Annotated in this window: 51 protein-coding genes (2 of these 51 cut by a window edge); 20 read left to right on the plus strand and 31 right to left on the minus strand. The window is 65.7% G+C overall.

From position 1 onward, the window contains the following. On the minus strand, nt 1-3,278 hold the 5' portion of the coding sequence (gene eccCa, locus ACZ5BU_RS20190) for a type VII secretion protein EccCa (RefSeq protein ID WP_465700880.1). It extends 604 nt beyond the left edge of the window; the window shows 3,278 of its 3,882 coding nt (coding positions 1-3,278); it begins with the start codon at nt 3,276-3,278; its stop codon lies beyond the left edge, outside the window. 114 nt (nt 3,279-3,392) lie between these two features. On the opposite strand from eccCa, the gene eccD reads away from it, so the two are divergent. The 7 genes from eccD to ACZ5BU_RS20225 all read left to right on the plus strand — a co-directional run bounded on the left by eccD (nt 3,393) and on the right by ACZ5BU_RS20225 (nt 11,598). Further along, complete coding sequence (eccD, locus tag ACZ5BU_RS20195; protein ID WP_465700882.1) at nt 3,393-4,691, plus strand: type VII secretion integral membrane protein EccD; 1,299 nt, start codon at nt 3,393-3,395, stop codon at nt 4,689-4,691. Between the two features lie 3 nt (nt 4,692-4,694). Further along, on the plus strand, nt 4,695-6,110 hold the full coding sequence (gene eccB / locus ACZ5BU_RS20200) for a type VII secretion protein EccB (RefSeq protein ID WP_465700884.1): 1,416 nt from the start codon (nt 4,695-4,697) through the stop codon (nt 6,108-6,110). A 17-nt stretch (nt 6,111-6,127) separates the two neighbouring features. Then, complete coding sequence (locus ACZ5BU_RS20205; protein WP_465700885.1) at nt 6,128-6,442, plus strand: hypothetical protein; 315 nt, start codon at nt 6,128-6,130, stop codon at nt 6,440-6,442. 2 nt (nt 6,443-6,444) lie between these two features. Next, entirely contained in the window at nt 6,445-7,677 is a 1,233-nt protein-coding gene (locus tag ACZ5BU_RS20210; protein WP_465700887.1) for a hypothetical protein, read from the plus strand. 209 nt (nt 7,678-7,886) lie between these two features. After that, entirely contained in the window at nt 7,887-8,669 is a 783-nt protein-coding gene (locus ACZ5BU_RS20215) for a hypothetical protein (RefSeq protein ID WP_465700889.1), read from the plus strand. A 173-nt stretch (nt 8,670-8,842) separates the two neighbouring features. Then, nucleotides 8,843-9,955: a helix-turn-helix transcriptional regulator gene (locus tag ACZ5BU_RS20220; protein WP_465700891.1), complete on the plus strand. Its 1,113-nt coding sequence runs from the start codon at nt 8,843-8,845 to the stop codon at nt 9,953-9,955. Continuing rightward, entirely contained in the window at nt 9,952-11,598 is a 1,647-nt protein-coding gene (locus ACZ5BU_RS20225) for a right-handed parallel beta-helix repeat-containing protein (RefSeq protein ID WP_465700892.1), read from the plus strand. The genes ACZ5BU_RS20220 and ACZ5BU_RS20225 overlap by 4 nt, the downstream gene beginning before the upstream one ends. Here ACZ5BU_RS20225 and ACZ5BU_RS20230 read toward each other — a convergent pair. Together ACZ5BU_RS20230 and ACZ5BU_RS20235 are read right to left on the minus strand one after the other, a co-directional pair. After that, nucleotides 11,593-12,066 (minus strand): hypothetical protein, encoded by a 474-nt coding sequence (locus ACZ5BU_RS20230; RefSeq protein WP_465700894.1) that lies wholly within the window; start codon nt 12,064-12,066, stop codon nt 11,593-11,595. The genes ACZ5BU_RS20225 and ACZ5BU_RS20230 overlap by 6 nt on opposite strands. Next, nucleotides 12,063-12,614 (minus strand): hypothetical protein, encoded by a 552-nt coding sequence (locus tag ACZ5BU_RS20235; RefSeq protein ID WP_465700895.1) that lies wholly within the window; start codon nt 12,612-12,614, stop codon nt 12,063-12,065. The genes ACZ5BU_RS20230 and ACZ5BU_RS20235 overlap by 4 nt, the downstream gene beginning before the upstream one ends. Before the next feature lie 119 nt (nt 12,615-12,733). On the opposite strand from ACZ5BU_RS20235, the gene ACZ5BU_RS20240 reads away from it, so the two are divergent. Continuing rightward, nucleotides 12,734-14,221, plus strand: a complete 1,488-nt coding sequence (locus tag ACZ5BU_RS20240; protein WP_465700896.1) for a serine/threonine protein kinase — start codon at nt 12,734-12,736, stop codon at nt 14,219-14,221. On the opposite strand, the gene ACZ5BU_RS20245 is transcribed toward ACZ5BU_RS20240, so the two are convergent. The 7 genes from ACZ5BU_RS20245 to ACZ5BU_RS20275 form a co-directional block, all read right to left on the minus strand. Next, nucleotides 14,222-16,261: a transglutaminase TgpA family protein gene (locus ACZ5BU_RS20245; protein ID WP_465700898.1), complete on the minus strand. Its 2,040-nt coding sequence runs from the start codon at nt 16,259-16,261 to the stop codon at nt 14,222-14,224. Next, nucleotides 16,258-16,938: a DUF58 domain-containing protein gene (locus ACZ5BU_RS20250; protein ID WP_465700899.1), complete on the minus strand. Its 681-nt coding sequence runs from the start codon at nt 16,936-16,938 to the stop codon at nt 16,258-16,260. The genes ACZ5BU_RS20245 and ACZ5BU_RS20250 overlap by 4 nt, the downstream gene beginning before the upstream one ends. A gap of 434 nt (nt 16,939-17,372) precedes the next feature. Next, the gene (locus ACZ5BU_RS20255; protein ID WP_465700900.1) at nt 17,373-18,359 is read right to left on the minus strand and encodes an AAA family ATPase; all 987 of its coding nucleotides are present in this window, start codon (nt 18,357-18,359) and stop codon (nt 17,373-17,375) included. Then, the gene (locus ACZ5BU_RS20260) at nt 18,359-20,668 is read right to left on the minus strand and encodes a fibronectin type III domain-containing protein (protein WP_465700902.1); all 2,310 of its coding nucleotides are present in this window, start codon (nt 20,666-20,668) and stop codon (nt 18,359-18,361) included. Before ACZ5BU_RS20260 ends, ACZ5BU_RS20255 begins: the two co-directional genes overlap by 1 nt. A 67-nt stretch (nt 20,669-20,735) precedes the next feature. Further along, nucleotides 20,736-22,082: an AfsR/SARP family transcriptional regulator gene (locus tag ACZ5BU_RS20265; RefSeq protein ID WP_465700903.1), complete on the minus strand. Its 1,347-nt coding sequence runs from the start codon at nt 22,080-22,082 to the stop codon at nt 20,736-20,738. Between the two features lie 174 nt (nt 22,083-22,256). Beyond that, nucleotides 22,257-23,180, minus strand: coding sequence for a phosphotransferase (locus tag ACZ5BU_RS20270; protein ID WP_465700904.1), 924 nt, complete (start codon nt 23,178-23,180; stop codon nt 22,257-22,259). Between the two features lie 56 nt (nt 23,181-23,236). Beyond that, nucleotides 23,237-23,821: a dihydrofolate reductase family protein gene (locus tag ACZ5BU_RS20275; protein ID WP_465700906.1), complete on the minus strand. Its 585-nt coding sequence runs from the start codon at nt 23,819-23,821 to the stop codon at nt 23,237-23,239. Between the two features lie 812 nt (nt 23,822-24,633). On the opposite strand from ACZ5BU_RS20275, the gene ACZ5BU_RS20280 reads away from it, so the two are divergent. Beyond that, the gene (locus tag ACZ5BU_RS20280) at nt 24,634-24,822 is read left to right on the plus strand and encodes an SRPBCC family protein (RefSeq protein ID WP_465700908.1); all 189 of its coding nucleotides are present in this window, start codon (nt 24,634-24,636) and stop codon (nt 24,820-24,822) included. Between the two features lie 59 nt (nt 24,823-24,881). Beyond that, nucleotides 24,882-25,154 (plus strand): hypothetical protein, encoded by a 273-nt coding sequence (locus ACZ5BU_RS20285; protein ID WP_465700910.1) that lies wholly within the window; start codon nt 24,882-24,884, stop codon nt 25,152-25,154. Between the two features lie 308 nt (nt 25,155-25,462). On the opposite strand, the gene ACZ5BU_RS20290 is transcribed toward ACZ5BU_RS20285, so the two are convergent. Both ACZ5BU_RS20290 and ACZ5BU_RS20295 read right to left on the minus strand, forming a co-directional pair. After that, nucleotides 25,463-26,146 (minus strand): response regulator transcription factor, encoded by a 684-nt coding sequence (locus ACZ5BU_RS20290; protein WP_465700912.1) that lies wholly within the window; start codon nt 26,144-26,146, stop codon nt 25,463-25,465. Beyond that, nucleotides 26,146-27,099 carry a sensor histidine kinase gene (locus ACZ5BU_RS20295; RefSeq protein ID WP_465700913.1) on the minus strand — a complete coding sequence of 318 codons (954 nt, stop codon included), beginning with the start codon at nt 27,097-27,099 and terminating at the stop codon, nt 26,146-26,148. Before ACZ5BU_RS20295 ends, ACZ5BU_RS20290 begins: the two co-directional genes overlap by 1 nt. A gap of 249 nt (nt 27,100-27,348) precedes the next feature. On the opposite strand from ACZ5BU_RS20295, the gene ACZ5BU_RS20300 reads away from it, so the two are divergent. Beyond that, nucleotides 27,349-27,795, plus strand: coding sequence for a response regulator (locus ACZ5BU_RS20300; RefSeq protein ID WP_465700915.1), 447 nt, complete (start codon nt 27,349-27,351; stop codon nt 27,793-27,795). Here ACZ5BU_RS20300 and ACZ5BU_RS20305 read toward each other — a convergent pair. After that, complete coding sequence (locus ACZ5BU_RS20305) at nt 27,746-29,377, minus strand: PAS domain S-box protein (protein WP_465700916.1); 1,632 nt, start codon at nt 29,375-29,377, stop codon at nt 27,746-27,748. The genes ACZ5BU_RS20300 and ACZ5BU_RS20305 overlap by 50 nt on opposite strands. Before the next feature lie 213 nt (nt 29,378-29,590). Between ACZ5BU_RS20305 and ACZ5BU_RS20310 the strand changes: the two genes are divergently transcribed. The 4 genes from ACZ5BU_RS20310 to ACZ5BU_RS20325 all read left to right on the plus strand — a co-directional run bounded on the left by ACZ5BU_RS20310 (nt 29,591) and on the right by ACZ5BU_RS20325 (nt 33,667). Next, on the plus strand, nt 29,591-30,139 hold the full coding sequence (locus ACZ5BU_RS20310; RefSeq protein WP_465700918.1) for a hypothetical protein: 549 nt from the start codon (nt 29,591-29,593) through the stop codon (nt 30,137-30,139). 98 nt (nt 30,140-30,237) lie between these two features. Continuing rightward, nucleotides 30,238-30,765, plus strand: coding sequence for a hypothetical protein (locus ACZ5BU_RS20315; protein ID WP_465700919.1), 528 nt, complete (start codon nt 30,238-30,240; stop codon nt 30,763-30,765). Beyond that, entirely contained in the window at nt 30,762-31,250 is a 489-nt protein-coding gene (locus ACZ5BU_RS20320; protein WP_465700921.1) for a hypothetical protein, read from the plus strand. Before ACZ5BU_RS20315 ends, ACZ5BU_RS20320 begins: the two co-directional genes overlap by 4 nt. Continuing rightward, the gene (locus ACZ5BU_RS20325; protein WP_465700923.1) at nt 31,250-33,667 is read left to right on the plus strand and encodes a LamG-like jellyroll fold domain-containing protein; all 2,418 of its coding nucleotides are present in this window, start codon (nt 31,250-31,252) and stop codon (nt 33,665-33,667) included. The genes ACZ5BU_RS20320 and ACZ5BU_RS20325 overlap by 1 nt, the downstream gene beginning before the upstream one ends. 672 nt (nt 33,668-34,339) lie before the next feature. Here the strand turns inward: ACZ5BU_RS20325 and ACZ5BU_RS20330 are convergent. From ACZ5BU_RS20330 to ACZ5BU_RS20370, 9 genes are all read right to left on the minus strand, one after another. Next, the gene (locus tag ACZ5BU_RS20330) at nt 34,340-34,891 is read right to left on the minus strand and encodes a hypothetical protein (protein ID WP_465700925.1); all 552 of its coding nucleotides are present in this window, start codon (nt 34,889-34,891) and stop codon (nt 34,340-34,342) included. A gap of 441 nt (nt 34,892-35,332) precedes the next feature. Then, on the minus strand, nt 35,333-35,725 hold the full coding sequence (locus tag ACZ5BU_RS20335; RefSeq protein ID WP_465700927.1) for a DEAD/DEAH box helicase: 393 nt from the start codon (nt 35,723-35,725) through the stop codon (nt 35,333-35,335). 538 nt (nt 35,726-36,263) lie between these two features. Beyond that, the gene (locus ACZ5BU_RS20340) at nt 36,264-36,830 is read right to left on the minus strand and encodes a hypothetical protein (RefSeq protein ID WP_465700929.1); all 567 of its coding nucleotides are present in this window, start codon (nt 36,828-36,830) and stop codon (nt 36,264-36,266) included. A gap of 11 nt (nt 36,831-36,841) precedes the next feature. Beyond that, nucleotides 36,842-37,204: a hypothetical protein gene (locus ACZ5BU_RS20345; RefSeq protein WP_465700931.1), complete on the minus strand. Its 363-nt coding sequence runs from the start codon at nt 37,202-37,204 to the stop codon at nt 36,842-36,844. Next, nucleotides 37,173-38,804 carry an HD domain-containing protein gene (locus ACZ5BU_RS20350; RefSeq protein ID WP_465700933.1) on the minus strand — a complete coding sequence of 544 codons (1,632 nt, stop codon included), beginning with the start codon at nt 38,802-38,804 and terminating at the stop codon, nt 37,173-37,175. The genes ACZ5BU_RS20345 and ACZ5BU_RS20350 overlap by 32 nt, the downstream gene beginning before the upstream one ends. A gap of 623 nt (nt 38,805-39,427) precedes the next feature. Beyond that, complete coding sequence (locus tag ACZ5BU_RS20355) at nt 39,428-40,966, minus strand: ThiF family adenylyltransferase (RefSeq protein WP_465700935.1); 1,539 nt, start codon at nt 40,964-40,966, stop codon at nt 39,428-39,430. Further along, complete coding sequence (locus ACZ5BU_RS20360; RefSeq protein WP_465700937.1) at nt 40,870-41,475, minus strand: hypothetical protein; 606 nt, start codon at nt 41,473-41,475, stop codon at nt 40,870-40,872. Before ACZ5BU_RS20360 ends, ACZ5BU_RS20355 begins: the two co-directional genes overlap by 97 nt. Next, entirely contained in the window at nt 41,472-42,056 is a 585-nt protein-coding gene (locus tag ACZ5BU_RS20365) for a hypothetical protein (RefSeq protein WP_465700939.1), read from the minus strand. The genes ACZ5BU_RS20360 and ACZ5BU_RS20365 overlap by 4 nt, the downstream gene beginning before the upstream one ends. Continuing rightward, nucleotides 42,040-42,348, minus strand: a complete 309-nt coding sequence (locus ACZ5BU_RS20370; protein ID WP_465700940.1) for a hypothetical protein — start codon at nt 42,346-42,348, stop codon at nt 42,040-42,042. The genes ACZ5BU_RS20365 and ACZ5BU_RS20370 overlap by 17 nt, the downstream gene beginning before the upstream one ends. A gap of 192 nt (nt 42,349-42,540) precedes the next feature. On the opposite strand from ACZ5BU_RS20370, the gene ACZ5BU_RS20375 reads away from it, so the two are divergent. Together ACZ5BU_RS20375 and ACZ5BU_RS20380 are read left to right on the plus strand one after the other, a co-directional pair. Continuing rightward, entirely contained in the window at nt 42,541-42,840 is a 300-nt protein-coding gene (locus ACZ5BU_RS20375) for a hypothetical protein (RefSeq protein ID WP_465700942.1), read from the plus strand. Between the two features lie 11 nt (nt 42,841-42,851). Next, nucleotides 42,852-43,949 (plus strand): HigA family addiction module antitoxin, encoded by a 1,098-nt coding sequence (locus ACZ5BU_RS20380; RefSeq protein ID WP_465700944.1) that lies wholly within the window; start codon nt 42,852-42,854, stop codon nt 43,947-43,949. A gap of 84 nt (nt 43,950-44,033) precedes the next feature. Here the strand turns inward: ACZ5BU_RS20380 and ACZ5BU_RS20385 are convergent, their stop codons facing one another. From ACZ5BU_RS20385 to ACZ5BU_RS20420, 8 genes are all read right to left on the minus strand, one after another. Continuing rightward, a complete protein-coding gene (locus ACZ5BU_RS20385; protein ID WP_465700946.1) occupies nt 44,034-47,093 on the minus strand; it encodes a type I restriction endonuclease subunit R in 3,060 nt (1,019 codons plus the stop codon). After that, nucleotides 47,090-47,722 carry a restriction endonuclease subunit S gene (locus tag ACZ5BU_RS20390; protein WP_465700948.1) on the minus strand — a complete coding sequence of 211 codons (633 nt, stop codon included), beginning with the start codon at nt 47,720-47,722 and terminating at the stop codon, nt 47,090-47,092. The genes ACZ5BU_RS20385 and ACZ5BU_RS20390 overlap by 4 nt, the downstream gene beginning before the upstream one ends. Continuing rightward, nucleotides 47,719-48,531 (minus strand): hypothetical protein, encoded by an 813-nt coding sequence (locus ACZ5BU_RS20395; RefSeq protein WP_465700950.1) that lies wholly within the window; start codon nt 48,529-48,531, stop codon nt 47,719-47,721. Before ACZ5BU_RS20395 ends, ACZ5BU_RS20390 begins: the two co-directional genes overlap by 4 nt. After that, nucleotides 48,518-50,077: a type I restriction-modification system subunit M gene (locus ACZ5BU_RS20400; RefSeq protein ID WP_465701085.1), complete on the minus strand. Its 1,560-nt coding sequence runs from the start codon at nt 50,075-50,077 to the stop codon at nt 48,518-48,520. Before ACZ5BU_RS20400 ends, ACZ5BU_RS20395 begins: the two co-directional genes overlap by 14 nt. A 410-nt stretch (nt 50,078-50,487) precedes the next feature. Continuing rightward, on the minus strand, nt 50,488-51,861 hold the full coding sequence (locus ACZ5BU_RS20405) for a Shedu anti-phage system protein SduA domain-containing protein (RefSeq protein ID WP_465700952.1): 1,374 nt from the start codon (nt 51,859-51,861) through the stop codon (nt 50,488-50,490). Nucleotides 51,862-51,914: 53 nt separating this feature from the next. Then, complete coding sequence (locus tag ACZ5BU_RS20410) at nt 51,915-52,313, minus strand: Imm1 family immunity protein (protein WP_465700954.1); 399 nt, start codon at nt 52,311-52,313, stop codon at nt 51,915-51,917. Next, nucleotides 52,310-53,206 (minus strand): DddA-like double-stranded DNA deaminase toxin, encoded by an 897-nt coding sequence (locus ACZ5BU_RS20415; protein ID WP_465700956.1) that lies wholly within the window; start codon nt 53,204-53,206, stop codon nt 52,310-52,312. The genes ACZ5BU_RS20410 and ACZ5BU_RS20415 overlap by 4 nt, the downstream gene beginning before the upstream one ends. A 16-nt stretch (nt 53,207-53,222) precedes the next feature. Continuing rightward, nucleotides 53,223-53,483, minus strand: coding sequence for a hypothetical protein (locus tag ACZ5BU_RS20420; protein ID WP_465700958.1), 261 nt, complete (start codon nt 53,481-53,483; stop codon nt 53,223-53,225). A 109-nt stretch (nt 53,484-53,592) separates the two neighbouring features. Between ACZ5BU_RS20420 and ACZ5BU_RS20425 the strand changes: the two genes are divergently transcribed. Beyond that, entirely contained in the window at nt 53,593-54,117 is a 525-nt protein-coding gene (locus ACZ5BU_RS20425) for a hypothetical protein (RefSeq protein ID WP_465700960.1), read from the plus strand. Between the two features lie 33 nt (nt 54,118-54,150). Here ACZ5BU_RS20425 and ACZ5BU_RS20430 read toward each other — a convergent pair whose 3' ends face one another. After that, a complete protein-coding gene (locus tag ACZ5BU_RS20430) occupies nt 54,151-54,993 on the minus strand; it encodes a class I SAM-dependent methyltransferase (RefSeq protein ID WP_465700962.1) in 843 nt (280 codons plus the stop codon). A 1,123-nt stretch (nt 54,994-56,116) separates the two neighbouring features. Between ACZ5BU_RS20430 and ACZ5BU_RS20435 the strand changes: the two genes are divergently transcribed. Beyond that, entirely contained in the window at nt 56,117-57,196 is a 1,080-nt protein-coding gene (locus ACZ5BU_RS20435) for a helix-turn-helix domain-containing protein (RefSeq protein ID WP_465700964.1), read from the plus strand. Between the two features lie 16 nt (nt 57,197-57,212). Then, nucleotides 57,213-57,671: the 5' portion of an HD domain-containing protein gene (locus ACZ5BU_RS20440; protein WP_465700966.1), read on the plus strand. The gene runs 117 nt beyond the window's last position; 459 of the gene's 576 nt are visible here — the first part of the coding sequence; its start codon is at nt 57,213-57,215; the stop codon falls past the right edge of the window.

Consider the following 57,671-nt stretch of genomic DNA (forward strand, 5'->3'; position numbering starts at 1 on the left):
AAGTGCGGGTCGGCGTCGAGGTCGAGGGCCACCGGGCCGAGGTCGCGTTCGGCCAGCCCGATCGGCAGGCCTTCAACAGGCTTGCGTCGCAGTGCGGCGGCCAGCTCGGCCTCCTGCAGTTGGAGCGGGAGCAGCCGTACGCGGGGTGCACCCGACACCGGCCAGGCCGCCGCGAGTTGCGGGCCGAGGTCGGCGTCCGGGGTTGCCACGACGAAGTGCTGGGCTTTGTCGGCGAGCCCGCGGCCCGGCTTGTCGGCCGGAACGCTCATCGCCGCGCGGCGGTCGATGACGGAGTCGGACGGGTCGCCCAGCCGCAGCTCGATCCGGGTACCGAACAGGTCGCGGATCGTGCCGCGCAGGTCGAACCAGCGCGAACAGGTCGCGATCACGTGCACGCCGTACGCGAGGCCGCGCCCGGCGATCTCGGCGAGGATCGGCTCGAGGTCCTCGAAGTCGGACCGCAGGACCGGCCAGCCGTCGACGACCAGGAACACGTCGCCCCACGGATCGTCGGCGAACTCACCGGTCGCCCGCCGTTCCCGGTACGACGCCATACTCTCCACACCGTGCTCGCCGAAGTACCGCTCCCGTGCGGCCAGCAACTGCTGTACCTCCGCGATCGTCCGGCGGACGGCCCCGACGTCGAGGCGCGGTGCCACGCCGCCGACATGCGGGAACTCGCGGAGCGCGGACAGGGATCCGCCACCGAAATCGAGACAGTAGAACTGCACCTCGCGCGGCGTGTGGGTCAGCGCGAGGGCCGAGACCAGCGCGCGGACCGCCGTACTCTTGCCGCTGCGTGGTCCACCGACCACGACCGCGTGACCGGCACCGGCCGACAGGTCCACGACGAACGGGTCGCGCCGCTGCTCCATCGGCTTGTCCACCAGGCCGATCGACACGCGGAGCTTCCCCCGTGCTCCGGCCGCCGCCACGGTGAGGCCGCGGTCCGGGTCGACGGTCAACGCCGGCAGCAGACTGGTGAGCGGGGGCGGATCCTCCAGCGGAGGCAGCCAGATCTGATGGGCCGGCTTCCCCTTGTTTTCCAGGCGATCCACGAGAATGTCGAGCAGCTTCTCACCGACCCCGTCGTCTTCCGGTTGTTCGTGGACCTCGGCTGCCGGCATGGATACGTACGCGCTCGTGTACTCCGCTACATCGTCCTGGGTGTCGTTGGAAACCGTGCGAGTCGCCGCCCGGTGCACACCGGAAACGTAGGCCGACCGGAAGCGCACAAGCGTCTCGGTGCCGATCTGCAGGAACCCGTGGCCGGGCGCCCGCGGCAGCTCGTACGCGTCCGGGATCCCCAGCACCACCCGACTGTCCATCGCGGAGAACGTCCGCAGACCGATCCGGTACGACAAGTGCGCGTCCAGACCGCGCAGCCGGCCCTCTTCCAGTTTCTGGCTGGCCAGCAGCAGGTGGACGCCGAGTGCACGACCGAGACGGCCGATCTGGTTGAACATGTCGATGAAGTCCGGCTTCGCCGACAGGAGCTCGGAGAACTCGTCGCAGATCACCAGCAGCGTCGGTACTTCCGGGAGGTCCGCCCCGGCCGCCCTCGCGAGCTCGTACTCACGGACGGACTCGTAGTTGCCTGCCCGCCGCAGCAGCTCCTGGCGGCGGATCAGCTCGCCCCCGATCGCGTCGGACATCCGGTCGACGAGTGCGAGCTCCTCGTTGAGGTTGGTGATCACCGCACTGGTGTGTGGCAGCCGGTCCAGCTTGGTGAACGTGGCACCGCCCTTGAAGTCCACCAGTGCGAAGTTCAGGCTGTCGGACGAGTGGGTCGCGGCCAGTGCGAGGACCAGGGTCCGGAGCAGCTCGCTCTTGCCGGAGCCGGTCGCACCGATCAACAACCCGTGCGGCCCCATGCCGTCCTGCGCGGACTCCTTCAGGTCGAGCTCGACCGGCGTACCGTCTGCGGTGACACCGAACCGGACGCGCAGCCGGTCCCTGTTCGGCTTGGGTCCCCAGTGCCGCGCAGTGTCGTAGTTGTACGGGTCTCCCAGACCTAACAAGTCCGTCAGGCCGAAGACCGAGGCGAAGCTCTCGTCGTCGCTGCCGGCAGACAGTCTCAACGGTGCAAGGAGACGAGCCAGGGCATCCGCGTCCGGGATCGTGAAGCTGTCCGCCTTGCCGACCTCAGACTCGCCGTCCATGGTGACGCTGGTGAGAGCACCGTCTTCAGCGACGTCCAGCAGGACTGTAGAGCGGTCGAGCAGCCGCGGCGGCGGCGTGGTTAGGTCGATGACACTGACACCTTCGACACCATTGCCGGTCATCAGGTGGTCCGAGCCGAGCACGTCCCCGCCGTCGATCAGTACGACGATGTGCGGGCCGTCCACGCGACTCGTAGCAGCCGGGTCGAACCGTGGCCGCTGCGCCAGCAGGTCACCCAGTACTGACTCGAGGTCCGGAACGCTCTTGCTGATCAGGCGGATCGGACCGAGCGCGTCGGACTTGTCCGGGTGGTGTGCGTGTGGCAGCCACTTCAGCCACTCCCAGTCCGCCCTGGTCTCCGGACCGATGACAGCCGTGATCAGGAGGTCGTCCGGCGAGTGGAAAGTCGCCAGCTGCGCTACGAGTGCACGTGCGAGGCTGCGAGCACGGTCGGGCTCACCGTCGACGTACACACGTGCAAAACCACGTAGCGCCATCGCGACGGGCAGTCCGGGCACGGAGGAGTACGTCGTGATGAAGCGGCGTAGCGCACCGGCCGACAGTGGCTCCAGCTCCTCCAGTGGCACCGTGTCGGGTGGAGCGACCGGTGTGGCCAGTGGCTGCGCTCCTGTGCCGACGCGGACGATCGCGAAGTCCGTGTCGTTGCGGCGACGCTCCCAGAGGCGGTAGCTCTCCACCAGCGTCCACAGCTGCGTCGGATCGGGATGCAGGTACGACAGCGCCTTCCGTTGCTGTACGACGGCCCGCCGGGCCCGGATGCGCTGCTGGGACAGGTGTCTCAGGTACCCGCGTCGCGCCCGGGCCATCTCGCGGCGTGGTGCGCCCTGGCCGGCGAAGGCGACCGCGGCCATGCCCAGCGCGGACAGGCCGAACAGTCCACCGACGATGTAGCTCATCTTGCCGCCACCGCCGAGCGTCGAGTACATCAACGCCATCGCGCCGCCGCCCGCGAGCATCGGCACCATCATCATGTACTGCGACAGCTGCTTGCTCGCCGGCTGCGGCAACGCCGGCGGCGGATCCAGCGTGACGTCGCCGCTCGGCAGCGCGGGACCATCACGCCGCGGTGGTCTGCTGACGATGACTGTCGACATGTTCCAGGACGCTAGACCGCGGGTTCGACCCGCAGGGGGTAGCGGCCACTTGCTGACTGTCCACAAGCTGCAAGCACCGGGCTGTGCGGTGCTGTGCGTGTCACGGTTGCCGTCGTGAGCATTCGTGGACTGGTCAAGGTCACCATCGACGCACCCGAACGCCGCATCGACCTGGCACTGCCGGAGCGGTCGACGGTGGCCGAGGTGCTGCCCGGGATCCTCCGGCACGCCGGCGACGACCTCGCCGATTTCGGCGCACTCCAAGGCGGTTGGGTACTGCGCCGCCCCGACGGCGAGGCACTGGAGACGCACCGGGACCTGTCCGGGCAGGGCGTCCGGGACGGCGAGATCCTGCATCTCGCCCCGGCACACCAGCACTGGCCGGAGCTGGAGTACGACGATCTGGTGGACGCGATCGCCACCGACGCACGGACCAGCGGCCGCGCGTGGACCCCTGGAGCGAGTCGCTGGTGCGGGTTGGTCGCCGGAACGATCGCGCTGCTGGCGGCCCTCGTCGAGTTCCGGAGTGCCTTGTTCGCGCTGATCGTCGCGAGCGTGCTGATGGCGATTGGTGTCGTGCTGTCGCGTGCTGTTGGCGACGGGGCTGCTGCTGCGATGACCGGTGCGGTCTCGTTGGTGTTCGCGCTTGCTGCGGGAGCGCTTCGGTTGTCGGACTTCGGTGCGGCACAGCTGACTGCGGGTGGTGCGGCGCTGTTGCTGTTCGGAGTGCTGGGGTACGCCGGGATCGCCCGCCATACCGCGGTGTTCGTCGCTGCCGTGACCGTGGGTGTGCTCGCACTCATCGCCGGGTGGCTGGGCAGCACCCTGGACGGCACGCGGTCGGCTGCTGTTGTCGGCGCCATCGCGGTCGCCTTGATCCCAGTCGCAGCACCGCTGGCCATGCGGATCGGGCGGCTGCCGAAACCCGTTCTGCCCACGAGCACTGCGGACCTGTTGGCGGACGCGCCGCAACCACCACGCCGCCTGGTGCACGCCGCGGTATTGCGGTCTGCTGCTCTTTACACGGGCATCCTTGCCGGGCTCGCTGTTGGACTGGCGTGCTGCCTGTACGTTCTGGCGCGGTCCACGTCGACGCCTGCACGCGTGCTGGTCGTGCTGGTTGTCGGCATCTGTCTGCTACGGGCACGGCTGCTACCTGTGGTGGCGCATCGCCTCAGCCTGACCGGTGCCGGCCTTGCAGGACTCGGCTGCTTGCTCGTGCAGTCGCCGTACAGCCTGCTGTTGTTTGCCGCGGTCGCTGCATTCCTTGGGCTCTGGTACGCGCTTCACAAACCGGGGGCGTACTTGGCTCGGTACGCCGAGCTCGCCGAGGTCGTACTGGTGTTGCTGGTGGTGCCGTTCGTGCTGTGGGTGCTCGGGCTGTACGCGTACGTCCGTGGGCTGGGTGGGTGACCGATGGCGTCTAAGCGGGATCAGCTGCAGTCGCACCAGTTCGTCAAGCAGCGGATGACCCATGCACTGCTGTTGCGCGAGACCGATCCGGAGTACCCGCCGTTCCGCCGCGGCATCGTCGCGATGATGGTCGGCATCGGGCTCGCCGTACTCGTGCTGGTGGGCTGCGGTGTGTACGGACAGCTCTCGCCGGGCGGGAAGACGTCGTGGAAGTCCGGCGACCGCGTGATCGTGGAGAAGGAGACCGGCACGCGGTACGTGTACCGCGACGGGGTGCTGTACCCGGCCGCGAACTACGTGTCCGCCCTGCTGCTGGCGAACAAGTACAGCGAGCCGCTGATGGTGTCGGCGAAGTCGCTGCTCGGCGTACCGCGTGGCCAGCGGGTCGGGATCCCGGACGCACCGGACTCCTTGCCTGCCAAGGGACGGCTGCTGGCAAGCGGGTGGTCGATGTGCGCGAAGCCGACCGTCGATTCTTCGGGCAGTCCGTCCGTGCAGTCGGTTCTCCTCGTGGGAACAGAGCAGTCCGGGACAACGGCGGACGCTCTGCTGGCTGTGGGGCCCGACGGTCGCCGCTACCTGATCTGGCACGGCTACCGGCACCTGATCCAGCAGCAGGCGACAGTGGCCGCTGCACTCGCTCTCAACGACGAGGCGTGGCTGCAGGTCCCGTCCGTCTGGCTGGACCTCATCCCGTCCGGTCCTCCGCTCGGCCCGATCTCCGTGCCCGGCCCGGGCACCCCGTCCGCTCTCTTACGACCGGGGCGAGTCGGCACGCTGTACGTCGTACAGACATCGACCGGGCAGGGGCAGTACTACCTGTTACAACGCGACAAGCTAGTAGCGATCAGCTCTCTGCAGTACGACGTACAGCGAACGGCTCCTGCTACTCGGAAGGCGTACCCGGGTGCTGTGCCGGAGGCTGTTCCACTGGACCCGGCCGTGGTGGCGCAGGTGTCCGGTGGGATGGGTACGCCGACTTCGGACTCGGCCCTGCCTGCCACCAGGCCGACCTTCGCGCGACCGGCGTCCTCGGGAACCTCGGTGTGTGCCGTCTTCGCCAATGGCCAGTTCCAGCCCCGCTTCACGCTCGCCGACGCAGTGCCCGTAACCGACGACGCCGGGGTGACCACGGGACGTGGGCCGGGCGGACTGCCGCTGCCTGACGTCGTCGTCGTACCGCCGGGGCACGGGGCCGTTGTCGAGTCCATGGCATCGCCCGCACAAGCGGCCGGGTCCGGGGCGTTGTCGTTCGTGAGTGATCTCGGGCGGCGCTACCAGCTGGCGAGTCACGACGTACTGGGTGTTCTCGGCTACGACCAGGCACCTGTCGTCCGGCTGCCCGCGGAACTGATCAGCCGGCTCCCTGCGGGTCATGCACTCGACCCTTCCGCTGCGACGTACCCGATCGGCTCTTGACGGATCTAGGAGGAACTATGGATATCGGAACACTGACCGTGGTGCCCGACGAACTGCGGCAGTTCGCTGCGCTCGCACCGCTGGCGACCGTGACGCCCGTGTCCGGCACGGTCCAGGCGACGCCGCCGCTGGCCGGCCCGATGCCGGAGAGCGCGACCGTGGAGGCGCACGTCCAGTTCTGCGTCGAGCACACCGGCTCGGTCACGCTGCAGGCGACCGGTGGCATTGCGTCGCTGATCGAGGCGGCGCTGTCGATCGCGACCAGCTTCGAGTCCACCGACCAGGCGAACGCGACCGTGCACCGCGCGCTCGCCGACGAGCTGCGGAGCTGACGATGGGTGCGTACTTCGGGATGGAACTGAACGCGATGGCCGCGATGCTCTACGGGCAGCGCGCCGAGCCCTGGCACGCGGGCGCCGACATGTGGGGCTCGGCCTGCCAGCAGCTGCTCGCGACCCACGGCGACCTCGGCGCTGCGAACGCCGCCATCGCCACGTGGCCGCTCAGCATCGGCTCGCTGTCGCAGCTGGCGTTCAACGGCCAGGTCGTCGGCAGCCTCGCCTCCCTCGGCGAGTGGGCCGCGTACACCGGCGCGATGTCCGCGGCGCTGCGGCTCGGCGGTACGGCCCTGAACGCGGCGCAGGCGGTGATGCCGGCACTGCAGAGCGGGTACGACACCGCCGTTTCGCTGAGTGCGGTGCCGATCATCGGGCCGTTCGCGGCGCAGGTCGCGGTCGGCCTGCAGCAGGTCGGCGCCGGGATGATGGAAGCCGTCGGCACGGTCATGCAGGCCCCGACCGCCGTACCGACGCCGACCCAGGGATGGCAGGGACCAGGAGGCAACGGCGCGCCGATACCGGCCTCTCCTGCGCCGGCCGTGCCGGTCAACGACGTGATCGATGCGGCCGGCAAGCTCTTCGACACGATGAACAAGGGCGCGACGCTGCTGACCACGGTCACGGGGCTGGTGCAGTCGGCGAGCAGCGGCCTGGGGAACACGCAGGGCATCACGTCCAAGCTGCCGAACCTCAAGCTGCCGAACCTCAAGGTGCCCGGGACGATCATCCCACCGAGCCCGGACCTGCCGACGCTGGCGGGAGGAGCCACGACGGCACCGACCACGCTGCCGGCAACGGTCGGGGTCTCCGCGCCCTCATCAGCTGGGCTGCCGGGCGGCGCGCTCGCCGGAGCGCTCGGCGCGCTGACCAACACGGTGCACCCGACAGGGTCCGGAACGGGCAGCGCTATGTCGGCGGCCGGCGCACGCATCGCGGCCGGAACGGAGCCGGCGCTGGCCGGCGGTACGGCGCGCGCTGCGGCATCGGCGGCCTTGGCCGCAAAGTCGATGCCCACGATCGCGCCGCCGATGTCCGGCGGTGGCGGTGGCGGCGGCGGGTCCAACGAGCCCCGCTCCGGGAACAAGAAGCGGGACACGCTCCGCGACAGCGGTGTCCAGCCCGACCTTCAGGGCCGCACGGCACAGGAGGCACCCGAACAGTTCACCCTGCCGCCTGTACGTCGACGTACCGCTGCCGGCCCGGTCCTGGACGACGAGCTCTTCACATGAGCACCGCACCCACCTCAGCCCCACAGACGTCGGCTGCTGTCACACCGACCGTTGCTACAGCTGTCACGAGTACGGTCGCGCCGCCGCGCGTCGTACCGCCGCGGCCTGCACCTGTCCCGCCCGCTGTTCGGCCGCAGGTCACCGCTCCGCCCGTGGCACCTGATGTGGCTGTGGTCCGGACTGTCGTGCCCCCGGTCGAGGTACGGCGTGTGCCTCGAGTGCGGATGGCCCAGGTGGTGTGCTGGCAGCTGATAGCCGGTCTGGTTGTTGCCTCCCTCGGCCGCGGCTGGGTGACCGCAGCAGTCGCCGGCCTGATCGGGCCGGCCGCTGTTGCGCTGACGGCGAGCTGGCGGCGCGGGTTGTGGTCCTACCAGTGGCTCCACCTTGCTGTGGCGTATCTGGTACGCGGTACCCGGTTCGTCGCGATGGAGGGGGCACGGGGCGAGCTCGAGGACGGCGCGGGCACCATCGTCCGGCCCGACGGGATCACGGTTCTGCTGGAGACCGACGTGCCTCCCGAGCTGACCCCGGCCGAGCTGCTGGACGAGCACACCGGTCTGCGGCTGAAGCTGCTGCGCCGCCCTGGCCGGGCTTGGATCGCCCTGACCGCCCTCCGGTCCGCTGACCGGCCCCAGGACGCCGAGCTGGAGCTGCTGCTCACGAACACTGTCCGTCGGCTGACCAGACGGCTACGCCGTCGCAACTTCCGGGGCATCCCACTTGAGCCGAACGAGCTGGCCGACGTACTGGCGGCCCTGGCGCCCCAGGAGCTCACCGAGGAGTGGGACGCGCTGGCCGTCGGGCCGAGCCGCTTCCGGATGTACGCCGTACCGGCGCACCTCGCTCTTGAGCAGGCCGCAGCGGTCGCTGTCAGCACGTCCAGCGACCTGGACCACGCCCTGGTCCTCGCTCCGGCGGGTGCTCCGCTGACGTCGGCCGCCGTACCGCAGACCGGCCGGCACCGGTCCGCGTTAGTGGCTGCCCTGCCCTGATACACCACTCGGTACATCGGCTGTATCCGGGCCGCTGGACAGCCGCTGTATCGCCGTGAGTGCCGCTGTACCAGGCGTGGACAGCGGCAAGATTCCCGCTGGACGGCGGGTCGCGATGGTTCTGGTGTTCACCACCGAGTCCGTCCGACTCACCGATCCCAGCGAGGTGTCCCGTGTCCCAGTCACAGCCCGTCGAAGGCGCTGCCTACCCCCGTGCCGTCCGCTACCCGCGTGCCGTTCAGAACAGTTCGCTCCAGGCCACTCCGCCGGCCCGCGCCACCGGGCTGCGGCTCGCCCACCTGGGCGTCGACGCGATCGCCGAGCGCACCTACCTGGTGGTGCTCGAGCGGCCGTCCTGGACCGCCGCCGAGCTCGGCGAGCGGCTCGGTCTCGACAGCGAGTCCACCCACGAGGTCGTCCGGCACCTCACCGCTCTCGGCCTGCTGGCCCGGGACAGCTCCGGTGACGTGGTTCGTCCGCTCAACCCGCGGCTCAGCCTGACCCCACTGCTCGCCGAACGCGAGGCCGACCTCGCCCGGGTCACCCGCGACCTGGAGCGCAGCCGGGTCGCCGCGGCCGAGATCGCCGGTGAGTTCTCCCGCCGGCACCCGGCGCCGCTGGGCGACAGTAACGGCGCACTCGACTGGGCCGGCAGCCCGGCCGCGGCCCAGCGCACCATCGCGGGTCTGCTGAAGTCGGCGGCCGGTGAGGTGCTGGTGAGCACTCCCGCCACCGCCGCCCTCGCCGACCCGATCGCAGGCCTCCGCGAGCTCGGCACCGGCGTACTGGCTCCGCCTGTGCGCTACCGGATCCTCGTGCCCGACGCCGCACGCACTGACCCGATGCTCGCGCGGCGGCTGCAGCAGCTGACCCGGAACGGCGCCCAGGTCCGTACGGCGACCTCTGTCCCGCTCTGCGCAATGATCGTCGACACTGCGACCGTCGCGCTCCCGGCCGACCGGAGTGGTCGCGGAGCGGTCAGCATCCTCCGGCTGGCCGCGGCTGTCAGTGCGGTGACCGAGCTGTTCGAACGGGTCTGGCACGCGGCCACTCCGCTGCGTCAGCCGACGGGTCTGGGCGACGCGTCCGGTCTGACCGTCCGCGAACGGGAGGTGCTCTCACTGCTCAGCGACGGCGGCACCGACGCGTCAGCGGCCGCACAGCTCGGCGTCTCGGTCAGAACGGTTCGGCGGATGGTGTCCGAGATGATGGCGCGGCTCGGTGCGCAGAGCAGGTTCCAGGCCGGCCTGAAGGCGTCCGAGCGCGGCTGGGTGGGTACGCGATGAGCCGCACGCTGCTGGTGTCGCCAGACCGCCCGGGCGCGTACCCGAGCATCGGGGCCGCCGTACTCGACGCACCCGACGACGCCGTCATCTCGATCGCGCCCGGTGTCTATCGCGAGACCATCGACCTCGCAGACCGTTCGGTGACACTGTCCGCCGACGGCGACGTGGTCATCGACGCAACGACCTCACCGACACCCGTACTGCGCGGCGCCGGTGGCCGGCTCACACTCCGCGACCTCACCATCCAGGCCGGCGACGCACCTGCGCTCCAGCTCGACGGTGGCACGTTACAAGCCGAGCGGTGTGCGCTGTCTGCCGGTTTCGGTCCGGTCGTGCAGGTCACCGGTCCGGCCGAGGTGTCGGTAACGCACTGCCACGTGAACGGCGGCGAGCACGGCCTGGTGCTGGAGGACTGCACCGCGACGGTCGAGCACACCAAGGTGACCGGTGTCTCTGCCGACGGCGTCATCGTCCGTCTCGGCGCGACCGTCGTACTACGTGAGTGCCAGATCACCGACTGCGGACGCCGCGGCATCTACACGTACCAGTACGCCCGGCCGACCATCGAGAGCTGCGAGGTCACCGGTACGTCGGAAGCCGGCATTCTGATCGCCTACGACTCCACAGCGGTACTACGCCACACGGTGGTCCGCGACGTGGCCGGACCAGCTGTGGCGTACGGGCGACGCTGCCGAGGTGAGGTGGTGGCCTGCCGTTGGGAGAACACGGCTGAGCCTGCTCTCGAACTGGCAGAACCTGAACTGGTCGCTGTGACGGCTGCTGAACAGCTAGATGCCCGTGTGATCACCGACGACCCCACGGGCGCGGACGTTGAGTCGCTGCTCGCGGAGCTGGATGCCATGGTCGGCCTGGCGAGTGTGAAGGACGAAGTACGCAGCCTGATCGACGAGATCCAGGTCAACGAGTGGCGGCGACGAGCGGGGCTTCCGGTCGGCAGTCTGAGTCACCACCTGGTCTTCGCGGGCGCCCCTGGTACCGGCAAGACGACCGTGGCGCGTATCTACGGCAAGCTGCTCGCCGCACTCGGCGTACTGCCGAAAGGGCAGTTCAACGAGGTGGCGCGACGCGACCTGGTCGGGCAGTACCTCGGTCACACCGCCGAGAAGACGACCACCGTGTTCGAGAGCGCGAACGGCGGGGTCCTGTTCGTCGACGAGGCCTACACGCTGTCCAGGGCCGGTGCCGAGAACGACAGCTTCGGCCAGGAGGCGATCGACACCCTGGTCAAGCTGATGGAGGACCACCGCGACGAGGCCGCGGTGATCGTCGCTGGGTACAGCGACGAGATGCTGCGCTTCCTGGACGCGAACCCTGGCCTGGCGTCCCGGTTCTCCAAGACGATCGACTTCGAGAACTACTCCCCGGACGAGCTCACGCTGATCGTGCAGCGCATGGTCGCGGCCCAGGAGTACGACCTGGAGGACAACGCCGAACCCATCCTGCAGCGCCACTTCGCCGCAGTGTCGCAGGCCGCGAACTTCGGCAACGCCCGCGACGCCCGCCGGTTGTTCGACCGGGTCCGGAAGGCCCAGTCGCAACGGTTGCGCCGGCTGGGCGGCATGCCCGGCATCAGCGAGCTGCGCACGCTGCGGCTGGACGACGTGACCGCTGCGGTGTCATGACACCGGGTCGAGTACGGCGACGTAGTCGGCGAGCAGCGCGGACACTCCGTCCAGGACCTGCGGCTGCTCGCCGATGGTGGCCAGGACTTCGCACTGCGCCCACAGCGACGGCGCTACCCAGCCCCACTGCCACAGCTCGTAGCTCTGCGCATCCACGACCGCCAGCGGCTCCAGACCGGGTACGCCGATCGCGAACCGGCCGGGCTCGTCGGGATGATTGCCGAGACCGATGAACAACGGCAGCAACCGGTACTGCTGCGCGAACGCGGTCACGTCCTCGACCCGTACCAGTAGGCCGCGGCGCAGTAGTTCCTCCACGTACTGCGCGTCCGCATCCAGCAGCGCCTCCTCGTCGGTGACCTGGTGCGCGAGCTTCCAGACATCGAACTCCGGTTCGCTGAGCTGCTCCGTCGTACGGCCGACCCGGACAACCTGCGGTCCGGCACCGTGTCCTACGGGAAAGATCATGGCTGGTCCTCCGTGGTCGAGAGGTCGAGGCAGGCAGCACCGGGCGCAAGCAGCGCATGCAACGAGCTCAGTACGGCGCTGAGGTCCACGTCATGCTCCTTGCACGCGATCAGCAGATTGGGAGCCAGGTGGGACGACAGCCAGAGGCGGTACATCGCTTCGGTCATCGCAGCGAGTGGCAGCTCGGTCGTACCCACTCTGAAGACCGCAGTGAGCTCTGCGGTGTTGCCGAGGCCCAGGTGCAACGGCAGCAAGCGGTGACGACCAGCGAAGTCGTCAGGTCTGTCCACGTCCACCTCGGTCAGCAGGTTCCTGGCCGCCAGCTGGTCGAGAACGTCTGGGATCTCGTGGTGGCTCAGCAGGTCGGTGACACGCTCGCGCTCCCACGGGCTGCGGTCGTCGGTCAGACCGTGTGCCAGCGACCAGACCGCGAACTCGTCGGCGGTCAGCCCCACGATCTCCCCTCCGAGCCGCACCTGCTGGACCTGGTCCTCCGCGGTGTAGTGCGTCCCGAGGCAGTGGCCGATCGGGAACATCAACGTGGTCATACACGTCACAGTGGCAGGCGGCTCCTGCTGCGGGAGGCTGCTTGCAGCATGTGGCCAGAGTGTGGCCACAGCGGCCGGTGTCGCAGCAGACGACCTGTTCGCACGGGAAGATGGAGAACGTGACAGACACAGGACCGGCCGTTCCCGGCTGTACCGACGTGGAGTTGGTTCGGTCCGGAATGCCTCAGGTGTACCGGTGCCTACGGCAAGGGACGACCGTCAGCGCGCTGGTGTACCAGGTACGCGTCGACGCTGGTACGGCTGCCACGTTCGCGAAGCTGGCGAAGACCCTGCAGGGCGTCGACCACCCACAGGTGGCCCGGGTCCTGGAGCCGGGCCTGACCGACGGTTACCCGTACCTGATCACTACGGCCGACGCGGGAACGCTGGCGGACCGCCTTCGCGACCAGCTCAGTTCACCTGCCGACTTGGCCGTCCTCGGCCAGCAGCTCGCTGAGGGCCTCGGAGCGATCCACGCGGCCGGGTTGGTGCACGGAGGCCTCACACCTGGCGCAGTGGTGCTGCTGCCTGACGGCCGGCCACAGCTGACGGCTTTGACGCTAGGGCTCAGCCAACACACCGGCCACGCGGCCTTGAACTCTCCGAGTCAGCTGTACATCGCTCCGGAGACCCTGCGGGACGGAACGCTCACAGCCTCCTCAGACCTGTACGCGCTCGGTGCAGTGCTGTACACCGCCATCAGCGGGAAGCCTCCGCTCGCGGCCCGTATGGGTGAGACGGCCGGCGAGCACATCCTCCGAGTACTGAACGAGCCGCCCGCACGTCTCGACGTACTGCCGGACGCCTTCGCCGGGCTGATCGCGCGCCTGCTGGAGAAAGACCCTGGTAAGCGACCAGGGTCCGCTGCGGAGGTAGCGGCTGCCCTGACGGCGCTCGCAGCCTCGACAACGCCGATGCCTCCAGCGCGGCCGGTTCCCACCGTCACCAAGGCGGCGCCGGCGATGCCGCTGCGGCCGCGACCGACCGTGCTGAAGCGCAAGAACCTCCCTTCGTGGCCCCAGGCAACCAACCCACCGGCAGCCCCGCCCGGGATCCCACCGGCACCGCAGCCCTCGCAGCCGCCGCGGCAGACCGTGGCCCCGGCTGTTGCGTCGCCACCTGTCGCTGCGCCACCTACGCAGCAGGCCCCGGCACCGCGGCCAACTCCCACCCAGCCAGCTGCTCCCACCCAGTCACCTGCCAAGCGTCGCAACTGGCTGCTGGTTGCCGGAGGCGTCGTGCTTGCCGCCGCGCTGGTGACGACGTTCGCCCTGGTCAACCGCAAGGACCAGACCGAGGACCCGCCGATCAGCGCGCCCACTCCGACGCAGAGCACGCCCACACTCGTCGTCACGCTCAACCCGCCTGCTGACCACAGCACGTACGTCGACCTGAGTTGGAGCGGTCCGTCGGACGTGAACTACGCAGTTGTCGTCGCACAGCCCGGCAAGAAGGCCGAGACGACACTGGTCTACAAGCGAACCAAGTACAAGGTCAATGTGGTTCCTGGCGTGCCGTACTGCTTCGCGGTCCAGGCAACCGACGGCATCAACCCGGCCCAGTCGCAGACCCGGCCGATCCGCGACGCGCAGTGCGAGGGGCGTTGATCAGCCCACGAGGCTGCGCGCGTTGAGCGTAGTCCGGATCCGCTGCGACAACCGTCCCTCGGCCAGACCCCGCCGTGCCTTCCGGACGGCGGACCACGCGAACTCCCGATCCGGATCGGAGTCCTGCCCCGACCAGAGCGCCCGGTCCAAGCATCCGGCCAGCAACGTCATCGCCTGCGAAACCGCACCGTCGGAGTCCCGTGCGAGGTCCCGTGCGGTCGCCGCCGGCGTAACGCGCATGCCGTGATCCCGGAGCAGGTCACGAGCCTCTGCCCACGCCCCGAGCGTCCCGTGCCTGCGGCGGCGCCGGCGACGTACTGCCTTGGCCAGTGGGACTCCCAGGAGCCAGAGCAACGCCGCGACGACCAGTGCGCCGCCAACGATCAGCAACGCGGTCCAGCCCGGGAAGCGGTACGTCGTCGGAGCCTTGGGCGCGGGCAGCGTCGGCTCGGACTGGTGTTCGCGTTCGATCTCCTTCGTGGACGGCAACTGCTTGCGTACGGTCTCGGCTGCACCGGCCAGACCGCCACTGCCCGCCTTGGACGTCGCCGTACCAGTCGGGTCGACCGGTACCCAGCCGACACCTGTGACGGCCACCTCCGGCCACGCAAGCACGTCGCGGTTGCGAACCACGTACGTGCCATCAGGGCTCGCGGTGTTCGGCTGCCTGAACCCGACGACCAGCCGTGCGGGCAGCCCGAGCAGCCGGGCCATCACGACATACGCGGCCGCGAACTGCTCCGACGTACCGCGCTTGCTCTTCGTGAGGAAGTAGCTGAGCTGCGCGTACCCGTGGCCGGTCGGCAGGTTGTCGCCTGTGGCCAGCTTGTAGTTGGTGCGCAGGTACTTCTCGAGGACCAGTGCGAGCTCGAACGACGGCCGGACGTCGCCGGCGATGCTCCGGGCCAGGTCGTCGATCCCAGCAGGCACCTCGCCGAGATCGTCACCGCTGGCCAGGTCCGAGTCGACGCCCGCGGACGCCAGCGCATCCACATCCACAGTCGGCTCGGCCCAGTTCACGCGGTACTGCGACGGACGCGCCTGCTCCGCCAGCAACGCACCGGACGACGGGTCGACCAGGAGCGGCCGGTCGTCCACCACGGACAACGTACGGCTCTGACTGGGCAGCCACGGCAAGGACCAGTCGGCGAGCGCTACGTCCGCGGACTGCCGTCGTACCGGAACGGTCACGTGTGAGTCGAGCGGTAGCTCACGGCCGAGTCGTTGGAACTTCGGTGATGCCGTCCAGGTCACGCCGTCGAACGTGTCCAGCGCGATCACCGGCCAACGATCTACAGGTCCGGTAGCACGCGCTGTGAAGACCACAGTGTCCGGAGAGCGCAGCCTCTCGGCGATCTCGGTCAGCGGATTGCTCAGCACAGTGGGCGAGTCCGGAGGACTCGGCTTCGGGAGGTGGAGCGCTGTGGACGCAGGCAATGCCACGTCGAGCGTGGTTGCGCCTACAGCCATGGCGGCGAGCGCAGCGATCAGTCGGCTCCAGGAGCCGCGGTCGCTCGGCCAGTCCAGCAGGACCAGCGCACAGCAGCCAGCGAGCGCCAGCCCGACCAGCAGTGCATCTACACCGGTCACAGTGACGTACGCCTGGGAGAGGCCAGCTACTACGAGAGCAGGGAGCAACGCCAGCAGTCGTGAGCGTTGTAGAACGCGCGTACCGATCAGGCAGGCAAGAAGAACCAGCAGAGGTACGAACGCGACGAGATCAGGTACCGGACTGGCGGGCCAGGTCGACTCGAGCGTACGACGCCAGCCAGACGTCACCGCATCCCACAACGACAGGGGGCGACGCGCAGCGCCAGGAATGACGGCCAGCAACGCGACAACGCCACCGACCAGCGTCAACGGCACTCGCCAGCGGGCGAGCTGCGGGCGGTGCAGGATCGATTCCTCGATCAGGTAAACGATGACGGCGACCGCAAGCATCGGCCAGAGCACAGCCGTCGCACCGAAGAGCGGCGAGAACAAGAGGCCCGCTACGACAGCAGCGGCGAGCACTCCAAGGATCGGTAGCCGTCGTGTCATGCCGGTACGGCGTTCCAGGCGTCTACTGCGTTCTGAGCGTTGTCGGCGTGGATGAGGTGTACTCCGGCAGCAGTGTGCAGCGCCGACTGCTCATGCGTCACGTCGATGTACACCACGGGCCGATAGCTCGACTTGAGGCTCGGCAGATCAGGAGCGTCACCAGTCAGTACGACGAGCGCTCCCCCGTCCCTGGTGAGTGGGAGCGACTCGAGCAGGTTGGTTGTGGTGGCCGACTGCTCGACCCGAGCGAGTTCGTCGAGCAGATCGCTGACGGACTGTACGTCGTGGTCCGTACCGCACGGCGTGGTGAGCCGCAGCCGCTGTCCGGACTGCGCAGCAACGACCAGCACCGACGCAGCCACCGAGACAGCCGTGTCGAACTGCTCAGCGGCCAACACCGACGTACGCGTATCCAGCAGCACCTGCAGCCGCGGCTGATCCGGGTCGACGTACTCACGCACCATCAGCCGCCCTGCACGCGCAGACGCCTTCCAGTGCACGTGCCTGACCTCATCGCCCGGCACGTACTCACGCAGCCGACGCAGGTCGATCGACCCGCGCAGAGGTCCCGCGGACACCGGCCCTTCGAAGTGGTGCCGCTGCCGGATGCCGGACGCCGTACGTGCGGCGTACCGCTTCGGATGCACCAGAAGCGTCGCAGCGTCACCGATGGACACGCGACACGACACCAGGCCGAACGGGTCGGATCGACGCAGCAACAGAGGGCCTACGGAGACGGGTCCTCTTCGAGACGTCGGCAGCTCGTAGTGGTACGTCGCAACGCCACTAGGCGCCAGGGCCGCTACAGAGACCTCGGACTGGTGCTGACCAGCGCAGTCAGCGGCAACAAACGCCGGCTGTCGCCGTGAGGACTCGTTACGCACCACGAGCCGCGCTAGTGCAGGCTGCCCGCACTCCACGCGGTCTGGGTAAAGTACACGCTCCACGGTGACCTTGGGACGGCGCACTACGGTCAACACGCTGACCAGCACAACAGCGAGACCTGCACCGGCCAGTACACGCAGCACCGGGTACCCGAGCAACTGTCCCGCGACCAGTAGGGCAAGGGAACCGCCCAGCACTCCCCAGGCTCGTAGCGTGAGCCGCGTGCTCATGGCACGACGCCAAGCGCCCGCTTGAGATCACGTCGTACCGGATTACCCGGCGCCGGAGTGTCTTCGAGTACGTCGTCCACCACGCTCTCCGCCGTACGGCGAGCCAACGTCGCGTCCGCGGTCAGCACCAGCCGATGCGCAAGAACAGGGTGGGCGATGTTCTTGACGTCGTCCGGTGTCACGAACGACCTGCCGTCCGTGGCCGCGATCGCCCGGGCCGCCCGGACCAGGGCGATGCTCCCGCGCGGGCTGGCGCCGTACCGGACCGCACTGTGCAGACGGGTCGCCGCAGCGAGACGGACCGCGTACGCCATCACCGCCTCGTCGACGTACACGGACTTGACCGCCGCCACGACCGAACGCAGCGTCTCCGGGTCGATCACCGGCTCCAGGTCGTCCGGTGTCGGACCGGCACCGTCCAGCGCGACCACCTCGACCTCGGCGTCGTGGTCCGGGTACCCGATCTCGATCCGGAGCAGGAAACGGTCCAGTTGCGCCTCGGGCAACCGGTACGTGCCTTCCATCTCGATCGGGTTCTGCGTGGCCAGCACCATGAACGGGTCCGGTACGTGATGTGTGTTCGCGTCCACGGTGACCTGCCGCTCGGCCATCACCTCGAGCAGCGCGGACTGCGTCTTCGGCGTGCCGCGGTTCACCTCGTCGGCGAGCACGATGTTCGCGAACACGCCGCCCGGGTGGAACACGAACCGGCCCTGGCCCTGGTCGTACACCACCACACCGGTGATGTCGCCGGGCAGCAGGTCGGGCGTGAACTGGATCCGGCTCCAGCGACCACCGATGCTGCGCGCGAGGCTCCTGGCCAGGCTGGTCTTACCCAGACCAGGCAGGTCCTCGATCAGCAGGTGCCCGCCGGCGAACAGCGTCGACACCGCCAGCCGCACCACCTGCGGCTTGCCGCGGATCACGCGCTGCACGTTGGCCGCGATCAGCTCGTAGGCCTGCTGCGGGTCGATGTCTCGCACTACCTGTCCTTCCGTCGCCGCGCGGTACGTCGTACGACCCCGGCCGGAGCGCTTGCCGGAGGCAATGCAGGAGCACCTGCGGTCGGAGTAGCCGTTGTAGAGCCGGCCGTACCGGTCGCGGTCGTGCTGCTCGAGTTGTTGCGCTCACGGGTGATCGCCTTGACCGTGAAGGTGAGCTGGAGCGACGTGAGCCTGGTGTAGCGCGTGCTTGTCGTTGTCACGGTCCTGTCAGCCTGGCCGGTCGCTGAGACGACGTAGTGCACCAGCTGACCACCGTTGAGGTTCGGAGCGGTCCAGCTGAGTGATACAGCGCCGATACCCGGTGTAGCAGTCACCTTGGGCGCAGCGGCCGGGCCGTACGGGTAGACGGTGCGTGTAGCGGCAGACTTGGCCGACGTACCGGCACTGTTCGTGGCTGTCACCCGGTAGCTCACGGCCTTGCCCTTCGCCGGGTTGAGCGTTGTGGAGGTCAGGTACGTCGCCACCTGCGTCTTCGTACCGTCTGAGCCGATCACTGTGTAGCCGGAGAGCGTGTAGTCCGTGGTGCTCGGTGAGGTCCAGGACACGTCCACGGAGCCGTCCGGCTTGGCGGCCGCGGTGACCTTCGTGGGCGGACCCGGCGGCTCGGCCGAGCCGTTGATCGAGATCACCTTGGAGTCCACCGCCGGCCCCGTCCCGACCCGGTTCGTCGCGGAGACCGTGAAGATGTAGCCGCCACCGTTCAGCAACTGGTCGAAGCTGTGGCTGCGGGAACTGCCGGAGACGGTGACCGAACCCGACGCGGGCAGACCGATGACATAGGTGCCTGGTGCGACTCGGAAGCTCACCTTGTAGCTGGAGACCGCGGCGCCGTTCGCGCGGGCCGCGTTCCAGGTGACGGTCGCCTTGCCGCTGCCGGGCTTGGCCGTCACACCACTCGGCGCACCGGGAGCGGCCGCCGGCGGAACCGTCGGCTTGGTCGGCTTGACGGTCGGTTTCGTCGTCGGCCGCGTGGTCGGCCGGTCGGTCGGCTTGTCGGTCGGCTTGGTGGTCTGGGTCCGCCCCGGTTTGGGGTCCGGCGGCGTGACGGTCTCGGTCGCCCGCGGCTTGCCGATTGTCACCTGGACCGGCGGCAGGATCGGGCGGTGCGTCGGCGTGGACGTCGGTGTGGACGTCGGCGTATTGCTCGGGGTCGGGCTGTTGGTCGGGGTTGGCGTCGGTGTCTCCGAGGCCGTCGGCGACACCGGTTTGTTGCCACCGTCGACGTCGACCTCGCTGACCGACCCGTCGCCGTCGACCACGGTGACCACCTCGCCGGTCTCGTCGTCGATGTACAGCCGGCCGTCCTGCCCGGCCGTGACCCGCGGCCCGCCCTTGTGGTCGCCCTTCTTCTTACCGAGGTCGTGTGTGTGCAGCGGCTTGCCGTCCGCCGCGAAGGTCCGTACGACGCGCTTGTCGGTGTCGAGCACTGCGACAGCCGCACCGGTCGCTGCGACCGCGTCGTACCGTCCCGGCGGCAGGTTGATGCTCTCGGCCGTCTTGGCGCCTGCCGCGTCGACCAGCAGCAGTCGCTGACCGGCGAGGATCGGAATACGTCCGTTGACGTCCGACTGAGCCACGACGGACGTGGTCGGAAGAGCGCCGCTGACGTCCATTGGCACCGCGCGGCCGGCCTTGTCACCGGTCAGCGGCGTCAGGGTGCGCTTGCTCAGGTTGGCGAACGCAGGCTTGCCGGCCACGCTCAACAGCGCTCCTGCGTCTCCTGCCTGAGCAGGAAGCTCACACGCCAGCGTGGTTGACGAAGGCGCCAGCTTGCAGAAGTGGTCCGCATCGCGCAGCCAGAGCGCACCGTCGGCCGTAGCGACCGCACTGGACACCACACTGCCCACGGTCACCGTCTGCTGCTGGTCACCGAGGCGGACGATCTGGCCGTGCTGCCGGTAGACCAGGTACGGGCCGCTCTGGGCCTCGATACCGATCGGTTCCTCCGGGATGCCGATCCGGACGGTGGTCTTCACCCGCAGGTCCGACTTGCCGAACACGATCACACCGTCGGCGCGGACGACGTACCCGTTGGTCGTGCCTTGGACGACTTGGCTGCCGGCCTCCGCCTGGACACCACGGACCTCGGCGTCGACGTTCTTACCGCCGCCGTCGACCCGGAAGACCGCGCCGAGGGTCGCGTTGTAGACCCAGTGCCCGGCCTGCTGGAACGCGACGGCCGGGGCGCCGCGGCCGAGGGCCGAGTACCCGATGAACGTCCCGAGGACCAGGGCCGCGATCGTCCACCACGCGACGGGGCGGCGGATCGCACGGGCGAGGCGAGTCATGGGGCTAACGTGCCTTTCCTTTGTCCAGCTGCGGTACAGCGGCGATACATCCGGCCGGAGGCTGACCTCAAGAGGCCACTGTGGACCGGGCAGGGTCCCCAGGTTCACCGAGGTCAGCCAGGGCTTGGCGGGCCTGTGCGGCGGTAGGGCCTTCCGGGAGCAGCCGCAGTGCGCGGCGGAAGTACTCCGCGGCCTGCTGGTGGGCACCACCACTCGCCTCGGCCATCGCCAGGTTGATCAGTACGGTCCCCTCGGCGTCCCGGTCGTCGTGCACCGACGCGATGCCCAACGCGGCCGTGAACTCGGCCCGTGCGGCGCTGATCCGCCCGGCACGCGTCAGGGCGCTTCCGAGGATGTTGCGGCTGATGAGTTCGCCGTACCAATCCTTGCTGTGAGATGCCGCGCCGGCGACGACAGCGACCAGCGAGGTCCAGTTCGGAACGTCACCGCCGATCTCGACGTACTGGTGCAGCGCACTGGTCAGCAGCCAGGCGTTGGTCACGTCCTCGTCCGCCAGCAACTGGCGGATAGCACCGGTGACCTCCGCGTGCCGCGTGCTGAACCAGTGGCGCGCTGCGGCTGCATGCTCTCCATCCAGCGCAGCCGCGGCCTCCAGTACGGTCCGCACGTATGCGTCAGGTCCTCCTGGCGGCTTGGCCTTCGGCTGCTCGGGTACGTCGGCCAGCAACTCCTGCTGAAGCCCTCGCAGCTCCGGGCCAGGCTCAGTACCCAGCTCATCCACCAGGGCAGCCCTGGCCTTCTGGTACGTCGCCAATGCGTCAGCCCGACGCCCTGCGTCCCGGTAGGCGACCAGGAGTCGCGCCCAGTTCGTCTCCCGCAGCGGGTCCTCAGTCGTGAGGCTCTTGCACAGCGCCACCGCGTCGGCGAACCGCGCCGTACCGATCAAGGCATCGGCCAACCGCTCACGCACCGACCAGCGCAGCTCCGTCAGCCGAGTCACCTCCGGCTGGTGCTGGTCCCTGACGAGCCCCTCGTACGGCGTACCCCGCCAGAGCGACTGCGCCTCCTCCAGATGCTTGAGCGCCGTCTGGGCATCCCCAGCTGTCAGGGCAGCCCCACCTGAATCCAGCAACGCCTGCATGCGATCGGAGTCGAGCTCGCCGGCCTCGACACGAATCCGGTACGCCTTGGAACGACTCTCGATCCGCTGACCATCCACACCAAGAGGTGGGAGCGCCCTGCGGAGCTGCCAGATATACGTACCGATGTTGCGCTCAGCCGACACCGGCGGCGTCTTACCGGACCAGACGGTGTCAACGATCTCGCCGACGCCGACCCAGGTATTCGCCTTCACCAACAACAGCGCGAGCAGCGCCCGAGGCTTGTCGGCACGGATATAACTCACCGCATCGGTGCCATCGATCTCCACCGGCCCCAACACCCGGAACAACACCGCCGCACCACCTCCACCAGCGCTGGACTCAACGAATCACTCCGACGCACCCCTCACCCAGCCGGTTCCACACCCACCGCCTCGGCTTCACTACAGAAGGTAATTACCCCCGCCCCTACCATCAAACCGGACCGGTGGGTCAGACTCCGCGCCGGCAGCAAGACCGGGGAGCTGTCACGGGAGCAGGGTCTCGAGGTCCCGAAGCCGGCCGAAGAGGTCAGGGAGGCCGCGTACGCCGTTCCACACGGACTCGTGCGACAGCGCAAGTTCAGGGCCGGTCCCCGCCTCGACACCGGCGAGGCAGCGGAGGATGTTCCACCTCGTATGCCCCAGCCAGCCATCGATCATGAACACGAACCAGCTCGGACCGGACGGCGGGACCACTCTGCCCTCCGCGACGTAGCCGTCGAGGACCGAACGGAAGACGGCAGGTTCTATCTCGTCGAGGCCTGGGCCTTTCGCAATGCTCAGCGCAGTCGAGCCGAGCTCACCGGACAGGTCGAGCAGTCCGGAGAGCTCCCAGTCGAGCACGACCGGCCGGCCGTCTCTCGCCAGCAGGTTCCACGGCTGGATGTCCCGGTGGGTCAGCACGACGGGGCCCGGCCGTTCGCAGGTGTCGACGTACCGGGCGATCGCGAGAAACGTCTCGACCTGGGAGGCGAGCTCGTCGGCCCACGGCTGTCCGGTCGCCGCCGCTCGCTCGGCGAGCTCGGGCCAGTCGCGTGCTGCCGGATCCTCGACCGGCCCCCGGGTCCACTCGACGTCCAGCGCATGGATCCGCGCGAGGATCGCACCGATCTCGAACGCGTACGCCACCGATACCGGCGCCTCGGGCACCTTCTCTCCGGCAACCCACCGGTGAACGACCGTGTGCCGGTCCGCCAAGATCGGCTCCGGCATCGGGATACCAGCAGCGAACGCCGCCCGCTCGAACCTGAACACGTCCTCGACCTGGTGGCTCCAGCGACGATCGTCGACGGTCAACTCCTTCACCGCGAACGACCCCTGATCGGTGTCGAGCCGGTACATCCGATTGGCGAACCCACCATGGACCCGAACCATCGGCCCCGTCGGCACCCCAAGACGCGAAAGCTCCACCGACGCAATCTAGGCCCCGGCACCGCACCGATGCACCGCAATTACCCGGCCTGCCCTCAGGAGCGCGGGGTCGGCCGGTAGGTGATCTCCTGCGTGTGGCCGTCGAGGGTGTGGCTCTCGATCAGCTCCAGGTCGAAGTCGCCGGTGCCGTCGAAGAGGCGGTCCGCCGGGCTCTGGTCGCGGCCGTTGATCACCGGGAACACCGTGACCTGGATGCGGTCGACCAGGCCGGCCGCCAGTAACGTGCGATTGAGAGTCAGGCTGCCGTGGCAGCGCAGCGGCACATCCGACTCCTCCTTGAGCCGCGCGATGGTCTCGACCGGGTCGCCGCTCAGTACGGTCCCATCCGGCCAGTCGAGCGGTCCTTGCAGCGTGTTCGACACCACCGTGGTGGGCAGGTTCACCATCCGGGTGACCCACGGATCATGCACCTCGGCGCCCTCGGGACTCGACGCCAGCATCGCCGCGAACAGGCGATAAGTGTTCCCGCCGAGCACCAGCCGCTGCTTCTCGCCGAACTGAGCCAGGCGGTGCTCGAGGAACTCCGGACCCTGCTTGCCCCAGTAGCCACCGAACGTACCGGTGGGCGAACCGTAGCCGTCGAAGCTGGAAAAGATGTCGTAGGTAAAGATGGCGCTCATCGCGGTCTCCTTCGCTCGTGGGCGCCGTTCGTGGCGGCCCTACATTCCTCCAACGAACGTCCCGAGCCCGATCCGACAGCGGGTGGCATCCCACCTCCGAGAGGGGATGCCACCCGCCCGTTCACCGCACCGGTCCAACGGTCACGTCTACTCCGACCACTGGAACTGCCAACCCGGAGCACAAGGCCACTCCGGAGCACAGGTCGAGTCCGGATCCCGGTACCAGACGTCCGACACCGCATAACCGTAATGCCGGTACATGTTCTGCTTCTGAATGCACTCATCCTGGGTCGCACAGGTGACAGTGTGAACAGACTCGACCTGCGCCTGAGCCACCGTCGCGCCCCCCGCGACCACAGCCACCGTGGCCGCACCCATCGCCACCAACCGCCCGATCGATCTCATCAGCAAGCAACCTTCCACTCGACAAATAGTTGCCCTACGCAACACGATGGCGACGCTAACCCTGCTGGCACCACCACGCAAACTATTCGACGTACCCCGAATGATGCGTGCCGAACGTTTGCCCTAGGCAACCGCAAGCCGGGAACCATCCGCCACCGATCACTCCCAGACCCAGGCCACGTTCGTACTCGAGCGTGACTACCCGGTCCCGGTCGATCGCGTGTGGGCCGCCTTCGCCGACCCCGAACTCAAACGCAAGTGCTTCGGCAGCGACGACTTCCAAGTCGGCGGAATAACAATCGACGACGGCGAGGGCGGCTACGGGCGGCGAGGGCGGCCCACTATCCCGCTTCCGCGCAACCTACACCGACATCAGGCCCACCGAGCGAATCGTCTACACCTACGACATGTGGCTAGACGGAGCCCACGCCTCAACATCAATCACCACAATCGTCTTCGAACCCACCAACAACGGCACCCACCTCACCTTCGCCGAACAGGGCGTCCACCTCGACAACGACGCCCCCTCCACCCGCGAATCCGGCACCGCCGGCCTCCTCGACGCAATCGCCGAACTACTCACTCCCGCCGCCTGAACACTGCAGCCTCGCCCAAGGCTGCCGACCTGAAGCCATCGCCGTTCTGCGATGCGAGCGTGTACGTCCTCCCGCTGCTGGAGGTGGTCACCGAAGCTGACTGCCACATCGAACTGTCGCCCGGCTGGATCGAGTCCTCCCGTGCCCGCATCCAGACCGACTTCGGCCGCCGCCTTACCGAGGCTGCTCTTCAACCTCACCACTCGCCTGGCGAGACCGCTGATACTCCCCACTTCATCGGCGGGTGGCCGCGCAACGCCCTGCCAGCCGTCGACCGCCGCTCGTTCTACCCGACGGCTGCGGTGATTCGTCAGGTCTCAATGAATAAGTGAAGGCGCTGACTCCAAGCGCAGTAACACGGCAGCGGGTCGACGAGGGTCGCTGGCCGTGAAACGACAGCCTCGATCCGAGCACACCTCCTGCATGCCAGGCGCTACTCCGCGAGCGCTGTAGCGAGCGGGCCGTTGACCGCTCAGCCGTTGAGCTTGCATGAGCGAGCTGGCGAACCCACCCACGTTCTAGGCGGGCACCTGTGCTGAGTATCCACCGGTTGAACGCGGAAGAGGGCTATCAGTACCTGCCATCAAGTACTGGGAACCGATCAGACGACATTCGCCGGGCTGATGACGCCTCGTTAATGTCACGCCGAGCCGCGGAAGCGGTAGCCGAAGCCGCGGACGGACTCGATCTGCGCGCATGCCGAATCTGGTGATTCGAGCTTTCGGCGGAGTCGAAGAACCGCGAACTTCACCCGTTCCGCGCCGAGACCGCTGGGGTCGTCCCACACCTGGGCGAGCAACTGGGCCGGGTTCAGGATCGCGCCCCGGTGCCGGACGAGGACGGTCAGCAGACGGAACTCTGTCGGCGTCAGTCGCACGTCCAAACCGTCCAGCCGCACCGATCGCTGCTGTGGATCGATCCGCAGCCGGCCGTCGTCGTAGACCTCTGTCGCCCAGGTCGGCTGCGCCGTCCGGCGCAGCAAGGCCTCCAGGCGCGCCACCAGTTCATTGCTGCCGAACGGTTTAGTGAGGTAGTCGTCTGCTCCTGCCCTCAGTCCGCGGACCTTGTCGGCCTCCTGGCCATGTCCGCTGAGGATCAGGATCGGCAGGTCGCTGAGGTCGCGGACCCGCTCAAGTACCTCCCAGCCGTCCATGCCCCGCAGCCCGATGTCCAGCACCAGGAGATCAGGGCGCAGGGAGTGTACGGCCCGCAGACCGGCCCGCCCGTCCTCGACGTGGTTCACCTCGTAACCTGAGCGGCGAAGAAGTACACCGAGCGCGAGTCCGACGTCGGCATCGTCCTCGATCACCAGGACGCGGCTCATCACCGCTCACCCGGTCGCTGCCAGGGAAGCCCGACGCTGATCGTGGTGCCGTCGCCCGTGGTGGCAGCCTCGATGGTCCCGCCGTGACGTTCGGCGATCGCCCGGCTCAATGCCAGTCCGAGCCCGGTCGTACCGGTCCCCGGCCGGCTGGAGGCCTGGTGGAAGGCAGTGAAGAGCTGGTCCAGTTCGGGCTCGGAGTAGCCAGGGCCGGAACTGGTGACCTCGATCCGCCACCCGGTGCGCGCGGGCACGGCTCCGAGTACGACGGCACCGCCTGGCGTAGCGACTTCGAGCCGGTTGACGACGAGACTGGTCAGCAACTGATGCAGGCGGCCTCGATCACAGCTGATGCGCGGTCCGTCGGCATCCTCGCCGCGCAGCGCGACGGCCGCGGACCGGGCACGGGATTGCTGCTCCGCCACGACGGTCCGCACCAGCTCGGGGACAGAGACGAGCGCCAGGTCCAACTGCAGTTCCCCCGACTCCAGCCGAGCGATGAGAGTCGACTCGTCGATGACGGCCAGCATGCGATGACCGGTACGCCGGATCACCTCGGCGAACTGCCGATTTTCGGCGGTCAGTCCGCCCTCCTCCGCCTCGGTCAGGAAGCCGGAGAAGGCGATCACGGACGTCAGCGAGCCCCGCAACGCATGGCACACGGCGGCGACGAAGTCGTTGCCAGAAGGCGGGCCGTCGGGATGCGCCAGCCGCTCGGCGAGAACCCTTGCGAATGCGTCGAGTACCGTCGCCAGGGCATCGTCGGTCGCCGCGCCCGCCGTACGAACAGTGAGCCGTTGCGCGTCGCAACCTGCTCCGACGGTCCACACCAGTTCGGTCCCTGCAGGTGAAGGCAGACTGACCGAAGCTGGGTCGAGTCGCACAGAGCTGATGCCGGGCACCTCCGCCAACCGAGCGATCACCCCGTGGGCGTCATCCGTGCCGCGGATGGCCATGGCCGGTCCCAACAGAGCCAGCACGGCCTGGACATCGTCCCGCGTCGAGACAGACCGACCTGCGCCGATGCCGAACCGTACTGTTGCCATCTGTCTCGCCTGTCCCTCGTGACGGGACTGCGACACCTTCGAGAACGCCGCAGGCCGACCCTTCACTATAGTCGAGATGTCAGCGATGAGTCGCGATCCGCTTACCCTGGGTAAGTCTTGCTGGTCCCTGACAGCATTCCACGGATCGGGAGAAGGTGTATGGCCGCAGCGGACGCCGTGCTCGTCGTCGACGACGACGAGGACATCCGGGAGGCGATCCGGCGGATCGTCACCAAATACGGCTACTCGGCCCTCATTGCCGCCGACGCCCAGGCCGCTCTGCGTGCCGTGCAGGCTACCGATGGTCCGATCAGGTTGCTGCTCACGGATGTGTGGATGCCGGGAGACATCAGCGCTTCCGCCCTGGCAGAACAGCTCACCGGTCTGTACGCGAACCTGAGCGTCGTCTATGTCTCCGGATTGCCGAAGGATGTGGCGGTCGGCAAAGGACTTGTGGGCGCGGACGTAAGGTTTCTCGAGAAGCCGTTCACCCCAGCCCAACTGGTGGAGGCGATCCGGGCGGCCCTTGGCGATGACGAGACCGGCGGTCAGGCGATCAGTTCGCCGCTGGACCAGGCGCGTCAAGAACGTCACGGACCATCTTGAGCAGCTCCGTCTGTGAGAACGGCTTCTCGATCAGGGCGACGCCAGGCTGCAAAGTTCCTTGCGAGGTCAGCACCGGCTGTGCGTAGCCGGACATGTAGAGCACGCGGATGCCGGGCCTCAGCACAGAGGCCTTGTCCGCCACGTCCTTGCCCAGCATGCGGGGCATGACGACATCGGTGAGCAGCAATTGGATCGGTTCGTCGGTCGTGCTCAGCATTTCCAGGGCTGTGACACCATCGGGTGCCGTCAGCACCCGGTAACTCTTTCGCGTGAGCACGCGGCGGGTGACCTCGCGCATCGCGTCCTCGTCCTCGATCACGAGGATGGTCTCGCCGCCAACGGATGACCGGCCGGTAGACAGAGCCTGCGGCTCATGTTCCGCGGCCCCCAGATCGTCCGCGGGAACCACCGTGGCCGGGATCAGCATGAAGAAGGTGCTGCCTTCGCCTGGCCGCGACATGATCTGTACGAACCCGTCCAACCGCATGATGATTCCGTAGACCGTCGCGAGCCCGAGGCCTGAGCCCTCGCCCTTAGGCTTGGTGGTGAAGAAGGGTTCGAAGGCGCGCTCGATCACTTCCTCCGACATTCCGTTGCCGTTGTCGCTCAGCCGGAGCCGGACGTACTGCCCCGGGCTGAGGCCATGACGGTGCGCCGCATAAGCCTTGTCCACCAGGACGTTCGCGGTGTCGATCCGCAGCACACCACCGTTCGGCATCGCGTCCCGGGCGTTGACCGCGAGATTGACCAGGACCTGCTCGACCTGGCCGGGGTCGGCCGTCACCGGCCACAGATCCGGCGCCAGTTCGGTGACCAAGTGGATCTGCTCATCCAGGGTCCGCTGGAGCAGATGCTCCACGTTGCTCACGACCGCGTTGAGGGACAGCACCCGGGGTCTGACCACCTCCCGGCGGCCGAAGGTCAGCAGCTGATGGGTCAGCCCGGCACCGCGTTCGGCGGCGCCTTGGATCTGCTGAAGGTCCTTCAAGGCCGCATCCCACCGCCCCTGATCGGCGCCGCGCACCGCCCTGATCTCCTCCTCGACGAACGAGGCGTAGTTGAGGATCACGGAGAGAAGGTTGTTGAAGTCATGGGCCACACCGCCCGCGAGCTGTCCCAGGCTTTCCAGTCGTTGCGACTGGTGCGACCGGTTCTCCGCCTGCTCCCGGTCCGCCTGGGCCCTGAGAACCTCGCGCTCGGCCTGCAGCTCGCGCCGCTCGGTCACGTCGCGGATCGCGGCGAAGGTGATCGTCCCGTTCTCCGTCGCGATCGGCGACAGCGAGATCTCGGCGGGGAATTCGGTGCCGTCCTTACGGCGGGCGGTGAGTTCGGAGCTGCCGTCCATCAGCCGGGGCCGCGGGTCATCGACGTACCGAGCCCGTCTCGCGGGGTGCAGCGGGCGGGCGCCGTCCGGCACCAGGATCTCTACCGGCCGGCCGATCAACTCCTCGCGGGTGTATCCGAACAAGGCCTCGACGCGGGCGTTCGCCAGCACGACGAGGCCGTCGGACGTGACCCCCACGATGGCGTCCGGAGCCACCTCAAGCCATCCCACCGGCAGCTCTGTCGGTTGCTCGAGCATCTGTGTCACCCCCGTGTGACGACTTCTGCACTATAAGCAACCACCCCCACCGGGTGCGGGGCCGCGCGGAAATGACACCCGTTCTGCAACCTGACGGCACCGGCGCCCGCACCACAGGAGCCGCAGTCTCAGGATCAGGCGGAACCGACGCGCTGCCGCCCGATCCAGATCGGCGCGCTCAACGGCATCACATGCACCACGAAGGAGATTCTCATGTTCAAGATCCTGAGGAAGAAGCGAGTTTTCATTCCCCTGGCCGCTGTCGCGGTACTCGCGGTCGGTGGCATCGCCTATGCGTACTGGACCACCGCCGGCGGGGGGACCGCGAAGGGCAGCACCGGCACCAGCGTCGCGATGACGGTCACCCAGGACGGTACGGTCAGCGGGCTGACGCCTGGAAGCCCGGCGCAGGACGTCAACTACACGATCACCAACGGCGCCACCACACCGCAGTACATCACCACGGTGACGATCGCGAAGGCCAGCGTCACCTACACCAACGCAGCCGGCACGGGCAGCGGAGGCACAGCAGCAGACCATGCGGCCGGCGAGGCTGCCGTGGGATGCACGATTGACGACTTCGCCCTGATCCAACCCACCGCGGTAGGCCTCGATCTCCCCGTCGGCGACACCGCCTTCACCCGGGATGCCGGTACGACGTACCTGGGCAGGCTGAGCGGCACCGTCCAGATGCTCAACACCGCTTCGAACCAGGACGGCTGCAAGGACACCACCATCAACCTCACCATCACCGCCGTGTAGCAGCCCGGCTGTATGCCAGCCAGTGGGGTGACGGGTGAGGTCGTCACCCCACTGGCTGCTCGACATCGACGTACCACCGACGACGCCCGGGAGACATCATGAGAAGGACACACCAGCGGCGACTCGCCCGATGGATCGTCCCGCTCGTCGCGCTCCTCGCCGGGGGGACCGATACCCCCGGCGCCATCCAGCAAGTCCCCGGGAAACAGCCGGACGCCGTGACCGGGACGGCCTCAGCTACTGCGCAGGCTGGTCGTCTCGCGATCAGCGGCAGGGTCGCCGGCGCTCTCACGCCGACGTCGACAGCGGCGGTCCTGCTGGTGTTGACCAATGGAAGCGATGTCCCGCTCAGCATCACGGGCCTGACCGTGCAGGTGGCTGACGTCAAGGCGCACAACGGTGCTGAGGTGGCCTGCGATCCGAGTCAGTTCGTGATCCGGCAGTTTTCCGGCGAGTACGGCTTCCGCCTCCCCGCGAAGACCGCCAGCAGTCTTGCCGAACTGGGATTCCCGACGGCCCGTTGGCCTCAGGTCACCATGCTGGATCGGCCCACGAATCAGGACGGGTGCAAGAACGTCGTGATCCGGCTCCAGGTGAGCGGAACCGGCCTGGAGCCGACGTCATGAGGCGCCGGGCGCGTTGGACGGCCATCCTCGCCCTCAGCACGCTCACCGCCGTCGTTGCCGTGAGCGCCGACGCATACTGGCCCGGATCAGGTGACGGAAGGGCCATCGGCACGGTCGAGGGAGCGCTGTCGATCACGATGACCGCCGGTACGGCGACCACCCAGCTGAGTCCCGGTGGTACCGCCGGCGTGGCGCTGACGATATCCAACCCGAACCTGTTCGGCGTCCGGATCACCACGCTTTCCTTGGACATGGGCGCCGGCACGGGCGGGTTCGCCGTCGATGCCGCGCACGCGGGATGCGCCGTCTCAACGCTGAGCTACACCCAGCAAACCAATGGCGGAGTCGGCTGGAGCGTACCCGCGAAGCTCGGTGCCGTGGACGGCTCCCTCCCGCTGAATCTGCCCGCTGCACTAACGATGAACGCCGCGGCGGCAAACGCCTGCCAGGGCGCAGTTTTCACCGTGTTCCTGTTGGCCGGCTGATGACAACCCGGGCAGCTGAGCGCCGTTCCGCCCGCGTCCGCCAGCTGAGGCAACTCACCAGCACTGTTGTGGCTGTCGCCGTCGCCATGACGCTGCTCGCGGGCAACGCTGCGGCGTACTGGACCAGCGGTTCCACCGCAGGCGCGGGCGGAGCCGCGGCAACAACGGTTGACCAGGGCGCGACACCCACCGCCAGTGGCGTCGGCAACACCGTGACCGTCGACTGGGCCGCAAGTACCCTCGCGAACGGCACGGCGGTGGCGAATTACTTGGTCACCCGCTACGACGTCGCGACCCAGACTCCGCAACTGGTCTGCACGGTCACGGCCACGACGTGCACGGAATCCGCGGTGCCCGCCGGACAGTGGGTCTATTCCGTAACACCACGCGTGGGGACCAACTGGCGCGGCCTCGAGAGTACGAAGAGCAACCAGGTCACATCGGACGTCGTCGCCCCCGTGAACGCCGTCACGGTAACCGTTGTCGCAGGCAACGCCGCGCTCAGCGGTAACACAATCTTCTACCGCGGGCTCGCCGCAGGGTCGTTCCGCCTGCGCAACGCAGTGACCGACGCCGGCTCGGGGCCTGCCGCGAGTACGACGACAGCCCTGACCGGTGGGCCGACCTGGACCCACACCGCGTCGAGCGTTTCCACGCCCGCGGGCGGCCCGTATCTCTCCAACCCCTTCAGCTGGCCGGCCGCGACAACAAGCTCGCCCACCGAGACCATCAGTGGTCGCGATGTCGCCGGCAACGTGAGCAGCCTGCCGCTGACCTTCGTCGACGATTCCATCGCACCGACCGGTGGCTCCCTGAGCTACGCGGCCGGCTATCAGCCGAGCCCGTCGGTCCAGCTTTCGTTCACCTCCGGCACCGACACCGGGTCAGGCATCGCCAGCCGCCAACTCCAGCGTTCGGCGGCTGCCACGAGCGCCGGCGTCTGCCCAGCCACCGGTAGCTACAGCGCCTTTGCCGACATAGGCCCGCTCAGCCCCGCCTCGCCGTACGTCGACGACCAAGTGATCACCGATACCTGCTACGTATACCGGTACGTCATCACCGACCTGGTCGGGAACCAGTACATCGCGACGAACGCCAACGTCGCCATCGTCAGCTACGCCGGGGCCGTCAGCACAACGGTTGGCGCTCTCAGCCTCTGGCGCTTCGGCGAAAGCGCGACCAACCTCATCTCCGCGGACAAGTTCACTGCCCCGGCTGGCACTGAGTTGTCGGCTCACACCTCCGATACCAGCTGGACCAGGTGGGCGGCGGACCTCAACACCGCCGTGATCACTGCTCAGGGCCGGGTTCGCCAGACCGCCGCGCTCACCGGCGTCGCCAGCTACTACACCTCAGCCACGCCGCCGAGCCCTGACTACTCAGTTGAGGCCGACGTCACCGTGAAGTCGGTCCTGGCGCTAGACGATGTCGGCATCGAAGGCCGCGTTCAGCTCGGCAGCGGTCTGAGCGGCACGTTCTACCTCGCCCAGTATCACCTCGGTGCACTGGGCGTCGCCCAATGGCAGCTGCTCCGGTACGTCAACGGCACGCCAGGCTTGTTGACGTCAGCTGTCGCGCAATCGTTGGCTGTCGGGCAGACGTACCGGCTGCGGCTCGACATGGTCGGATCGACGATCCGCATGTTCGTCAATGGTGTCGTCATCGCGACGGCGTCCGACCCGTCCCCCATCACTGCCGCCGGCCGGGCCGGCGTCCGGCTCGGATCGACCGCGTCGATCGTCGGCCAGAGCGACACCACCGGTCTGCAGCTCGACAACTTCCAGGTGAACCTCTCGACCTACCCCCGCGCCGCTGACAGCCTGAGCACCAACACCGCCGACTACAAGAACGGCGTGAGCCTCGGCGTCACCGGCGCACTGAACGGAAGCTCCGACACCGCCGCCCGGTTCGACGGCCTCAACGACTTCGCGCAGGCGGTCGGGACAACCGGTCTCCCGGTCGGCGCCTCGGCCCGATCCGTGGAGCTGTGGTTCAAGACGACGAGCTCGTCGAAGCAGATGTTGTTCGACTACGGCACGCCTGCGACGAACCAGAAGTTCTCCCTGAGCCTGAACGCCGGTGGGACGTCGATGACGGCCTGGGGAGGAGGTACGGGCTCCGACAAGACGTTCACGCCGGCGTCCGCCGTCAACGACGGGCTCTGGCACCACCTCGTGACGACCTATGACGGCACCTCGATCCGGATCTACGTGGACGGCGTCGCGCTGGCATCGCAGACAGCGGTCCGTACGACGGTGTTGGACCCGTACGGCTTCTCCGTCGGCGCAACGATCAACACCCTGGACCCCAACTCCCCCGCCTACTTCGACGGCACGATCGACGAGGTAGCCATCTACACCGTGGCGCTGAACCAGGCGACCATCACCAACCACCACCAATTCGGCACAACACCCTGACCGAAAGTATCCGGCTCACTCCAAGGCCGGGACAGCAGCTCATCCCTACCGCGCGGACAACACCGCAGCCGGTCGTCTCACCTTCGGCACACCCGTCGCATCGCCCAGTACCGGCGATGCGCCCCACGCGATCTCCCATCCGGCCAGCCCCCGATCTGCGTGATCCTCTCGGCCGGCCCAACCTCTCGGGCCAGCACGTCGCCCGTGCTGACAACCGACGTGGACCTGGGCTTCGCTGTCGGCGGCGGCCGGCCGCGACACGAAGCGAGGAGACGGGCATGTGGCTCAGCGTGATGACGAACCCGCATCCAACGACCGGGCAACGCCGGTTGGATCAGGTCGCTTACCGCCTCCGAGCACGCGCAGCCTGGGCCGCTCAGGCGAAAGCGTGCGTAAAGGCTGCGTAGGCGAAGCCGCCAGACGAGCGAAGATGCTCAGACCTGAGCTTTGTAGGTCCCGTGGACTCGAACCCACAACCCGCGGACCCTGGCAGGAATGCACTCATCGTTGTTCATCAATTGCCAAATCTACCCGTGACCTGCGGATTCACAGCGCCAGGCTTCGCATCCCTGAGTGTGCACAGTCGTGGTCTTCTGTTGATTGTGCTGTGTAAAGGCAACGCTCACCACTACAGCAGATCATCCGTGGTCTGCGTTGCGATCGCTTAGTCGCTCAATGAGAGATCCTAGCGATCAGCGGCAATCGCTCGCCACCTTGATAGGCCACCGGCATGCGTATATGCGCGCTCCCTGAGGCCATGGACGGTGGCTGCCTCACGCCGGCCACGACAAGTGATGCTTCGTCGCAACGGGGGCGAACGTAAGGCGCTCGTGAACTCGTGAAAGCGACACCCCCGCGGACATCGAACGTGCCGGAGACGAGCTGACGCAGCTCGGGCAAGGTCCGATTCGTCGTCTTGGTTAGCAGCTCGTCCCACGCCGTAGCGACGTCGTATGCGAGTTCCGTCATGATCCCCGGGGCAACCAGGTGCACATGCGGCTCAGGCCCCGAAATTCCATCGTCATGGATCCCAGGCTTCGGAGAGATGATGACGGTCGCACTGCCGGGTGGCAGGGCATCCACAGCACGGTCGGAGGCCAGCAATCTGAGCTGATCGTTCGCCTGTCGGATGTCTTTGTGCGGCACGGCACCTGCAGGTTCGTGGTCGCTCTTCGCCTCGATCGCCAGCCAGAGCTCGTTGCCCAGCACCATGTCGAGTCGCATCGCCCGTGTGCTGCTGGCTTGGAAGCAGTTGCGCCGATCAGGTTCCCCAGCTCAGTCAGGGCTGGCTCATACTTGCCTGGATCGCGTTGCTCAAGCCCAGCCCGTATGTGCTCGATACGACGTCGAACGGCACCCTGGTTGATGCCTCCATTCAGCATCGCCGCAATCACATTGACAGCGTGAGCATCCACAGAGTTGAGAGGGGAACGATGCATTGCGGGGAATAGCGCCATCTGACGAACCCACGATCCGAGACCCAAGATCTGCTCCGCGAGCCGGACAAGTCCATGCGCCGCTGTCCGGCCAGCTGCGTCACCAGCCTCGTCGGCAGCTTGGTCGGTCCAGACGGCTTCAAGATAAGTCCAGTAGGCACGATAGCCCTTAGTAGCCGACTCGCCGGTTCCGGCGCGACGTGCAACCTCGTGCGCGTGCCGAGAAGCATCAGCCCATGCGCCGATCCTCGGCGCCGGGCCACTCAGTGTGCCGGCCCACGAGCAGCGCCGTGCCGATTCCCTCGCGGTAGGCGACGGCAGCTACCTGGCGGGCTAGTTGTTGAGTTGGGCACGCGTAAATAACACGCACGTGTCGACTCCGGCACGTCCACTCGGCGATGAGCAAGCCCGTCAATGTCTTGCCGGTTCCAGTGGGAAGTTCCAACGCAATGTCCGGCGTGTTGGCGTCTGCTGTGAAAGTCTTGAGCATCTCCGACTGATGCGCCCACAGTCCTGCAACCGCCCCCGGCCGCCGGGGAAGGTCTCGATACAGCTCCCCCGGCGAGCTATAGCTCGCCTCGCCGGTCGGGGTTCGAACGAACGCCACACCGTCTCCTCGCATCGTTGGACCAACCGGTCTGTCTCGACGAACCACAGTGTCGCGCCTAGGCTCCCCGTCGGAAAGGTCCTGACAACCCGCCAAGCCACGAAACAACGAGGCTTGGGCACGACGAGCCAGATGCCGGTTCGCGCATCGGCCACTTCGGCCAGCGGAGTCAGATTCCTCGATCGTGAGACTAGGGCGGACGCATGACGGCCGCCGTTACTTCGGCCTCAACGAGGCGGCGAAGGCGTACGTACAAGTCGTGTCCTTCGACCGCCTTGTCAACTCAGCCACAGAACGCGATCAGGCATCCTTTGCCAAGTTGGGATTGCCGTCAACCTCGCCCGCACTCACGCGCTCGGTGAGCCTCATCTGCCTAGCCCAACGACGCATACACGTTCTCCACGCCTTACCCCGAACCAGCACCCAACGCCACAACCGCGCCAAGCCCGCAGCCCCGGCCAGACAGCCAGGATGTCGGCCGCCCGAGACTGCGCTGGACTTCCGAGCGGCTCGGCGGGCATCGTCGGGCGGAGCTCCGAGAGATAACCACCAGCTAACCCGGTGGGATTCGGGCCAGAATCGAATCGCTCAGTCGAACGACCTGCTCAACGGTTTCATCGGAAAGTTCCTCGATCCCCAGCTCCTTCGCCGTGTTCACGAGGCGGTCCAGGGCGCGCACCGCGGTAACGACGCTGCGCGGCAAGTTACCATTCATCGCGAGCAGTTCTGCCGCGGTCACCGCATCCGCGTCGGTAGGTGAGGACGACACCTCCTCGAGACGTCTCTGTAATGCGGATTCGACAATGTCGAGGCTCGCGGTGACCCGTTCGAAGGGACTCCGCGCCATAGTCATCTGTGGTCGCTCCGAAACCGGTTCAACCTGCGCGACGACAACTGGAGACATCTCAAGATCACGGCGCTCGCGAGCAGCTGCCATCTCGAACGACGCAGAGATTGCGCCGGCCTGAAATGTCGCCTTCGTTGCTCGACTCATGATCTGGTCGGCCGCTCTTCGAGTTACTTGTTCGATAGAACGCCGAAAGACGAGGATGACGACGAGAACGATGATCGGCCAGATCAAAGACGCAATGAGATCGGAAACAGCAATAAACCAATCCATCAAGTCTCAGCTCACTTCCGAACAAGCACGCGAGCTAGGCCATCGACATCAATGCTAGCTAAGTTCATGGCGAACAGCATCGCAACGATCTCTCTGATTCGACGCTCCTCCCCGGGAACATTGCCAACCGGAAGCTGGCTTCGCAAAAAGTGCAGTATCTCCTCGATACCCACGCCGCTCTCCGAGTCCGCAATGTGTTCCAGCGCCAATCTCGCGATATAGAGATCCGGAACATAATTCCTCGGTCGCGCACGGCCAACCTCATCGAGAATCTGCTCAGCACTCGCCAGATCGCTCGGCAGCGGGCCGCTTTCCACCCACGTGTTCAACAATCTCATTCGATCATCGCCCTTCGCTTCCCGGCTCAGCATCATTGAGCGTGTGCATCAACGCAAACAATATCCTTGCTGCGGCGCCCGGGAACACTGCACAGAACAGATCCGTTAGAGTCTTCTTAAACAACGACTCTCGGCCAGCACGCATAGTCGTACCATCAAAAGCCATATAGTACACAAATAGCGACACACGCCGCTGATCCACGAACTGTAATCCGTGAATTAGCGCGCTCGCTTCGATGGCGGGTATGCGGCGGTCGCCCTCAAACAAATGAGTGCTGGTGTCGCCGAGACGCACAGCACTCAACGGAGCATGTCCCACAATCCATCCACCTTCAGGCAGGGCGTGTCCGGCTGAACGAAGCTCGCTCGTCGCATCATCGAGGGCCTCGGCAAGGAGAATTTCCTTCGTGAATCGATCGCCTAGCAGGCGTGTGCCGAGTAGACGGTCGGCCACGTAGTTCATCGCGGCTGCAGCGCCCTTGTCTTCATCAATGGGCGGACAGCCTTCGAGAAATTTCGTTATATGCCTGAGAAGCAGTGCGTCATGGCCCACTTCAGCCGCCAGTGCACGTTCGGACTGCGCATGATGGAGCTTCAATTTAAGATTGTGCTCTTCTTCGCGCACGCGATCAAGGAAGCTTGGAAGGACGCGCGCAGACACTTCAACGAAATCGTGCTCGGACTTCCAAACCGGCGCCCAATTCGGCCGTCGATCAATGGTTGCATCTATAAGACACCGCAATCTACGGTCTGATGACGACGTCCCGCCGGCAACTTGGGCGCGCATCGACTTAAGCGCTTCTATTATGGTGGAGTCATCAACGTAGCTATAATGGTGAGGCAGAGAGGCAGAGCCCAACTCGATTGCAAAATAGTTCAACCTTCGGAGCCACTGACCCGGAGTTTCCGAGAGGCCTGCTCGGTCGGCGCCATTCTCTAATGCGAGATTAAGGATTCGGTTGGCCGCAACCGCGTGCGGATGGTAGATCACCCAGCGATAGAACTGCACTCGCATGTCCAAAAATCCTTCAACGGCTGAGATGGCCCGAAGCCCGAAACCGGTCCTCCATTGGACATGCAAGTCGCGCTCCGCGCGATGGATCTCAAGTGAGTCCATGAGTCGCTGGACGTCGATAGCCCCGAATTCCGTTCCAGACTTATGCGCATCACGCACGAGATAATCAATGCGGTCGACGTCAACTTCGCCGGAAACTATGTCATGCAGACAGTTGACCCAATCACTTCCGGATGCCGTCAATATTGCCCGAACGAGCAGCCACGATACTTCTTGGGCGTACTCCCGAGGATCAATTGCGTCGAGCAGTAGCCTTCCGACACATTCGTGGAATCCAGAACCAGGATCTACCTCGGCGAGGAGTTCCGACCATTGCCGGCGCACGAAGTCGTCGATATCTGCAGTAATTTCCTCAAGATGTCGCAGGAAGAAGTCCTCTAATGCATGCGAGTAAGGTGGATGACCTATATCGTGCAAGAGCGCCGCCGCCTGAATTGACAACTCAATTTGGTGCGCGAAATCTTCGCTAAACCGTTCCTTGCTCGCGATCCAGGACCGGGTCGCCTGGTCAAAGGTCGCCGGATTCTTCGATTCGAACCAACGAAAGGCGTCGGCGATCATGTCTGCCTGCACTGTCGGCGAGTTCGACCATGCCCGCCGCCAGGCCACTCCCGCTAAATGCATCGCTCCTAGCGCATGTTCAAACCGAGTACCTGTCATAGCCGGATAGACGGCAGAACACATCGAGGTTTGCGACACCCTTCGGAGTCGCTGAACGTGAGGATGATCAATCAGAGCATTCAGTTCGAGCGGAAGGTAAACATAATTGTGCACCGGATCACGAATGACGCGATCGCGAGCCCTCGGACCCTCGTAATGGTCACTCGGAAATAGCCCAGCCATATTCGCCCCCTCTGCTGGTCACCGGACTCTCGCACCAGCTCTGCGAACCCAGCAACCCCTCCACCCATGCACACAGTAGCAGTCGGTTACTCAATTGTCTGGCAGTCAGGATTCCGTAGACAGCGGCGGATACACACTTCGGTGATCGGCGCGCATACCACCGGAGAAAGCATGTCGGTCCCTGGCGTGCATACAGTGGTGCCGATCTGACGTTGCGGAAGATCCATCACGACCGACTGATAGACGACACCCGCCGGCTTCGGGTAAGCGTCGCGTCGGTCGACCATGGAGGCGGATGTGGTTCGGGCCTACGGCCGAGGTCGAGTGCGTGTCGTCTGGCGTCAACCGGTCCAACGCTTGGCCCAGATCTCTGAGCGGAGGCCGCCGCACGATGGGCAGGAGCTGTCGCGCAGGTACGGTCGCGCGCCGGCAAGGTTCGAGGGCGCGTAGAGATTGAGGACATACCTTGCAACCTGTCCATCAAGTGGAACTCCGACCGCGGTCGCGACCGGATCGCCTTCGCGCCGGACAGAGTCTTTGATGACCTGAGCTGCGAGCAGGACACCAGCAAGGACGGACACGAACCCGACAGAGAACTGTGCCGCCGAGCCGCCCGACGGCCGCAGCCGGTCAAGGAGGGCTTCCCCAACTCTTCCGCAGCCTCCGGCACTGGCCCACTCACGAACCTCGTCCGATTGGGCTCCGACCGCCTGCGCATGGGCGGCGAGCTCGACGTCGTCCATCCGGATAACGCGCGCACGAATCTCGGCATCGGACGTTGCTGTCCGGGGCGGGTTGAAGCACCGCAGGCATGCGGTGCCAACAGTTGGGTCGACCCTGAGGCACTCGAGACGCAGCCCGTCGGTTGAGGCCTGTACGGCGGACCGCGGGTACTTGTCCTGCAATGCTTGGCGCGCCTCCGGCGTATCGACCGCACTGATCAGATGGCTCTGTGGCCCGACCAGGTCTTCAGCTGGCCCGAAGGTCGGCTCGACGACGAACCCGTGCCGTCCGGACAGCCGAGCAGCGGCAACAACGGCCTTCGGTTTCCCGAGATCGTCGTAGCTGAACGGTACGCATCTGTTCAGGTTTGTCAGGTCGATACCCATCCCATCCGCGTCTGCGGCGCGAATCGTCCCAGACACCGACTCGTAGGACCACAAGGTGAGGAGCAACGCGCTTCCTACGGCGCCTACGCCGGCTAGGACGTGGTCGAGTTCACCCGCGGGAGTCCCGACATTGGTCGCGAGAGAGCCCACCTCACCAGTGACGTGCTCCAGCGTCCAACCGTTCAGCGCCAACGTTTGGTGCGGCTCGTCCCGCATTCTGGCGAGCATGAAGACCTCGCCCGCCGCGAGGCACGCGGCGACGTACGCACCGATCGGGCACTCGTCGGCGGGGTCGGGTGCGAGAACCTCTAGAGCCGACTGTGAGACCGCACCTGTCCATCCCGAGGCCGACACGTGAAGGACGCGGACAGCGGGGCTGGCGTCGCGTTTGACCGAACCAATCCGCAACACGACATCGGCGGAGGCCACTTCGGCATCTGCGGTGATCGGGGAGGCTGACGGGCCGAAGGTGTTCGCGGCACGACGGAGGGCCGCGGTGAGAGACGGGCCACCGCCCGGCTCAACGGGGTCAACCCCGGCCTGAAGAGCGATGTCAGGGCAGTTGAGGTATAGGTGCCCCACTACCTCCGCCGTCGAACGGACGATGAGGGTGACCAGCATCCAGGACAGGCGTTGGACCACCGGACGACCTGCCCATGCTTCGTCGATCTCGACTACGACGTCGAGCGGATGAGACCCCTGAGCCGAGCCTTCGTCCTGGCCAGGAATCGGCAGAAGGTGCCGCCATTCGAGATGCTGTTCTTCGGCCATATCGCCTTCCGATGGTCGAGTTTGGAGGGAATGATCTGCACGACGGCGTCGACCGTTGCGGTGTCCGACCTTCGCCAGCCCGAAGGAGTGCGCACATGGATGCCGCACTCGGCGACCGTCGGCCGTCTCGAGCCGTGAAACGGCACAACGATCGAGATGGCACCATCGCGCTGGCTGTACGCTTGAGCGTCGTCGGTCGGGGAATGCTCGACCCAGTCGTCGCCGTGCGTGTGCACCTGAGCCACCCGCATCATCCTTTCGGCACGGAGATGGCGGCCGGCCTCGCTGATGGCCTCGGCCGGCACGATGTAGTTCTGCGGCCGCAAGACCGCGTCAGGCACCGTGACCGTGACCGCCACCAGAGGCGTGTATTTGGCGCCCGGGTATCCGCGGTGGTCGATCGCAAAGCCGTCGAGATACACGACCCGTTCGACGCCGGGCGGGTGCGTCGAGAACAGGTCCAACACGGTCTCCCAGGTCGACTCCGGGATCAGCAGTGCGGTAGTCACGCGGCGGCCGCCTCGTTGGACGGACCGACGTACGCCGGGCTGTTCAATACTGTGAACAAACGGTTGAGGGTGGCGTCCAGCCTGTCGCTGCCAGGTCGCCACTTCTGGTTCTCGGTTGGGTTGTGGCCCGAGTAGTAGCCGAAGCTGTAGGAAAAGCAGATCAGCTGGTCGTGCACATCTCCCGGGAACGTGTAGTCGTCGTGAAGGGCGAACTCGAACGGCGGACTGACACCGGGCAGCGACGGTGCCCCGGGTGAACCGCAGATGAACGGGAACTCAGTCGTCCCCAGCCTCGCGCGGACCCAGCCATCCTCGGTCTTGCGAACGAAGGTCGCGGCGACCGGCCACGTGTCGTAGTAGGTGGCGTCGAGTCGCACTGTGTAGGTGGCGTGCTGGTGTCCTTCAAGCTGACGCGCGGGGATGGACACGATCGCGACGAGCTGGTCATCGGTCAAGGCGTATTCCCACCCTGGGGTCCGTGCGACGTGGTGAGAGCCGGCGAAGAAGTCCCCGAGATGCGTCCGCAGCAGAGCGGACGCAACCTCGGGATCGACCGGCGTCGGGTCAGACACCCGCGCCACCGGTGGACCTCGCGAAGGTCCACACGAGGTCGCCGCACTTACCGGCGGCGTACTCGCGGAGGTGCATCTCGCCGTACTGCCGGACGTCCTCACCGGTCGCCAGGCAAACGATGCGGTCGGAGGCCTCCGGGTTGTAGCCGAGCGTGGTGTAGAGCTCGGCCACGACCTTGGAGATCTTCTCTCCTGGACCGTCGTCGATGGTGATCGGCGCGCCACCGCGGTCCTCGTCATGCACCGTGACAACGAGGTGCCCCGGCGGGACGGCCTTCTCCTGCTCATGCGGACTCGACATCTTGGTCGTTCCCTTCTCGGCTTGAAGGCCGTCATCGGCCTCCACACTGGAGTATCGCACACGGCGCGTCACCCAAGGGGTGGATACCGTATAGCGAGTAATCGCACGCCGGCGCCGAGAGCTGCCCGGTACGTCTCACAGCTACGATTCTCTTGCGATCTGCACTTCACTGCAGGGGTGATGAGGGGAGGCGTGTTGGAGATCGAGTACCGCGGTGACGCGCTGAGGCGGCTTGCCGAGGAGCTGGACTTCGCCCCCGAGAAGTGGGACCGCGACGTCATCAGGTCCTACCGGAAGAAGGTCAACCTCATCTACGGGGCCAAGGACGAGCAGGACCTGTACGCGATGAACGGCTTGGGGATACAGCAGCTCGTCGGCGATCGCGACGGCCAGTACTCGATGCCGCTCAACGATCGGTTCCAGCTGATCCTGGCCTTCAGGGCTGACGGAGACCGCACGGCGGTCCTCCTCGAGATTTCCGACTACCACTAGAGGGACTTGTCATGGAGACTGCACTTGCGGAGGTCTTCCCGGCCGGGGAGCACCTCGCTGACGCACTTGAGGCCCGCAGCTGGACTCAGGCGGAGTTCGCCGAGATCCTCGACCGGCCGGCGCAGTTCGTCTCGGAGATCATCTCAGGCAAGAAGGAGATCACCCGCGAATCCGCGGCGCAGATCGGCGCCGCGCTCGGGACGTCCGCCGAGATGTGGCTGAAGCTGCAAGACACTTACTTCTTGTGGAAGCAGCGTCAGGACAAGGCGACTCAAAGCGAGTTGGACGACGTCCGGCGGCGAGCCCGTCTCAACAGCAAGGGTCCGGTCTCGCTGCTCAGAAAACGAGGCATCCTCATCGGCCGGACGCTCGATGAACTCGAGGTCGAAGTACGCGAGCTGTTCGATCTGAAGTCACTGGACGACGAACCAGCCTTGCGCCTCGCAGCCAAGCGTTCCAATCACGGCGAGGCACTGTCTGCGCTTCAAACGACTTGGGGATACTGCGTACGACGTGAAGCGCTGGCCTACGGGCGCCCCAGGAAGGTCTACTCGAAGGGAGCGCTCGCGAAGCTCGGTGCGGCACTCCCCCGTCGCCTGACCTCGCCCGAGGCGTTCAGCGAGTTGCCCGACCTACTTGAAGGCGCTGGGGTTCGGCTCGTGTATGTCGACGCCCTTCCGGGCGCGAAAATCGACGGTTGCGCAATGTTCGTCGACGACGTTCCAGTGATCGGCCTGTCTGGGCGTGGCAAGCGACTGGACATCGTCATGTTCACGCTGCTCCATGAGATCGCCCATTTCACCGAAGGCCACGTCGACCCTGACCACCCGATCGTCGAGGAAGTCGAAGACCGGTCGAGAGAACGACCCGAGTCGGAGTGGACGAACGAGGAGAAGGCAAGCGGGCGGGCAACCAAATGGATCCTTCGCTCGGATCTCGGCCCACTGCCCGAACGGGTCACTGGACCGTGGCTCGAGACAACCGCGGCGCGCCTTCAGATCGCGCCCATCGTCCTCGTAGGGCAGTTGCAGCACCGAGGCCGACTCGACTGGCGAACTACGCACGCGAGAAACGCACCCACCGTCACTGAAGTCCTGCAGGCCTGGTGACGAGGCCGGCACGACTGACCCTGAACTCTGGCAGCCCGGCCGTAGTCCCACCGGAAAGACAGGTCACCGCGGTGGCGGTGTCTTTCAGGCCAGACCGAAGAAGCGCTCGAAGTATGCGTTCAGCTTCGTGATGACGCGCTGCTTCTTGGCTCCGAGATTGTTATCCTTCGCGAAGCGGGAGACCGGTGGCAGGATCTGGGTGATCGCCGTTCCATTGGTCGCGATCGCCCCGTCGCGAAAGGCCGCTTCGATGAACGACTTCGTCTTCTCGGGCCGGAGGCGCTCCGCGTCGATGATCTCGGCGAGTTCGGCCTCTTGTCGTCGGGTGACGAAGATGCGCCAGTCGTCGCTGACCTCCCCGGTGACCGACATAGAGTCGACGAAGTTCATGATCAGATCCTTCTTGTTCCGCAGCGAAAGGCTGGCGTCGACAGCGTCCTCGATGGCACGTAGTGGCGACCTGGCTTCCTCTGCCATGTTGGCTTGGCCCTCGTCACGCCACCTCTGCACCAGCATTAGAATGTAGTCGATGTTGACCTCGACCTGCTTGATGAGCTCGATCTCGAAGACGACATCGTCGAGAATCGACTCCTTCTCACCGGTGTCGCGCTTGCGGTGCCTCTCCCACAGTGCGTTGTAGACGCTCGTGTAGTTCTGAAGTTGCCTCGGTGGCAGCAAGTCGTCATGGGCGAACTCGTCGAAGGACGTCAGGATGTTGCGCAGTTTGAGGATCTGACCGAAGAGCACGACGAACGCCTTCTCCTGGGTCTCGCCGAATGGCTCGGTTCCGGGTGGACGCTGCTCCAGGAGTTGCTCGACCAGGCGGAAGTACTCGGCGTGGTAGTAGGTGTACGGCTTGAGAAGCACCAATCCGCGGGTCTCGGAGTTGCCGAAAAGTATCAGGGCGTCGTCGACGGCCTTCTCCAGATTGCGGAAGCAGACGATGTTGCCGTAGGACTTGACCGAGTTGAGAATCCGGTTGGTGCGGGAGAATGCTTGGATCAGCCCGTGGGACTTGAGGTTCTTGTCCACCCACAGCGTGTTCAGGGTGGTTGCGTCGAACCCGGTCAGGAACATATTGACCACGATGACCAGGTCGACCTCACGATCCTTCACTCGACGTGCGAGGTCCTTGTAGTAGTTCTCGAACTTCGCAGTCGACGTATCGTACGTCGTGCCAAAGGCGGCGTTGTAGTCGCTGATCGCGTATTCGAGGAAGTCGCGCGAGGAGGCATCGAGCTGGTCCGCGTCCATAGCCTCGTCATCGAGGATGCCGCCGACCTCCTCGTTCTCGTTGACCGCGTAGCTGAAGATCGTAGCGATCTTCAGCGGCTGGTAGGAGGGGTCAGCGATTGCACGATCGGTCTGCTGCCGGGTGAACTCGTCGTAGTAGAGCTTCAACGCGGGGATTGACGCGGTCGCCAGCATCGCGTTGAAGCCACGCACTCGCTTCTCACCCAGGCTGTACCCCTGGGTGCGCATGGTCTTGGTATCGAAATGGTCGAGGACGTACCCCACGATCCTCCGAATTCGCTCGGGGTGGCGAAGCACTTCTTCGGTGTCGATCCCCGAAACCTGCAGGTCCTCGACGTCGTCTGCAGCCCGCACGGTGTTCTGGTAGGAGACGCGGAAGGGCAGCACGTTTCCGTCGTTGATCGCGTCCACGATCGTGTAGCTATGTAGTCGGTCGCCGAAGATCTTCTCGGTAGTGTCGCTTGTCGCCCCGCCCGCATTCTCCGGGAAGATCGGGGTTCCGGTGAACCCGAAGAGGTGGGAGCGGCGGAACGCCTTGCGCACCGCGGTCCCCATGCCACCGAACTGGCTCCGGTGACACTCGTCGAAAATCAACACCGAATGAGCCTTGGTGATCTCGTGGCCCTTGTTCTGCTCGATGAACCGCGACAGTTTCTGGATCGTCGTGACGATGATCGAGGCGTTGTGGTCCTGGAGTCGCCGCTTGAGCTCGGCAGTCGAGCGGGACCCGTTGACCGAGTCCCTCTCGAAGCGGTTGTACTCCAGCATCGTCTGGTAGTCGAGGTCCTTGCGGTCCACCACGAAGATGACCTTGTCGACACCTTCCACTTTTGACGCGAGCTGCGCGGTCTTGAACGACGTCAGCGTCTTCCCCGACCCTGTAGTGTGCCAGATGTAGCCGCCGGCCCCCGGGCCGGTCGCCGTCGTCGAGGACACCACCCGCCGCAGGATTCGCTCAGCCGCAACGATCTGGTACGGCCGCATCACCAGCAGGGTGCGGGAGACGTCGAAGACGCAGTACTTCGTCAGCACGTTCAGGAGCGTGTGCTTGGCGAAGAAGGTCCGCGTGAACGCGGTCAGGTCGCTGATGCGCCGGTTTTCCGCGTCGGTCCACCACGAGGTGAACTCGAACGAGTTCGACGTCTGCTTCCGACCACGCTTGCCGCCCTCGGACTCAGCTACTTTGCGGGCACGAGTCGTGTTCGCGTAGTACTTGGTGTGTGTGCCGTTGGAGATCACGAAGAGCTGGACGTACTCGAAGAGGCCAGCATCCTCCCAGAACGACTCTCGCTGGTAGCGGTTGATCTGGTTGAACGCTTCCTTCAACGGCACTCCCCGCCGCTTCAGCTCCATATGCACCAGCGGCAGCCCATTGACCAGGATGGTCACGTCGTAGCGGTGCTTGCGAGCCGTTCCGAAACCCTCACCGACCGTCTCGTACTGGTTGATTACCTGGAGCCGGTTGGCATGGATGTTCGCCTTGTCGACTAGCTTGATGTTCTTGCTCGTACCGTCGTCACGAGCCAGGACCTGGATCGGGTCCTCCTGGATACGTGCCGTCTTCTCGACAATGCCCTCATTCTTCGAGGCAACCTTCTTGGCGAAGAACCACTTCCATTCGTCGTCGCTGAAAACCACATTGTTCAGCAGCTCCAACTGACGTCGAAGGTTTACCTCCAGGTCAGCCGACGACTTGATGTGGAGACGCTCGTACGCCTGCTGCTCCAGCAACTTGATGACCTTCGCCTCAAGCTCGGCCTCAGACTGGTAGCCCTGATCGCTGCCGCCATCCGGTTCGTACGTCGCGACCACCGTCGCCTCGTCGCTCACCGCGATGGGCTCGTAGCGCAGCACCGAATCCGGTGCCTCCACACCGCCGCCTTGGCTCACGTCACCCGCTCCTCGAACGTAAGCAACTTATTGCGATAGTACTCAAACTGGCGCTTGCGGGCTTGCAGCTCAGCTTGCAGCTCAGCTTGCAGATCAACCATCTTATCGAGGATCCGTACGATCTCGCGTTGCACCTCCAGCGGAGGAACCGGGATGGTGACTTTGTTCAAACCGCTACTGGAAAGTCTCTTCACCTTGGCACGGGCGACATGCTGCTCCTTCTCGGCGTGGAAGGCGCTGGTCTGGAAATAGTAGGAGACGTAGGTCGGATCGAGTTCGCTCCGGAACAGAAATGAGTCATCATGGATCGCGACCTCTCCGTCGCCAAGCCAAGCCACGGCCTTGCCCACATCCTCGACTGTCTCCCCGACGCCGGCGACGATCACGTCCCCCGGCCGGGCAAAGCGCAACTGATGACGCAGATCCTCCCGCACATGCGAGACGGTGGTCCGCGCGGACACGCCGTATTCTGTGTAGATCTCCCCGTAATGTATACACGGAATGCCGACTTCAACCATGTCGGCCTTGGTGAATCGGCGTCCCCGAACGAAGGACCCGACCTCGCCGAGTCGTTGGCTCGGGACCCCGTTCGGGCAGTGCTCGGCGACTAGCCTGTCAATCTCGCTCATGACGCCGTCTCCCCACTCGTAGGAATGTCCAATCCCGTCAGATTCCAACCGAGATCCTTGATCGCCCTTTTCATCTCCTGATCGCTGGCAACGTTCTGGATGATGCCGATGACCAGACTTCGGCAGGGGTCGTACTTCTGCAGGGCTACTTCCTCGTTCGAATCCCCATGGACGATCTCGCTCAGCTCGCTGAACAATTTGTATCCGTCACTGGAAAATGCCGACGGAATGATGTGATGCTCCCCATCAACCTCCTTCAGGAGTTTGCGGAACGACTTGCGATGGCCGCCATTCTCGGTGGTCGAGATTTCCGCGACGGTGGCGACCTGGATGGTGAGCGCTTCGAAGATCTTCCGAAGATAGACCATGGCTCCTGCGCCAAGTTGTTCCTCATACGCAAGCTGCGCACGCTCCAGCAGATCATCGAAGCCACCCGCTCCGACGCCGATTCGACTGGCCACGTCGCGCCGGTTGTCCACGTAGCGCTCTAAACGAACTATCGGAGCTTGCTCGTGCAGTTCATCCCTGGACACCACGAGGAACCAAGCTTCGACGGTCGCCTCGCACGCTGGGCACTGGAGGCATGCGTCGATGCTCACCACGCGGGCGCCGACACCCAGGCAGGACAGCTTTTTGCCCGACATGAATGTCCGGACAACCCCGCAAGTCTTACATCGGAAGTTCAGAAATACCTGACCGACGTCAATCGTCTTGTGTTGTCCCCAACTCAAGCCACGACCGTTGAGGAAGCCCTCGACCTGCGCCTCCTCCTTGGCGGGGGCTTTGGACAGCAGGTCACCGAGGCGCATCGTCGGATTCCAGGCCGGCGATAATGGCGTCGATCTGAGCGCGCAGCTCGGCCTGCCGGGCAACGATGCGCGCGATCTCGGCGTTCAAGGCCTTGATATCGGTCGCCTCGCGGGTGTCCTTGGCTTGAACGTAGGAACTGACCGCGATGTTGTAGTTGTTGTCGCGGATGGTCCCGTACTCGACCAGGGTCGCGAAGTGGGGGAGGGCCTCGCGGCGGGTGAACGCCTCCAGGATCTTGGCCTGGTTCTCTCCGGTGAGTTTGTTCTTGTTGCCCTGCTTGGCGAACTCGGCTGAGGCGTCGATGAAGAGAACCTTGTTGTCGGTCTTCGACTTCTTCAGCACGATAATGCAGGTTGCGATCGTCACTCCGAAGAAGAGGTCCGGTGGCAGCTGGATGACGGTGTCGACGTAGTTGTTGTCGATGAGGTACTTGCGGATCTTCTGCTCCGCGCCGCCGCGGTAGAGCACCCCAGGGAACTCGACGATCGCGGCGGTGCCGTTGACCGCCAGCCACGACAGCATGTGCATCGTGAACGCCAGATCGGCCTTCGACTTCGGTGCCAGCACGCCAGCCGGAGCGTACCGCTCGTCGTTGATCAGCAGCGGGTTCGCGTCGCCTTCCCAGCGCGTGGAGTAGGGCGGGTTGGAGACGATGGCCTCGAACGGCTCGTCGTCCCAGTGGTACGGGTCGATCAGCGTGTCGCCGTGGGCCATGTCGAACTTCTCGTACGGGATGTCGTGCAGGAACATGTTGATCCGGCAAAGGTTGTAGGTAGTCAGGTTGATCTCCTGACCGAAGTAGCCCTGCCTAACCCCGTTGGGCAGCACCTTTTTGAACTTCAGCAGCAGCGAACCCGAGCCGCACGCGGGGTCGTAGACTTTGTTGACCTCGGTCTTGCCGACCACGGTGATCCTAGCGAGCAACTCGGAGACCTCCTGCGGTGTGTAATACTCCCCGCCAGACTTGCCGGCTGAGGACGCGTACATCTGCATCAGGTACTCATACGCGTCACCGAACAGGTCGATGGTGTTCTCATTGAACTCGTCGTTACCGAAGTTCAGCGACCCGATTGCGTCGAGGAGCTTGACCAGCTTCTCGTTGCGCTTGGTGACGGTGGGGCCGAGCTTGCCGCTGTTGACGTCGAGATCGGCGAAGAGACCCTTGATGTCGTCCTCGGAAGCGGTGCCGACCGCGCTGGCTTCGATGTTGGTGAATACCCGCGTCAGAGTCTCATTGAGGTTCTCGTCCTTGCTCGCCCGCTCACGCACGTTCGCGAACAGGTCCTGAGGAAGGATGAAGAAGCCCTTCTCCTTGGCCGTCTCCTCGCGCCCAAACTCGGCGTCTGCGTTGGACAGATAGCGGTAGTCGAACGCCTCGTTGCCTGCATTGCGCTCGGCCTCGTTGAGGTACGCAGTCAGGTTCTCGGAAACGAACCGGTAGAACAGCATCCCCAGCACATACGCCTTGAAGTCCCAACCGTCCACGCTTCCACGCAGATCGTTGGCGATCTTCCAGATCACCCGGTGAAGCTCGGCTCGCTCCATCTCCTTCTTACGGTCCTCAGCAGTGATGGTCGAGGCTGGCACGGTCGTCACAAGACAAGTCTTACCAGAGCCACCGACAACTCGCCTCGCTTACGGCCGAAGATCCCGAAACCGCGCAACGTGATTGCTCGTCGTACAGACCCGCTGACAATCGAGGCCGCGACCGAGGCCGATAGCGTGAGAGCCCTCCGCCGCGTCATGCAAACTTCGTTCACCGGGTTGACATCACCAGCCAGGAACCGGCTGCCTGCACTTCCGTCCCCTGCGCTGTGGACGCGCCCCCCAACGCTCCGCAGCTGCTTCGCTTGGCGCGACTATGGAGCGAAAGCTTCGCACACTGGGCATGATCGGTGCCCCCGGCAGCATCCGAACCCTTCGACGCACGGTTAGGAAAGGCGAGGCAAGAGTGCCTAGCTGCCGTCAGCGTCTGGAGAGTTCGCGAGTAGCGCGTGCAGTCCCTTGAGTCGGCCCAACACCTCATCGAATGCGACAACCTCGACGCCGGCGAGTCCATCACGGTATCTCATGAACGAATGCAGCTGCTCTATGCCGAGCGTGTTCGCCGTGCCGACAATCACTGCTCCACGCACTGAAACCGTATCCAACGAGTCCCAGCCGCGTGTCCGCGCCAGAAGGTCTGGAAGGTGAACTCGGGCGGACTCAATCTGCGATTGGAGCTGCGCGACCGCGCCCACGAGGTCGCGATGGGGTGGATAGACCTCAGCGCCGCCTCGGCCACGGAAGTGCGAACCTGTCAGGTCAGCGTTAGGCGTCTTGATCTCGACCAAGAGTGCGCTACGTGTCACAGTGTTGACCAGCATGAAGTCTGCGATCCGGGCGCCCTTGCCGTCTGCGTTGACACCCTTGACAAAGAGTTGGTCCTGGTAGAGGGCTATCGGGGCCGCGAAGACTTGCTGAAGCGCAAAAATGTTGGCTTTGAAGAAGCCTTGCCAGTACGACTCGTCTTTGTTCCGACTGCTGGCGAGTCCCCTGGCGAACTCTTCGATGAGAACCTCCAACGACACGAGTTCGATGTCCTGGCGCAGCTTTCCGAACTCGGCTGGACCCTCGACCGCTGCTACTCGGGACTCGCTCGCGGCCTGTTGCATCAGGAGGCGGCGTTCCTCTGTGTTGATTGTCTGTTCGCCGAGAAGTTCGCGGGTGATCGCCTGGATAACGGGGTTCCTGCCGATTGGCGGCCTCTTTGGTTCGAGACCAAGCACGTCGGCGATCGCATTGTGCGCCTCGGCTTCGTTGACCCTGTGAACAACGATAGTGCCGCGGTTCCGGTTGAGATCGACCGCGTGCTTGTACCCAGCGAACCGATCAAGGCGGAGCCTGAATAGGGTTCCCTCGGGCCCTTCCCTCGGCGTCTCGACAAACCGCACAACGGTGCAAGCTGTACTCCTTTCGATACTCTGTAGGAGCCCTCGATACCTGCGTCGAATTCCAAGACCGTACATGAAGATCCGGCTGAACCCTTTGGGAAGCCCGGGCATCTCCAAGCCGGAATCGCCCTCGTCCACAAGCTGCTCTGGTTCCCATTGCGTCACGTCGGGGTAGCCGATCTGCAGCTCAGTGAGCCGGTCGAACTGACGCACTAGACCCGTGCCGGATCTCATCGTTGGGAAGATTCTCAGCAGCCTTTCGCCGACCACGAAACGGGCCATGACAATCGGATCCCTGCTGGAGTGAGGCGTGTCATCGAGCTGCCACTGATACACGAGGCCCGAGCCGTCAGGCTCAACCTCCACGAAACCCACTCGATCCTCGAACCGTGCCATACACCAGTCTCCCGATTCTCATCCCGCGATGATGCGTACAACCTAGGGAGCGCTCATTCGACTGCCAGCTCCCAGACCACCAGCTCAGGACGTCTGCCAGTGGCGAAGAACTCGGAAGCCGCCGCACGCGCCTCCTTCACTGTGATCGCGCTGCCTTTGCCCATGGTCGTCGGCACGCCGCCATAGTCGAAGGTGGCTTCCTGTGGCTCGTCGAGCGTGCCAGCTGAGCGGTACTTTGCGGAGCCATCGACGTCGTCGTAGAGCGTCAAGGAACTGAAGGCCGCCCCTAGCCCGATGTTCATTGTGGCGAGTTCGTCCGCGCTGACCAGTTCGACCCAGGTCGGCCGGGGCAGACTTGCGACTCGGTCGAGCAGCTCGTCGAGCTCGGCCTGGCTGCCGATGCGCTGCTGCCCCGCGTCATCGTCGTAGTAGGCCGTCAAGAAGTCGTTCATGCGAGTCCTCTCCCATCACCGATGTAGACCTTATAGCCGCCTGGCCAATAGGCCGTCAGCTTGGCACCGGGTGGCAACTGCCACGGCAACGTGTTGTCGCAGCCGTACCGCCCACCGCAGGGACGCTTGTTCACGTACAGGGTCATTTCTCGAGGCATTCCCGCACGCCGCATGAGTGCCGCCGCGTGGCCCTCCGCGTGTTCTCGCGCAGCGTCGAGGCTGGCGGTTCGGCCGCCGAGACCTGGTGCCGTACCTCCGGGTCCTCGCGTCCCGCTGCGCACATGAATCAGGCCTCCACCGTCCGGCCTGGTCAGAATTCCGGATGTCCGCCCGACGTCTCCCGGCCGCTCGGGTAGTCGCCGAAAGATCCCTTCGATGAACGGAGCGGGCTCCGGCTGATCTCCAGCCTCATCAGTGGCGCCACTGTCCTGCGGTCGATCGTTGGCGGTGCCGCGCGAAGGCGGTTCATCTTCCTCCGAGCTCATCTCATCGCCGGCCCGCGCGGGCTTGTCCGGCTTGTTGGCTTCCGGTTCGTCGTCATGGTCGTCACGCCGCCGGTCCGCGGGAGGCGTGCTGCCACCTGGCCCTAACCGTTCCCCCCTCAAGCCGCCGCTCGGCTCGGCGGTTCGAACGCCGCTCACCATCTGCTCGACCCACTGCTTCGCTCGAGCCTCCGCCTGAGACAAGTACTGGGCTGCCTCTTCGCAGCGCCTTGCCGCAACATCGAGCTGCATTGCAGCAATTCGGGCGCTTGGGTTGTTACCGGTGCTCCCGATCCATACCGCGGCTTCGCGGCACATTCTGGCTCGGTCATGCAGGTACCCGACCGCCCGCGGGACCTCGTTCAGGCAGGTGAGCAGTTGCTCGGCGACCCGCTGCAGTTCAGAAGGCATGCGCTGCCTCGGCCGGCTAAATCTGGTCGGCGTAGCTGCGACATCCGGCTTCTGCGATTTGCAGCGACTGGACGGCTTGGTCGACCGACTTTGCGGCGGCGTCCAGCATCGTTGCGATGTCCTGGTCGGCACGGGTTGCTGTGCCGCGGATCAGTGCCTGCACCTGCTGGCTGGACTGTTCGAAGCGCTCCTTGAAGCCCGCCAAACTGGCTGCGCCTTGCCTCGACTGGTCAGCCAAACCGTGCAGCTGCATCTTCATCTGTTCGACTTGGGACATGTACGGCTCCTCACTTGGTTAGACAGTCAGCGATCTGCTGAGGTCCGGATTGACAAGCCGCGCGGTGGCGCGGCAATGATGTTCCCGATACGGGAGGACGATCAGGCAGATGATTCGACGCAAGAACGCCTTGTTGGACACGGCTCTCGCCTGCGTGGAGCGCGATATTCCGGTGCAGGCGGCAACTATCGCGGGTACGCCGGCCGGCGGCTGGATCACCGATGTCGATGCAGCCCGGGTCGTCTGGGACGTCGCCGAGCCACCGAACCTGGCGGTCACGTCGTGCCCGACCGTGGCAATCTGGCGCCTGCCGCGGATCGCCGGCGCTTACGGCAAGCGGCTGTACGAGCAGGATCGACCTGGCATCTGGCCTCCGACGATGAAGCTGCCGGACGGCGACTGGATCACCTGCACGCTCCAGCCCGAAACTGACCTCGGCCCGCTGGCTACCGGCGTTGAGTACGTCGAGCCGGGGACATCCGTGGTCATCCCGCCGTCGACGACCACGCATGGCCGACTGAGGTGGGACGGGTCGAACTTCCCGCTCCATCCACTGCCGAGCGCCGATGCGATCCTGTCGAAGGTCCTGCGGGCCGAAGAGGAGTACGTCGAGCTGCACGGCCAGCTCGGCTGAGATCTCGCCAACCGTGCAGCAGGACACCAACACTCAGCCCTTCTGACCAACGGCCAGGAACAACGAACTGGCTGCCACCAACTCCGGCATCCGGTCAGCCAAGCGCGAGCACTCCAACGCCGTGTCGAGCGGGTCGTGCTCGGCCAGCTTGTCGGTATAGGGCTGATTCTTGAAGTGGGCGTCGATCATGACTGTGAGCCAGCCACCGGGACCGGTCAGACCGAAGATGTTCACGGGCCGCAGGCCCGCGCTGCTGAGTTCGCTGCGCAGTTCGCTTTCGCGGTGGTAGTAGCAGTGCGCCATCCGCTCGTTGGCGGCGCTGTGTCCGGTCTCCAGGATGTCGCGCACGATGCCGTGCCGCGTCAGAAGCGTATTGGCGAGCGTGGAGCCGATGAGATTGGCTGCGCGGTTGATCGCTACCGCGGCCAGCACGCCACCGGGGCGCAACACCCGCAACGCATCACGAAGTGCCAGGCGACGGTCGCTTGCCTCCGGCAAGTGGTAGAGCGGTCCCGCCATGAGCACAGCATCGAACGACTCGCTGGACCATGGGAGTCGGCGTCCGTCGCCAAGGTCGGCGGTGATGCCCGCTGTATTGGCCTGGTCGATGTGACGCTGGACCGGGTCGAGTAGCACGACGTCGTAACCCTGGTCGCGGAGCCAACCAGCGTGTACACCGGGACCGCCGCCGATGTCGGCCACGCGAGCCGGAGGCGGTGGGAACCACTGGCGAAGGAAGCCATACAGGCGGGCCTGTTCCAATCGGCCCTTTACGGTCGAGCTCAGACGGGCCGCTTCGTCCCAGCGGCTCGAGTAATGGGTTTCGATCGCTGGATCGACGGTCGGCCGATCTCGCGGGATTACGGGCGTATCCACTGCGCTCCTATCATCGAGGTGGAACAGCGGGCGTGCGTCCGCTCTGCAGGCTGTGCGCCCGCCTGCTGGTGAACGACGGTGGCTGAGTGGCTGCTCGCCCGGGCGCGCACGCCCCAGCCACTCAGCCGACCGGGACCGAGGCACCCGTCCGCGCGTCGGTGCTTGAGCGGCTGACACGGAACGGACTCGCATCGCGTCCCGTGCCAGCCGCCATCTGAACGGCCCCTGCCGAGCCCTCCACAAGGGAAAGGAAGACGCGAGCAACGACCGTGATGGGCGGGACCAGCAGCTCGCGGCGATCGCTCCGCGAGCTGACGGCTGAGGATGACCGTCGCCGGCCCCGCCAGATCATTTGCCGTCCGCAACTGATTGCGGTCAGAGGCAACTACCTGCGGCATTGCGGGCTCGTTGGAGACCCGAAGACTGATGAATCGCCCGCGTATGCCCGACTCGTAAGCGACCACATCGTCCGGGTCGCCAACGTAGTCCGCGATGAGGTGCGTACCGAACCAGACGCACGCCCGCCGATCCGTCGGAGGCGACCGCGGGTGAACGCTCATTTGTCACTCACGGCCTGGTGCCAGGATCGTCAGTGTCATACGTCGAGCATTCTTGGAGCCCGTTGGAACAGCGGGCGGGCGCAGGTGCAGGGACCGGTACGCCCGCCCGCTGGCTTGCGGAGACAAGGTCAAGCGACGAGCCGACGGGCTCTAACCCGTCAGATGGAGATAGGTAGACGACCTCGCTGGCACCACGGTGGCCGTGCACGGCAAGGACCGCGCGCACCCCCGCCTCGTAGAACGTCGTCGAAGCATGCTCGTGGAGCCATCGGAGGGACACGGATCCGTCCGTCCACTCGGTTCCCTCCGCGACAATGCCCGTGCCAGTCACACCGGACACATCAACGTGTCGCAGCAGAAAGAAGACCCTGGGAACTCTTGATCGCATGTCCGCAGTCACTATCCGCAGATCCAGATCCATCGGCATGTCGACAACGATGACGCGGCGTTGACCTATCCTGAACTCACTGTGAGTACGGGTGGTTCGCGTGATGTAGCGCGGCTTGAGGGAAGGCTCGCCGGTGCGTGGTCCTGAAACACCGACCGACATGCGGGGTTTCTCGATGTCCGGGGATTACCACGGTGTGATTTCGGGCTACGTCCTCAAGATGCTGCGCGGCTCGATCGGCATGACCCAGACGTCGCTCGCGGAACGACTCGGGGTCGACGTCAGCACCGTCCAGGGCTGGGAGACGGGCCGCCGGTCGCTGACCTCGCTGCGAGTCTCCGACTTCCGGCGGTTGCAGACACGCTTGGCGGCGTTTGGTGCACCTGCCAGAGGGGTGGCCTCGCTACACGATGCCGTCGAAGCGGACGAACTGCTCGGCCAGATCACGAGTGGCGAACTGGGCAACGCCGAAGTGCAGCAGCATCCACTGGCCTCAACCGTCCACCGGCGCCGCCTCGTGAACCTTGTGACCTGGCCGTTCACGGGAATCACACCTCCGCAACTCCGCGACCTGCCGGCCAAGCCGGGCCGAGGACCTGTGGCATCGCACCCGATCCTCACCGTCGCGGCTCAGCATGAGTTCTTCGATCAATTACTGAACGTTGCGGAACAGGCATCCCCTGAGGACATGCCCGTCCTGCGACGGCAGGCGACCTACCTGCTCGGATTCGACAAACGCCAGGAGTCTGCCGACTGGCTCGCGGTGCAGCACAAGCATGCATTCAACGGCAGCACGACGGCGAATCTCACCAGTGGGATCGCCGCACGCTCAGCGGCAGTCGCGCTCGCCAGACACGGCGACGCGGATCCGCTGCGCTACTTCATCGACAACACGCTGAGCGACGAACGACATGCAGCCGCGAATCTCACCTACTGGGCCTACTGGCTTGGAGAGATCAACGAGCCGCATACCGATGACTCCTACCTGATCACCGCGACGTCGACTCGAAGCTGGTCAGGAGTGCGGCTAGCGAACCACCTGCTCGAGCATCTGACAGATCAGGTGAATGCTCCGCTGAACATCCACAGCCTCTGGCAATTGGTGCTCGCCCGCCCGGAGCTCTTGGAGTACGACATAGAACTACGGCGACGAACCGACGAGCGCGTCGAAGCAGCGCTGGGCGACAACCCCGCTGACAGCAGCACCGTAGAGTTGAACAATCTGCGGTGCGCTGTGCAGTTGGCCAACCGATGATCGAAACGGAGTAATCGTGACCGATGACGCTACCGACCGGGACGCAACAGGAGTCGTCGCCTTCGCCTACGAGATGGGCGTACTCAAGCGACTCCGCCGTGCCGGATGGTGGCATGTCGGCGTCCGCGATCCCGAGTCCGTCGCTGAGCACAGCCTGCGCGTCGCCCAGCTCGCCGCACTGATCGCCAGCGAGGAAGGCGGCGACCCGGCGCGGGCGGCGTACCTCGGGATGTGGCACGACTCGCAGGAGACCCGCATCGGCGACATCCCACACAGCGCTAAGCCGTACATGGATGTCGCGAGCAACGAACGCATCACCGAGGACCAAGTCGCCGTCCTTCCCGAGGCGGCCGCCAAGAGCATCCGCGAAGCCGTCACCGAGTACGAGGCCGCTGAGACGATCGAGGCACGCTGCGCCAAAGACGCGGACCGCCTCGAGTGCCTCATGCAGGCCGTCGAGTACGGCGAAGCCGGC

This window comes from Kribbella sp. NPDC031520, assembly GCF_055580825.1.

Excerpts from the sequence above, each read along its gene's own strand:
- eccB (WP_465700884.1), top strand. The coding sequence starts at position 4,695 with ATGGCGTCTAAGCGGGATCAGCTGCAGTCGCACCAGTTCGTCAAGCAG.
- ACZ5BU_RS20205 (WP_465700885.1), top strand. The coding sequence starts at position 6,128 with ATGGATATCGGAACACTGACCGTGGTGCCCGACGAACTGCGGCAGTTC.
- ACZ5BU_RS20210 (WP_465700887.1), top strand. The coding sequence starts at position 6,445 with ATGGGTGCGTACTTCGGGATGGAACTGAACGCGATGGCCGCGATGCTC.
- ACZ5BU_RS20225 (WP_465700892.1), top strand. The coding sequence starts at position 9,952 with ATGAGCCGCACGCTGCTGGTGTCGCCAGACCGCCCGGGCGCGTACCCG.
- ACZ5BU_RS20230 (WP_465700894.1), bottom strand. The coding sequence starts at position 12,066 with ATGATCTTTCCCGTAGGACACGGTGCCGGACCGCAGGTTGTCCGGGTC.
- ACZ5BU_RS20235 (WP_465700895.1), bottom strand. The coding sequence starts at position 12,614 with ATGACCACGTTGATGTTCCCGATCGGCCACTGCCTCGGGACGCACTAC.
- ACZ5BU_RS20245 (WP_465700898.1), bottom strand. The coding sequence starts at position 16,261 with ATGACACGACGGCTACCGATCCTTGGAGTGCTCGCCGCTGCTGTCGTA.
- ACZ5BU_RS20260 (WP_465700902.1), bottom strand. The coding sequence starts at position 20,668 with ATGACTCGCCTCGCCCGTGCGATCCGCCGCCCCGTCGCGTGGTGGACG.
- ACZ5BU_RS20275 (WP_465700906.1), bottom strand. The coding sequence starts at position 23,821 with ATGAGCGCCATCTTTACCTACGACATCTTTTCCAGCTTCGACGGCTAC.
- ACZ5BU_RS20280 (WP_465700908.1), top strand. The coding sequence starts at position 24,634 with ATGTGGCTAGACGGAGCCCACGCCTCAACATCAATCACCACAATCGTC.
- ACZ5BU_RS20290 (WP_465700912.1), bottom strand. The coding sequence starts at position 26,146 with ATGAGCCGCGTCCTGGTGATCGAGGACGATGCCGACGTCGGACTCGCG.
- ACZ5BU_RS20295 (WP_465700913.1), bottom strand. The coding sequence starts at position 27,099 with ATGGCCATCCGCGGCACGGATGACGCCCACGGGGTGATCGCTCGGTTG.
- ACZ5BU_RS20300 (WP_465700915.1), top strand. The coding sequence starts at position 27,349 with ATGGCCGCAGCGGACGCCGTGCTCGTCGTCGACGACGACGAGGACATC.
- ACZ5BU_RS20305 (WP_465700916.1), bottom strand. The coding sequence starts at position 29,377 with ATGCTCGAGCAACCGACAGAGCTGCCGGTGGGATGGCTTGAGGTGGCT.
- ACZ5BU_RS20310 (WP_465700918.1), top strand. The coding sequence starts at position 29,591 with ATGTTCAAGATCCTGAGGAAGAAGCGAGTTTTCATTCCCCTGGCCGCT.
- ACZ5BU_RS20315 (WP_465700919.1), top strand. The coding sequence starts at position 30,238 with ATGAGAAGGACACACCAGCGGCGACTCGCCCGATGGATCGTCCCGCTC.
- ACZ5BU_RS20320 (WP_465700921.1), top strand. The coding sequence starts at position 30,762 with ATGAGGCGCCGGGCGCGTTGGACGGCCATCCTCGCCCTCAGCACGCTC.
- ACZ5BU_RS20325 (WP_465700923.1), top strand. The coding sequence starts at position 31,250 with ATGACAACCCGGGCAGCTGAGCGCCGTTCCGCCCGCGTCCGCCAGCTG.
- ACZ5BU_RS20330 (WP_465700925.1), bottom strand. The coding sequence starts at position 34,891 with ATGCGACTCGACATGGTGCTGGGCAACGAGCTCTGGCTGGCGATCGAG.
- ACZ5BU_RS20335 (WP_465700927.1), bottom strand. The coding sequence starts at position 35,725 with ATGCGAGGAGACGGTGTGGCGTTCGTTCGAACCCCGACCGGCGAGGCG.
- ACZ5BU_RS20340 (WP_465700929.1), bottom strand. The coding sequence starts at position 36,830 with ATGGATTGGTTTATTGCTGTTTCCGATCTCATTGCGTCTTTGATCTGG.
- ACZ5BU_RS20345 (WP_465700931.1), bottom strand. The coding sequence starts at position 37,204 with ATGATGCTGAGCCGGGAAGCGAAGGGCGATGATCGAATGAGATTGTTG.
- ACZ5BU_RS20350 (WP_465700933.1), bottom strand. The coding sequence starts at position 38,804 with ATGATCGCCGACGCCTTTCGTTGGTTCGAATCGAAGAATCCGGCGACC.
- ACZ5BU_RS20355 (WP_465700935.1), bottom strand. The coding sequence starts at position 40,966 with ATGGCCGAAGAACAGCATCTCGAATGGCGGCACCTTCTGCCGATTCCT.
- ACZ5BU_RS20370 (WP_465700940.1), bottom strand. The coding sequence starts at position 42,348 with ATGTCGAGTCCGCATGAGCAGGAGAAGGCCGTCCCGCCGGGGCACCTC.
- ACZ5BU_RS20380 (WP_465700944.1), top strand. The coding sequence starts at position 42,852 with ATGGAGACTGCACTTGCGGAGGTCTTCCCGGCCGGGGAGCACCTCGCT.
- ACZ5BU_RS20390 (WP_465700948.1), bottom strand. The coding sequence starts at position 47,722 with ATGAGCGAGATTGACAGGCTAGTCGCCGAGCACTGCCCGAACGGGGTC.
- ACZ5BU_RS20395 (WP_465700950.1), bottom strand. The coding sequence starts at position 48,531 with ATGCGCCTCGGTGACCTGCTGTCCAAAGCCCCCGCCAAGGAGGAGGCG.
- ACZ5BU_RS20400 (WP_465701085.1), bottom strand. The coding sequence starts at position 50,077 with ATGGAGCGAGCCGAGCTTCACCGGGTGATCTGGAAGATCGCCAACGAT.
- ACZ5BU_RS20405 (WP_465700952.1), bottom strand. The coding sequence starts at position 51,861 with ATGGCACGGTTCGAGGATCGAGTGGGTTTCGTGGAGGTTGAGCCTGAC.
- ACZ5BU_RS20410 (WP_465700954.1), bottom strand. The coding sequence starts at position 52,313 with ATGAACGACTTCTTGACGGCCTACTACGACGATGACGCGGGGCAGCAG.
- ACZ5BU_RS20415 (WP_465700956.1), bottom strand. The coding sequence starts at position 53,206 with ATGCCTTCTGAACTGCAGCGGGTCGCCGAGCAACTGCTCACCTGCCTG.
- ACZ5BU_RS20420 (WP_465700958.1), bottom strand. The coding sequence starts at position 53,483 with ATGTCCCAAGTCGAACAGATGAAGATGCAGCTGCACGGTTTGGCTGAC.
- ACZ5BU_RS20425 (WP_465700960.1), top strand. The coding sequence starts at position 53,593 with ATGATTCGACGCAAGAACGCCTTGTTGGACACGGCTCTCGCCTGCGTG.
- ACZ5BU_RS20435 (WP_465700964.1), top strand. The coding sequence starts at position 56,117 with ATGTCCGGGGATTACCACGGTGTGATTTCGGGCTACGTCCTCAAGATG.